At 37.8% G+C, this 53196-nt stretch carries 48 protein-coding genes and 2 pseudogenes; 24 read left to right on the top strand and 26 right to left on the bottom strand.

The window, feature by feature from the left end; translation table 11 throughout:
• The 12 genes and pseudogenes from QM911_RS05205 to QM911_RS05150 form a co-directional block, all read left to right on the top strand.
• A pseudogene (locus QM911_RS05205) lies at window positions 1–122 on the top strand (IS630 family transposase); the annotation flags it as partial.
• Between the two features lie 221 nt (window positions 123–343).
• On the top strand, window positions 344–997 hold the full coding sequence (locus QM911_RS05200; protein WP_414313328.1) for a uracil-DNA glycosylase: 654 nt from the start codon (window positions 344–346) through the stop codon (window positions 995–997).
• A 9-nt stretch (window positions 998–1006) separates the two neighbouring features.
• Window positions 1007–1471, top strand: a complete 465-nt coding sequence (locus QM911_RS05195) for an NUDIX hydrolase (RefSeq protein ID WP_001135775.1) — start codon at window positions 1007–1009, stop codon at window positions 1469–1471.
• Between the two features lie 12 nt (window positions 1472–1483).
• Window positions 1484–2755 carry a dihydroorotase gene (locus tag QM911_RS05190; RefSeq protein ID WP_414313327.1) on the top strand — a complete coding sequence of 424 codons (1272 nt, stop codon included), beginning with the start codon at window positions 1484–1486 and terminating at the stop codon, window positions 2753–2755.
• A gap of 10 nt (window positions 2756–2765) precedes the next feature.
• Complete coding sequence (locus tag QM911_RS05185; RefSeq protein ID WP_414313326.1) at window positions 2766–3026, top strand: hypothetical protein; 261 nt, start codon at window positions 2766–2768, stop codon at window positions 3024–3026.
• An 11-nt stretch (window positions 3027–3037) separates the two neighbouring features.
• A complete protein-coding gene (locus QM911_RS05180) occupies window positions 3038–4378 on the top strand; it encodes an MATE family efflux transporter (protein WP_414313325.1) in 1341 nt (446 codons plus the stop codon).
• A gap of 181 nt (window positions 4379–4559) precedes the next feature.
• Entirely contained in the window at window positions 4560–5528 is a 969-nt protein-coding gene (locus QM911_RS05175) for a thiamine pyrophosphate-dependent dehydrogenase E1 component subunit alpha (protein WP_036757432.1), read from the top strand.
• Between the two features lie 16 nt (window positions 5529–5544).
• The gene (locus QM911_RS05170; RefSeq protein ID WP_414313324.1) at window positions 5545–6537 is read left to right on the top strand and encodes an alpha-ketoacid dehydrogenase subunit beta; all 993 of its coding nucleotides are present in this window, start codon (window positions 5545–5547) and stop codon (window positions 6535–6537) included.
• A 329-nt stretch (window positions 6538–6866) separates the two neighbouring features.
• Window positions 6867–7910 (top strand): dihydrolipoamide acetyltransferase, encoded by a 1044-nt coding sequence (locus QM911_RS05165; RefSeq protein ID WP_414313323.1) that lies wholly within the window; start codon window positions 6867–6869, stop codon window positions 7908–7910.
• Window positions 7911–7947: 37 nt separating this feature from the next.
• Window positions 7948–9651, top strand: a complete 1704-nt coding sequence (lpdA, locus tag QM911_RS05160) for a dihydrolipoyl dehydrogenase (protein ID WP_414313322.1) — start codon at window positions 7948–7950, stop codon at window positions 9649–9651.
• 58 nt (window positions 9652–9709) lie between these two features.
• Complete coding sequence (locus QM911_RS05155; RefSeq protein ID WP_414313321.1) at window positions 9710–10699, top strand: lipoate--protein ligase; 990 nt, start codon at window positions 9710–9712, stop codon at window positions 10697–10699.
• 111 nt (window positions 10700–10810) lie between these two features.
• Window positions 10811–11452, top strand: coding sequence for a hypothetical protein (locus QM911_RS05150; RefSeq protein ID WP_414313320.1), 642 nt, complete (start codon window positions 10811–10813; stop codon window positions 11450–11452).
• 87 nt (window positions 11453–11539) lie between these two features.
• On the opposite strand, the gene xerS is transcribed toward QM911_RS05150, so the two are convergent.
• Complete coding sequence (xerS, locus tag QM911_RS05145) at window positions 11540–12610, bottom strand: tyrosine recombinase XerS (RefSeq protein ID WP_414313319.1); 1071 nt, start codon at window positions 12608–12610, stop codon at window positions 11540–11542.
• A gap of 207 nt (window positions 12611–12817) precedes the next feature.
• Between xerS and QM911_RS05140 the strand changes: the two are divergent.
• Window positions 12818–13057 (top strand): annotated as a pseudogene (locus QM911_RS05140) (transposase); the annotation flags it as partial.
• A gap of 88 nt (window positions 13058–13145) precedes the next feature.
• Here the strand turns inward: QM911_RS05140 and QM911_RS05135 are convergent.
• From QM911_RS05135 to QM911_RS05065, 15 genes are all read right to left on the bottom strand, one after another.
• Window positions 13146–13871, bottom strand: a complete 726-nt coding sequence (locus tag QM911_RS05135) for a nucleotidyltransferase domain-containing protein (protein ID WP_414313318.1) — start codon at window positions 13869–13871, stop codon at window positions 13146–13148.
• Between the two features lie 4 nt (window positions 13872–13875).
• Window positions 13876–15420, bottom strand: a complete 1545-nt coding sequence (gene dgt / locus QM911_RS05130; protein ID WP_414313317.1) for a dGTP triphosphohydrolase — start codon at window positions 15418–15420, stop codon at window positions 13876–13878.
• Window positions 15421–16077: 657 nt separating this feature from the next.
• Complete coding sequence (locus QM911_RS05125; protein WP_414313316.1) at window positions 16078–17628, bottom strand: chloride channel protein; 1551 nt, start codon at window positions 17626–17628, stop codon at window positions 16078–16080.
• Between the two features lie 11 nt (window positions 17629–17639).
• Window positions 17640–18422: a ribonuclease HII gene (locus QM911_RS05120; RefSeq protein ID WP_414313315.1), complete on the bottom strand. Its 783-nt coding sequence runs from the start codon at window positions 18420–18422 to the stop codon at window positions 17640–17642.
• Complete coding sequence (gene ylqF, locus QM911_RS05115; RefSeq protein ID WP_414313314.1) at window positions 18409–19260, bottom strand: ribosome biogenesis GTPase YlqF; 852 nt, start codon at window positions 19258–19260, stop codon at window positions 18409–18411. The genes QM911_RS05120 and ylqF overlap by 14 nt, the downstream gene beginning before the upstream one ends.
• 330 nt (window positions 19261–19590) lie before the next feature.
• Complete coding sequence (locus QM911_RS05110; protein ID WP_414313313.1) at window positions 19591–19770, bottom strand: hypothetical protein; 180 nt, start codon at window positions 19768–19770, stop codon at window positions 19591–19593.
• A gap of 66 nt (window positions 19771–19836) precedes the next feature.
• A complete protein-coding gene (locus tag QM911_RS05105) occupies window positions 19837–21672 on the bottom strand; it encodes a glucosaminidase domain-containing protein (protein WP_414313312.1) in 1836 nt (611 codons plus the stop codon).
• A 214-nt stretch (window positions 21673–21886) separates the two neighbouring features.
• Entirely contained in the window at window positions 21887–22333 is a 447-nt protein-coding gene (locus tag QM911_RS05100; RefSeq protein ID WP_414313311.1) for a hypothetical protein, read from the bottom strand.
• Window positions 22314–23225, bottom strand: coding sequence for a phosphodiester glycosidase family protein (locus QM911_RS05095; protein WP_373115159.1), 912 nt, complete (start codon window positions 23223–23225; stop codon window positions 22314–22316). Before QM911_RS05095 ends, QM911_RS05100 begins: the two co-directional genes overlap by 20 nt.
• Window positions 23222–24265, bottom strand: coding sequence for a glycosyltransferase (locus QM911_RS05090; protein WP_373115161.1), 1044 nt, complete (start codon window positions 24263–24265; stop codon window positions 23222–23224). The genes QM911_RS05095 and QM911_RS05090 overlap by 4 nt, the downstream gene beginning before the upstream one ends.
• 223 nt (window positions 24266–24488) lie before the next feature.
• A complete protein-coding gene (locus tag QM911_RS05085; protein ID WP_049509707.1) occupies window positions 24489–24986 on the bottom strand; it encodes a YkgJ family cysteine cluster protein in 498 nt (165 codons plus the stop codon).
• 127 nt (window positions 24987–25113) lie between these two features.
• Window positions 25114–26292, bottom strand: coding sequence for a hypothetical protein (locus tag QM911_RS05080; RefSeq protein WP_414313310.1), 1179 nt, complete (start codon window positions 26290–26292; stop codon window positions 25114–25116).
• A gap of 16 nt (window positions 26293–26308) precedes the next feature.
• Window positions 26309–29956, bottom strand: a complete 3648-nt coding sequence (gene addA, locus QM911_RS05075; protein WP_414313309.1) for a helicase-exonuclease AddAB subunit AddA — start codon at window positions 29954–29956, stop codon at window positions 26309–26311.
• Window positions 29953–33204 carry an ATP-dependent nuclease subunit B gene (rexB, locus tag QM911_RS05070; protein WP_414313330.1) on the bottom strand — a complete coding sequence of 1084 codons (3252 nt, stop codon included), beginning with the start codon at window positions 33202–33204 and terminating at the stop codon, window positions 29953–29955. The genes addA and rexB overlap by 4 nt, the downstream gene beginning before the upstream one ends.
• 137 nt (window positions 33205–33341) lie before the next feature.
• On the bottom strand, window positions 33342–34007 hold the full coding sequence (locus tag QM911_RS05065; protein WP_414313308.1) for a lysostaphin resistance A-like protein: 666 nt from the start codon (window positions 34005–34007) through the stop codon (window positions 33342–33344).
• Between the two features lie 189 nt (window positions 34008–34196).
• On the opposite strand from QM911_RS05065, the gene QM911_RS05060 reads away from it, so the two are divergent.
• From QM911_RS05060 to QM911_RS05050, 3 genes are all read left to right on the top strand, one after another.
• Window positions 34197–35006, top strand: coding sequence for a Cof-type HAD-IIB family hydrolase (locus QM911_RS05060; RefSeq protein ID WP_414261872.1), 810 nt, complete (start codon window positions 34197–34199; stop codon window positions 35004–35006).
• Between the two features lie 270 nt (window positions 35007–35276).
• The gene (locus tag QM911_RS05055; protein ID WP_414313307.1) at window positions 35277–36185 is read left to right on the top strand and encodes an ATP-binding cassette domain-containing protein; all 909 of its coding nucleotides are present in this window, start codon (window positions 35277–35279) and stop codon (window positions 36183–36185) included.
• 10 nt (window positions 36186–36195) lie between these two features.
• Complete coding sequence (locus tag QM911_RS05050) at window positions 36196–36948, top strand: ABC transporter permease (RefSeq protein ID WP_414313306.1); 753 nt, start codon at window positions 36196–36198, stop codon at window positions 36946–36948.
• A 39-nt stretch (window positions 36949–36987) separates the two neighbouring features.
• On the opposite strand, the gene QM911_RS05045 is transcribed toward QM911_RS05050, so the two are convergent.
• The 8 genes from QM911_RS05045 to glmU all read right to left on the bottom strand — a co-directional run bounded on the left by QM911_RS05045 (window position 36988) and on the right by glmU (window position 44489).
• Complete coding sequence (locus QM911_RS05045; RefSeq protein WP_414313305.1) at window positions 36988–37866, bottom strand: sensor histidine kinase; 879 nt, start codon at window positions 37864–37866, stop codon at window positions 36988–36990.
• Window positions 37863–38564 carry a response regulator transcription factor gene (locus QM911_RS05040; RefSeq protein ID WP_414313304.1) on the bottom strand — a complete coding sequence of 234 codons (702 nt, stop codon included), beginning with the start codon at window positions 38562–38564 and terminating at the stop codon, window positions 37863–37865. The genes QM911_RS05045 and QM911_RS05040 overlap by 4 nt, the downstream gene beginning before the upstream one ends.
• 105 nt (window positions 38565–38669) lie before the next feature.
• Window positions 38670–38930, bottom strand: coding sequence for a SemiSWEET family transporter (locus QM911_RS05035; RefSeq protein WP_006150712.1), 261 nt, complete (start codon window positions 38928–38930; stop codon window positions 38670–38672).
• A 167-nt stretch (window positions 38931–39097) separates the two neighbouring features.
• Window positions 39098–41386 carry a DNA helicase PcrA gene (gene pcrA, locus QM911_RS05030; RefSeq protein ID WP_414313303.1) on the bottom strand — a complete coding sequence of 763 codons (2289 nt, stop codon included), beginning with the start codon at window positions 41384–41386 and terminating at the stop codon, window positions 39098–39100.
• Window positions 41387–41526: 140 nt separating this feature from the next.
• The gene (locus QM911_RS05025; RefSeq protein ID WP_316108692.1) at window positions 41527–42222 is read right to left on the bottom strand and encodes a 5'-methylthioadenosine/adenosylhomocysteine nucleosidase; all 696 of its coding nucleotides are present in this window, start codon (window positions 42220–42222) and stop codon (window positions 41527–41529) included.
• Between the two features lie 10 nt (window positions 42223–42232).
• Complete coding sequence (gene macP, locus QM911_RS05020) at window positions 42233–42544, bottom strand: cell wall synthase accessory phosphoprotein MacP (RefSeq protein ID WP_000517859.1); 312 nt, start codon at window positions 42542–42544, stop codon at window positions 42233–42235.
• Complete coding sequence (locus QM911_RS05015; protein WP_414313302.1) at window positions 42537–43100, bottom strand: NUDIX hydrolase; 564 nt, start codon at window positions 43098–43100, stop codon at window positions 42537–42539. Before QM911_RS05015 ends, macP begins: the two co-directional genes overlap by 8 nt.
• A gap of 9 nt (window positions 43101–43109) precedes the next feature.
• Window positions 43110–44489 (bottom strand): bifunctional UDP-N-acetylglucosamine diphosphorylase/glucosamine-1-phosphate N-acetyltransferase GlmU, encoded by a 1380-nt coding sequence (gene glmU / locus QM911_RS05010; protein ID WP_414313301.1) that lies wholly within the window; start codon window positions 44487–44489, stop codon window positions 43110–43112.
• A 156-nt stretch (window positions 44490–44645) separates the two neighbouring features.
• Here glmU and QM911_RS05005 point away from each other — a divergent pair, with 156 nt between their 5' ends.
• The 5 genes from QM911_RS05005 to lysS all read left to right on the top strand — a co-directional run bounded on the left by QM911_RS05005 (window position 44646) and on the right by lysS (window position 49131).
• The gene (locus tag QM911_RS05005; RefSeq protein ID WP_414313300.1) at window positions 44646–45446 is read left to right on the top strand and encodes a glycoside hydrolase family 25 protein; all 801 of its coding nucleotides are present in this window, start codon (window positions 44646–44648) and stop codon (window positions 45444–45446) included.
• Between the two features lie 109 nt (window positions 45447–45555).
• On the top strand, window positions 45556–46398 hold the full coding sequence (locus tag QM911_RS05000; RefSeq protein WP_414313299.1) for a DUF368 domain-containing protein: 843 nt from the start codon (window positions 45556–45558) through the stop codon (window positions 46396–46398).
• Window positions 46398–46883, top strand: a complete 486-nt coding sequence (locus QM911_RS04995; protein ID WP_414313298.1) for an aminoacyl-tRNA deacylase — start codon at window positions 46398–46400, stop codon at window positions 46881–46883. The genes QM911_RS05000 and QM911_RS04995 overlap by 1 nt, the downstream gene beginning before the upstream one ends.
• Complete coding sequence (locus QM911_RS04990) at window positions 46880–47500, top strand: histidine phosphatase family protein (RefSeq protein WP_414313297.1); 621 nt, start codon at window positions 46880–46882, stop codon at window positions 47498–47500. Before QM911_RS04995 ends, QM911_RS04990 begins: the two co-directional genes overlap by 4 nt.
• 140 nt (window positions 47501–47640) lie before the next feature.
• Window positions 47641–49131 (top strand): lysine--tRNA ligase, encoded by a 1491-nt coding sequence (gene lysS, locus QM911_RS04985; RefSeq protein WP_316108683.1) that lies wholly within the window; start codon window positions 47641–47643, stop codon window positions 49129–49131.
• A gap of 89 nt (window positions 49132–49220) precedes the next feature.
• Here the strand turns inward: lysS and QM911_RS04980 are convergent, their stop codons facing one another.
• Window positions 49221–50891 (bottom strand): formate--tetrahydrofolate ligase, encoded by a 1671-nt coding sequence (locus QM911_RS04980; protein ID WP_316108682.1) that lies wholly within the window; start codon window positions 50889–50891, stop codon window positions 49221–49223.
• 232 nt (window positions 50892–51123) lie between these two features.
• Between QM911_RS04980 and coaB the strand changes: the two genes are divergently transcribed.
• Genes coaB through QM911_RS04965 form a run of 3 tightly spaced genes read left to right on the top strand, consistent with a single transcriptional unit; the run spans window position 51124 to window position 52926 of the window.
• The gene (gene coaB, locus QM911_RS04975) at window positions 51124–51813 is read left to right on the top strand and encodes a phosphopantothenate--cysteine ligase (protein WP_316108681.1); all 690 of its coding nucleotides are present in this window, start codon (window positions 51124–51126) and stop codon (window positions 51811–51813) included.
• 11 nt (window positions 51814–51824) lie between these two features.
• Window positions 51825–52376 carry a phosphopantothenoylcysteine decarboxylase gene (gene coaC / locus QM911_RS04970; RefSeq protein WP_316108680.1) on the top strand — a complete coding sequence of 184 codons (552 nt, stop codon included), beginning with the start codon at window positions 51825–51827 and terminating at the stop codon, window positions 52374–52376.
• Entirely contained in the window at window positions 52360–52926 is a 567-nt protein-coding gene (locus QM911_RS04965) for an ECF transporter S component (protein ID WP_414313296.1), read from the top strand. The genes coaC and QM911_RS04965 overlap by 17 nt, the downstream gene beginning before the upstream one ends.
• A 95-nt stretch (window positions 52927–53021) precedes the next feature.
• Here the strand turns inward: QM911_RS04965 and QM911_RS04960 are convergent.
• A partial coding sequence (locus QM911_RS04960; RefSeq protein WP_414313329.1) for a transposase occupies window positions 53022–53196 on the bottom strand: 175 nt, incomplete at its 5' end.

Here is a 53196-nt window from a genome sequence, read left to right as displayed (position 1 = left end):
ACTCACCTGAGTACAATCCTATTGAGAAAACATGGGCTCATATCAAAAAGCACCTCAAAAAGGTATTACCAAGTTGTAATACTTTTTTCGAGGCTCTTTTGTCTTATTCTTGTTTCAGTTGACTATAAATTGTATTTCAGGCTATCTAAAAAGTTCTGCAACTAAAAAATTTGAAAAATACAATGATAGTGTTTTTGAAATAATAGGCTATCTTTCAGATTGGGGGAGTTGCTGTAGTCTTGAATCTTTCTAAAACTTCTCAAATCTTAATAGATACTTTTAAAAGTGGTTTAGATAGCCACTTTTTGCTATAATAGAGGCAGTATAAACAAAGGAGAAAGCAATGGAACACTCATCCTGGCATGCTTTGATTAAAGAGCAATTACCTGAGGGTTATTTTGGGAAAATCAATCACTTTATGGAGCAAGTCTATGCTCAGGGAACTGTTTATCCGCCAAAGGAAAAGGTTTTTCAGGCTCTTTTGTCGACTCCTCTGGAAGAGGTTAAAGTGGTAATTCTAGGCCAAGATCCTTATCATGGACCTGGTCAAGCTCAGGGCTTGAGTTTTTCAGTTCCAGATTCTATTCCAGCACCTCCTTCTTTGCAAAATATTTTAAAAGAACTTGCGGATGATATTGGGGTAAAACAGTCTCATGACTTGACCTCTTGGGCGGAGCAGGGTGTTTTGCTTCTCAATGCTTGCTTGACTGTCCCTGCTGGGCAGGCTAATGGTCATGCTGGTCTGATTTGGGAGCCATTCACGGATGCAGTGATTAAGGTTGTCAATAATTTAGATAGACCTGTGGTTTTTGTACTCTGGGGTGCTTATGCACGTAAGAAGAAGTTCTTGGTTAAAAATCCTCAGCACTTGATTATCGAATCAGCCCACCCAAGTCCTCTTTCTGTTTACAGAGGATTTTGGGGCTCCAAGCCTTTTTCCAAGGCCGATGCATTCTTAAAAGAAACAGGACAAGAGCCAATCGATTGGCTTAGATAAGGAGAGAATATGCCTCAGTTAGCGACAATTTGCTACATTGATAATGGAAAAGAATTACTCATGCTTCATCGCAATAAAAAGCCTAATGATGTCCATGAAGGAAAATGGATCGGTGTAGGTGGAAAGTTAGAGCGTGGAGAAACTCCACAAGAATGTGCTGCTCGTGAGATTTTAGAAGAAACTGGTCTAAAAGCAAAACCAGTATTAAAAGGAGTTATCACCTTTCCAGAGTTTACACCGGACTTGGACTGGTACACCTACGTCTTTAAGGTAACAGAGTTTGAGGGTGAATTGATTGACTGTAACGAAGGGACCTTAGAATGGGTTCCTTACGATGAAGTTTTAAGCAAACCGACCTGGGAAGGTGACCATACCTTTGTCGAGTGGCTTCTAGAAGATAAGCCTTTCTTTTCAGCAAAGTTTGTTTATGATGGTGATAAGTTATTGGATACCCAAGTGGATTTCTACGAATAAAGGAGTATTGTTATGTTAGTAATCAAAAACGGCCGTGTGATGGATCCAAAGTCTGGTTTGGATCAAGTTTGTGATGTTTTGATTGATGATGGGAAAATTGTTAGAATCGCTCCTGAAATCCAGGTTGAAGGAGCTCAAGTGATCGATGCAACTGGTCTTGTAGTTGCACCTGGATTGGTGGATATCCATGTCCATTTCCGTGAACCTGGTCAGACTCATAAAGAAGACATTCATACAGGAGCACTAGCAGCAGCTGCAGGTGGTTTTACGACAGTCGTAATGATGGCTAATACCAATCCAACTATCTCAGATGTTGAGACTTTGCAAGAAGTTCTTCAATCTGCAGCCAAGGAAAAAATTAACGTTAAGTCTGTAGCAACGATTACCAAAAACTTTAATGGCCAAGATTTGACAGATTTTAAGGCGCTTTTAGAAGCTGGTGCTGTTGGTTTTTCTGATGACGGAATTCCTCTTGAAAGTAGTAAAGTTGTTAAGGAAGCCATGGAAAAGGCTAAAAAACTCGACACCTTTATCAGTTTGCACGAAGAAGATCCTGGTTTAAATGGTACACTTGGTTTTAACGAAAATATCGCTAAAGAGCATTTTCATATCTGCGGTGCAACAGGAGTTGCAGAATACGCTATGATTGCTCGTGATGCCATGATTGCCTATGCAACTAAGGCTCATGTTCATATTCAGCATTTGTCAAAAGAAGAAAGTGTAAAAGTTGTGGAGTTTGCTCAAAATATGGGAGCAAACGTAACTGCAGAAGTAGCACCCCAGCATTTTTCTAAGACTGAAGCTCTGCTTTTGACTAAAGGAAGTAACGCTAAGATGAATCCACCTCTTCGTTTGGAGTCTGATCGTCGCGCCGTCATTGAAGGTTTAAAATCTGGAGTCATTTCTGTCATTGCTACTGACCACGCGCCTCACCATGCTGACGAAAAAAATGTTGAGGATATTACCAAAGCGCCATCGGGAATGACAGGTTTGGAAACATCCTTGTCACTTGGTTTGACCTACTTGGTTGAAGCTGGCGAGTTGAGTTTAATGCAATTGCTAGAAAAAATGACCTACAATCCAGCAAAACTGTATAATTTTGAAGCAGGTTATCTAACTGAAAATGGTCCAGCTGATATTACAATTTTTGATGATAAAGCTGACCGAATCGTTGACACACATTTTGCTTCTAAAGCAGCTAATTCACCATTCATTGGTGAACAATTAAAAGGGCAGGTCAAATATACTATCTGTAAGGGACAAATCGTTTATCAAGCAGATTAGGAGCTTGAGGATGAATTATTTTCGTAAACTTAGAAATCGTAAACGAAATGCTTGCCATGGAGTATATTGTCCAGCCGCTAACCGTACTAAAATTCAGTATGAAACCAAGGAAAAAGCTGACCATGCTGTAGAGTATGATAATGGTGGCTTGGTTAGAAGCTATTATTGCGCCTCATGTAATTGTTGGCACACGACATCAAAAGCTAGTAATCCACCCTTGAGCTTGAGAAAATACGGCTTAAAGCTTTTTGGCTTGGATGAAAAGGAGTAGAAAGAGTAGGTATGCATACAACAGAAACAATTAAAGACAAAATCATCTTATTTTTAAAAATTTTCTTTCCTATTTTAATTTATCAATTCGCTAATTTTTCTGCATCTTTTGTCGATACCACGATGACAGGGCAATATAATACACTGGATCTAGCGGGTGTTTCCATTGCGACTAGTTTGTGGAATCCTTTCTTTACCTTCCTGACAGGGATTGTCTCAGCCTTGGTCCCTATTATTGGCCACCATTTGGGACAAGGAAAAAAGAAAGAAGTTTCTTCGGATTTTTATCAATTTCTTTATTTGGCTTTAGCCTTATCTATCGTACTTTTTGGCTTGGTTTTCTTTTTAGCACCAATTGTCTTACAATTCATGGGGCTGGAAGTGGCTGTATCCAGTGTTGCCATACGTTATCTGTGGCTCCTAGCCATTGGTATTATTCCTCTCTTACTCTTTAGCGTTATCCGTTCATTACTGGATGCGCTTGGGTTAACAAGGTTGTCCATGTATTTGATGCTTTTATTACTCCCTCTAAATAGTGGTTTTAACTATTTATTGATTTATGGTGCCTTTGGTTTTCCTGAGTTGGGAGGAGCTGGAGCGGGACTTGGGACCTCTATGGCTTATTGGGCCTTGTTGGGTATATCTATACTAGTCCTTCTTAAACAAGAAAAATTAAAAGAACTACATTTAGAAAACCGACTACCTTTAGACAGGAATAAAATAAAAGAAGCGATAAAACTGGGGTTACCTATTGGTGGAACTGTATTTGCAGAAGTTGCTATTTTTTCAGCAGTGGGATTGATTATGGCAAAGTTTTCATCCTTGATAATAGCAAGCCATCAATCTGCCATGAACTTTTCATCTCTCATGTACGCCTTTCCTATGAGCATTTCAACAGCGATGGCTATTGTTGTTTCTTATGAAGTTGGTGCTAAACGTCAAGAAGATGCTAAGAAATATATAAAAATCGGACGTCTATCTGCTATGGCATTTGCGATTTTAACACTTTCCTTTTTATATATTTTTAGAGAAAATGTTGCTAGTCTGTATGGCCATGATTCGGAGTTCATCCAATTAACTGCTAGTTTTATGACTTATAGCTTGTTTTTCCAATTAGCTGATACATTTGCAGCACCATTACAAGGTATATTACGTGGTTATAAAGACACAGTCATCCCTTTCTATCTGGGACTCTTGGGATACTGGGGAGTGGCTATACCTCTAGGGTTGTTCCTAGATTATTCAACAGATCTCGATGCCTATTCCTACTGGATAGGTCTAATCGTTAGTTTAGTAGTCAGCGGAATACTCTATCAATGGCGTTTACAAGTTATTATGAAAAGATTCAAATAATTTGTTGAAAATACCCTTGAAAACCAGATTGTGAAATAGTTGTTTTAGGTAAAGAAAAGTCTTGATTTCATTGGCTTTTCTTTTTTTATATTGTGAAAAATTATCAAGCATAATCTTTGACTCTAGTTAACCTATAAGTTAGAATAGAACTATAAGAAATTAAACTTAGAAAGGCAAGATTATGTCAACTTTAGATAAAAATCTTTTGCTTGAGATGTTCCGTAAGATGGAAGAGATTCGTCGTATGGACTTAAAAATTGCTCAATTAGTAAAAAAAGGAAAAGTGCCCGGTATGACGCACTTTTCTGTTGGTGAGGAAGCTGCTAACGTTGGGGCTATGTTAGCTCTAAACGAAGACGACCTCATAACATCGAACCACCGTGGTCACGGACAAGCCATTGCTAAAGGAATCGACCTTAATGGTATGATGGCTGAAATCCTTGGTAAGTATACTGGAACTTGTAAAGGTAAAGGTGGATCAATGCACATCGCCGACCTTGATGCTGGTAACCTTGGTGCCAACGGTATTGTAGGTGGTGGTATGGGGATTGCAGTAGGTGCTGCCCTTACTCAACAAATGAAAAACACTGGTAAAATCGTTGTCTGCTTCTTTGGTGACGGTGCAACAAACGAAGGTGTCTTCCACGAAGCGGTGAATATGGCGTCAATCTGGAATCTTCCAGTAATTTTCTACTGTATCAATAACGGTTATGGAATCTCTGCTGATATTAAGAAAATGACAAATGTCAAGCATATCCATGAGCGTAGTGCTGCTTACGGTATTCCTGGAATGTTTATCGAAGACGGTAACAATGTTATCGATGTCTACGAAGGATTTAAGAAAGCAGTTGACCATGTTCGTTCTGGTAAAGGTCCTGTCTTGATCGAAAGTGTAACCTACCGTTGGCTTGGTCACTCATCATCAGACCCTGGTAAATATCGTACACGTGAAGAAGTCGATGAGTGGAAAGAAAAAGATCCAATCGAAAACCTTCGCAAGTACCTTGTTGAGAATAAAATTGCTAGTGCAGAAGAACTTGAAGAAATTCAGGCTCAAGTTAAGGAAGCAGTGGAAGCATCTGTTAAGTTTGCAGAAGAAAGTCCATTCCCTCCACTAGAATCAGCTTTTGAAGATATTTACGCAGACTAAGGAGAAGTAGAGAAATATGGAAACAAAATTAATGTCTTTCCGCGATACCATTATCCTTGCAATGTCTGAGGAAATGCGTCGCGACGAAAATGTACTCTTGATGGGTGAAGATGTCGGTGTCTTTGGTGGAGACTTTGGTACATCTGTAGGTATGCTAGAAGAATTTGGACCAGAACGTGTTCGTGACTGTCCGATTTCCGAAGCAGCTATTTCTGGAGCAGCTGCTGGTGCTGCTATGACTGGACTTCGCCCAATCGTTGACATGACTTTCATGGACTTTTCTGTTATTGCCATGGATAATATCGTCAACCAAGCAGCTAAAACTCGTTACATGTTTGGTGGTAAAGGTCAAGTGCCTATTACAATCCGCTGTGCCGCTGGTAACGGAGTAGGTTCTGCAGCACAACACTCACAATCCTTGGAATCTTGGTTTACTCATATCCCAGGATTGAAGGTTGTAGCTCCAGGTACACCAGCTGATATGAAGGGACTTCTTAAGTCTTCTATCCGTGACAACAACCCTGTTATCATTCTTGAATACAAATCAGAATTTAACCAAAAAGGTGAAGTTCCTGTTGATCCAGACTATACTATCCCACTTGGTGTCGGAGAAATCAAACGTGAAGGAACTGATGTAACTGTAGTAACATACGGTAAAATGCTTCGTCGTGTCATGCAAGCAGCTGAAGAATTGGCTGAAGAAGGCATCTCAGTAGAAGTAGTAGACCCACGTACTTTGGTTCCACTTGATAAAGACCTCATCATTAACTCAGTTAAGAAGACTGGAAAAGTAGTTCTTGTCAACGATGCCCACAAGACAAGTGGTTTTATCGGTGAAATTTCAGCTATTATCTCAGAATCAGAAGCATTCGATTATTTAGATGCACCTATTCGCCGTTGTGCAGGTGAGGATGTACCAATGCCTTATGCACAAAATCTTGAAAATGCAATGATTCCAACAGTTGAAAGCATCAAAGATGCAATCCGTAAAACTTACAATAAAGAATAATACATAATATAAATTATGTAATAATTAATAAATCAGACGAAGAAACTTTGTATCTATTGATGCAAAGTTCTCTGCGTACTTGATATCTTAGATTAGAGCACGGGCTAAAAGCTTGGAAAAAAGATAAATCTCCTTGACTTCACCGAAGTCTGCGTTGATTTCCTATTTTTCGGTCGCTTTTAAACGCCCTTAGTATCATGTAATTGAATTCGGACGGAGGTCTGTGAAAAAAAGATAGATTTCCTTGTGTTCATCGAACACATCGTCAATCTCCTATTTTTTCATTGCCCTCTTCGTCCTTAATATCTTAGTATAGAATAGGAGAGGTCATGGCTGATGATAAGCTAAGAGCGACTCCTGCGGCTAGAAAATTAGCAGATGATTTAGGGATAAATCTCTACGACATTTCTGGCTCAGGCGCAAACGGTCGTGTCCACAAAGAAGACGTGGAAACATATAAAGACACTAACGTGGTTCGCATTTCACCACTCGCAAAACGAATTGCACTAGAGCATAATATTGCTTGGCAAGAAATTCAAGGAACAGGTCATCGTGGTAAAATCATGAAGAAGGATGTTTTAGCCTTTCTTCCTGAAAATATCGAAAACGATACGATTAAATCACCTGCTCAAATTGAGAAAGTGGAAGAAGTTCCAGATAACGTAACACCTTATGGTGAAATCGAACGTATTCCGATGACTCCTATGCGTAAGGTTATTGCACAACGTATGGTTGAATCATATTTAACTGCACCAACCTTTACGCTTAACTACGATGTAGATATGTCTGAAATGCTTGCCCTTCGTAAGAAAGTTCTTGATCCGATTATGGAAGCAACAGGTAAGAAAATCACTGTTACAGATTTGCTTTCACTTGCGGTTGTTAAGACACTGATGAAACATCCATATATCAACGCTTCATTGACAGAAGATGGTAAGACAATCATTACTCACAATTACGTCAACCTTGCGATGGCGGTTGGTATGGATAATGGTCTTATGACACCAGTTGTCTACAATGCTGAAAAGATGACCTTGTCTGAATTGGTTGTTGCATTTAAAGATGTCATCGGACGTACTTTGGATGGTAAACTAGCTCCTAGCGAATTGCAAAATTCAACCTTCACCATCAGTAACTTGGGAATGTTTGGTGTTCAATCATTTGGTCCTATCATCAACCAACCGAACTCAGCAATCCTCGGGGTTAGCTCAACAGTTGAAAAACCGGTTGTAGTAAATGGTGAAATCGTGATTCGTCCAATTATGAGTCTTGGATTGACAATTGACCACCGTGTCGTAGATGGTATGGCTGGTGCTAAGTTTATGAAAGACTTGAAAGCTTTGATTGAAAACCCAATCTCAATGTTGGTTTAAGTATTTATTTTAGAAATATAGATAAAGGAAGTAAGATATGGCCTTAGAAGTAATTATGCCAAAAGCCGGCGTGGATATGACAGAAGGACAAATCGTCCAATGGAATAAGAAAGTCGGAGAATTTGTAAAAGAAGGAGAAATCCTTTTGGAAATCATGACTGACAAAGTCAGCATGGAATTGGAAGCAGAAGAAGACGGATACTTAATCGCAATCCTTAAAGGTGATGGAGAAACTGTCCCTGTTACTGAAGTTATCGGTTATCTTGGTGAAGAAGGGGAAAATATTCCTACAGCTGGAGCAGCTGCACCAGAAGCTAGCCCAGCACCTGCAGCAAGCGCCTCAAACGATGATGGTAAGAGCGATGATGCTTACGACATCGTTGTTATCGGTGGTGGACCTGCTGGTTATGTATCTGCCATCAAAGCGGCTCAATTGGGTGGTAAGGTTGCTCTTGTTGAGAAATCTGAACTTGGTGGAACATGCTTGAACCGCGGATGTATCCCAACTAAGACTTACCTCCATAACGCTGAAATTATTGAAAATATTGGTCACGCTGCAAATCGTGGTATCGTGATTGAAAATCCTAACTTCACTGTTGATATGGAAAAACTATTAGAAACTAAATCTAAAGTTGTTAATACTCTTGTTGGTGGTGTTGCAGGATTACTTCGTAGCTATGGAGTTGATGTTCATAAAGGTATCGGTACTATTACTAAAGATAAGAATGTCTTGGTAAATGGTTCTGAATTGCTTGAAACTAAGAAGATCATCCTTGCTGGTGGTTCAAAAGTAAGCAAAATCAACGTTCCTGGTATGGAATCATCTCTTGTGATGACTAGTGATGATATCCTTGAAATGAACGAAGTACCAGAAAGCCTTGTGATCATCGGTGGTGGAGTTGTCGGTATCGAACTTGGACAAGCCTTCATGACCTTCGGTTCAAAAGTAACTGTAATCGAAATGATGGATCGTATCGTTCCAGCTATGGATGCTGAAGTATCTAAGAACCTTCGTTTAATCCTTGAACGTAAAGGTATGACAATCTTGACAGACACTAAACTTCAAGAAATCATTGAAGAAGATGGCAAACTTCGTATCAAGGTTGAAGGAAAAGATGATATCATTGCTAACAAAGCTCTTCTATCAATCGGACGTGTTCCAGACCTTGAAGGTATCGGTGAAGTCGAGTTTGAATTAGAACGTGGTCGTATCAAAGTTAACGAATACATGGAAACTTCTGTTCCAGGTATCTACGCACCAGGTGATATCAACGGTACTAAGATGTTGGCTCACGCTGCCTTCCGTATGGGTGAAGTTGCGGCTGAAAATGCGCTTAAAGGAAACCACGCTGTTGCCAAATTGAACTTGACTCCTGCAGCTATTTATACACTTCCTGAAGTAGCAGCTGTTGGTTTGACTGAAGAACAAGCTCGTGAAAAATACGATGTTCAAATTGGTAAATTTAACTTTGCTGCAAACGGACGTGCCATTGCATCAGACGCTGCTCAAGGATTTGTTAAAGTCATTGCAGACAAGAAATATGGTGAAATCCTTGGTGTTCATATCATTGGTCCTGCTGCTGCAGAGTTGATCAACGAAGCGTCAAGTATCATCGAAATGGAAATCACTGTTGAAGAAATGCTTAAGACAATCCACGGTCACCCAACATACTCTGAAGTTATGTACGAAGCATTTGCTGATGTTCTTGGAATGGCTATCCATTCACCTAAGAAAAAATAAAAATAGATAGACTAGACTGGAATTATTTTCCAGTCTCTATCGTATTAGAAGGTATCTTATGAAATATATTATCAATCATTCAAACGACACTGCCTTTAATATTGCTTTAGAGGAATATGCTTTTAAACACCTTTTGGACGAGGATCAAATTTTCCTGCTTTGGATTAACAAACCATCTATCATTGTAGGTCGTCACCAAAATACCATCGAAGAGATCAACCGTGATTACGTTCGTGAACACGAAATTGAAGTAGTACGTCGTATCAGTGGTGGTGGGGCTGTTTACCATGATTTGAACAACCTTAACTATACCATCATTTCAAAAGAAGATGAAAACAAGGCCTTTGACTTCAAGAGCTTCTCTACTCCGGTTATCAATACCTTGGCTGAACTTGGTGTTAAAGCTGAATTTACAGGCCGTAACGACTTAGAAATAGACGGTAAGAAATTCTGTGGGAATGCACAAGCCTATATCAATGGACGCATCATGCACCATGGTTGTCTTCTCTTTGACGTGGATTTGTCTGTCCTTGCTAATGCACTCAAAGTTTCTAAAGACAAGTTCGAATCAAAAGGGGTTAAATCAGTCCGTGCTCGAGTAACTAATATTATCGATGAATTGCCAGAAAAGATCACTGTTGAAGAGTTCCGTGACTTGCTTTTGGAATACATGAAAAAAGAATACCCTGAGATGACTGAGTATGTATTCTCAGATGAAGAATTGGCTGAAATCAATCGAATCAAAGAAACTAAGTTTGGAACTTGGGACTGGAACTATGGCAAATCACCTGAATACAATGTCCGTCGTGGAACTAAATTCCCAAGCGGTAAGGTTGAAATCTTTGCTAATGTTATTGAATCAAAAATTCAAGACATCAAGATTTACGGTGACTTTTTCGGTATCGAAGATGTTGCAGCAGTAGAAGACGTTCTTCGTGGTGTCAAATACGAACGTGAAGATGTCCTCAAAGCACTTCAAACCATTAACTTAGGCCGTTACTTCGCAGGAATTACTGCTGAAGAAATTGCTGAAGCAGTTGTTGAATAAAATCAAAAGAGATCCATGTAATATGGATTTCTTTTTTGTTTAAACTTGATATTAAAATTTGATGGGAGTATAATATAGTGGAAATTTAAAATAATTAGGAAAAAGTAAATAATGATAAAGATTCCAATTGAAAATCTCGGACTATTTGAACAGTTAGATCGTACTGTGGTAGCTTTTTTTAAAAACCAAGAATCTACAAATCCTTACGATTTGAATATTAGTATCACACAAGAACACTTCGATAAGAAAAGACAAGAGTTAGAGCCTTTAGGTTTTCAAGCTGTCCAAATCCCTCTGGGAATGGCCTTAGACAATGTTATTCAGCAAGCACATTTTAAAGCCCTAATTATTGGAGGTCTTGCTCCTGAGGAAATCATCGTAAGCAAAGAAGAATTACTGCCGATGAAAGACATTGTTGATAGTTTTTGCATTATGTACGCTGCAGCCAATAACCGTCTTGAAAATAGTAAAGCTTATGAGTTAATGAAAGATAAAACGGTCTACTTTATTGGAAAACTTCTTACTGACAATCCTGAAAAAGGTGATGAAATTGCTTATATGGGTATTGAACGTAAAGCAAGTGATGGTACGCCATATGAAGCTGTTAAATGTTTTTTAACGAAGGAAAGTGCTGAGAATTACAATAGTGAAAGCAGACCGATCAGTCCTGTGAATCTGGCTTATCTAAAGTCATTTTGGGGAAAGCCAGTCATAATTGAGCCACACAGAAATTATTGGATTGAATTTTTATAGAATAATAAAAGAGCGTAAGATTTCATATAAAAATCTACGCTCTTTTTCTAACATAAAAATAGTTTACATAATTTCCGTTATGTAATATCACAAACTATCCAGGGCATTTTTCTGTTCATCATTAACAATATGCGTATACAAGTCGGTAACTTGTGTGCTGGCATGTCCCAGCTGGTGACTGACCAGAACCTGTGATTTGGTTGCATCATATAGACGCGTTGCCAATGTATGGCGTAATTTATGGGGTGTCACGCGAACTTTGAAGTCTTCCGAATACTTAGCCACCATCTTTTCAACACTAGAAGCATCAATTCGGTTTGGAACACCTCGATACAAGGTCAGAAATAGGGCTGTATCAGTCTTTTCTGTCTTGTAACGTTTGTCTCGAATTTCAAGATATTGCTCCAGATAAGGCTTCGCAAAGGCAGCAACATTGACAGAGTCTCGTTTTCCACCTTTTCGAGTGACGTCAATCACCATCATCTTAAGATTGAGGTCACGAAGGTCTAGGTTAACGGCTTCAGAGAGACGGACACCAGAGGCGAGAAGGAGTGCTATAATGGCTAAATCTCGCTCTTTATTCTTATTAAAGGAAGATAGGGCACGATTTGAGAGAGTTTTTGGGTATTCCTCATCGATATAATTCAAAAACCCCTCTGTTTCATCTCCTAAAAAGAGCTTTTGCTTGATATTTTCGGCTCGAGCAGCCAAAGTTTCTTTCTTTTTCTTGGTAGCAACTTTCTTCATAACATTACGGTAGAAATATGGTTCGCCTTGCTCGTTTTCAACCTCCTCAGTCAAGTACTTATAAAGACTAGAAAGCGCTGATAAAGTACGGTTGATGGTTGTTTGGGAGACACCATTCTTTGTCGTATTAGCATTGAGCAAAGGACGCTCCCGTAAGTAAAGAATAAAAGATTCCATGTCTTTCTTGGTCATGTTCTCAAGAACATCCAAAGGAATATTTGCCATAGTATCAGCATCCGATATACCAGATTCCAAAACCCAGGTGAAAAATCGATCGTATTCCTTTAAATATTCGTACAAGGTCGTAAAACTGTAGGGAACAGCCAATTTTGATTGATAGTATTCCAGAACATACCAGGGCATGACTTGTTTAAGTTTATCAATACGTTCTAATAAGATCTCGCGTTTCATGTTTTTCTCCAAATCTTTCTATACTAGTAGTATAGCATAGCTAGATATATATTTCAAGAAAATTATAGTTTTTCGGAAAGATGTTATAGGGGACATATTGGAATGCAAGATTCAATCACAAATCTAATAAATAGAATCTCTTAGTTAATGATTGACAAAAATGATAACGCTTGAGTGTTAAGAAAAAACGCTTATTTCTGGATCTATCTAAAGCAGGTCCATTTTTTTCAGACTGTCTTTAAAACCTTCTTCAAGGATAAAGAAAAGATTGTCAACGCCCTTCAATTATCCTACTCCAATGCCCAATTAGAAGCAACGAATAATCTTATCTAACTTATCAAGCGTAATGCCTTTGGTTTTAGGAACTTTGACAACTTTAAGAAAAGAATTTTCATCGCTCTGAATATAAAAATGAAGAGGACATCAATTGTCCTCTCCAAATGTTAGTTTTTATTCAACCCACTACAGTTGACAATGAGCCTTTTTACTTAAGGCCCTTGATATACTTGACAAATGGTAGAAAAGAGCCAATAATTTAGAATTCAAATGAATCAACTATTTTTTTGAGTTCAGAAAGTGTAAAATATTCTTTTTTATATTTTTTAAGTTGCTTATCATATAGAATTTGTAAATTATTATTCTTCCTTAAATTTATATATTCTTGTTGGATTGATTTATCAAATTTAAACTCAGGGAGATAGTTTTCATATTTTTTTCTGTAAACTAAAAGTTTAGCAAGAATAAGTTCCTTATCTGGATTGACTTTAGATACGTGTTTTACATATGTATATTTTTGAGTTTTATCTATTTTAAAAACAGAAGAGATTTCTAGACTTCCTGTAGAATAATTAAAAGCTATTGAATCCATATTTGTGTAAACAGTATTTGTTAGTTCACGCCATTTAGGATTTCTAACAGGTTGTTGGTTATGTTTAAATGCCCAAGTATCTTTTAATTCCCAAATATCTACCTCTATTTTTTCAAAAAATATTTTATATCCGCCAAATGCATTAATACGAATATTTTTATTTGTTTCTTCTCTTATAATATCGTATAAACTTACTTTTTTGTCTTTTAAAATTACTACAATATCAATATCCCTAGATTGTTCTTTAACATGCAAATATTTATCTCTAATATATCCGCCAAAAATAATTACTTCACTCACTTTGTTCAATTTTTCAATAAAGTGCGCGATATTTAAGTTTTTTAAATCTTTTTTTATATTAATTTGAATATCTGAATTCAATTTATTTGTCATGATATTACATTCTACCATTCATAAGTTTTTTATGTAAAGATACAGCATAAGAATCTGTCATTCCCGAAATATAGTCAACAACGATTTGAATTTTTTCATAGTCTGTTAATTCTTTAATATGTAGACGCCAGTCTTTATCATTTAATAACTTAGGTAAACACTGAACATAGAGGAAATTATCCGAAATAAGTCTTACTAACTTCTCTTCTTTTTTAGTTTTAGTAGAATTTTTACATGAAATTTTTAATATAGCAGGGATAAATAAATCTAATAATTTAGTAATTACCGTATCGCCAACTAATTCTAATTCCAAAACTTCAGCTGATGAGAAAGCTTTTTTAAAAATTAAATCTTTTATATGCTTTAATATATTTTCCAGTGGTTCAATATTAAGGAGCGCTTCATTTTTGAAATTACCAGACATTATTTGGTCATAAACTTCATCAGTAAATCTATCAATTACAACATAAATCATTATTGATTGTAAAAATGATTTTAAATTTTGGGAACAAATTAAATCATAATCAGGAATATCTTTACTAAGCTTGTTGATTGTATTAGAAAAATTATCAAAACGTTCCTGATATTTAAATCTACCAATTTTATCAAAGTGTTTAGCTAACTCAGAAATTGAATTTTCTATAACACTTTTGAATTCTTTACTATAAATATCATTCCAAGTGATTAAACGTTTTTTTACACTATCTTCTAAATCAGCCATAATATATGCGATATCATCTGCTGCTTCTAAAATAAAAGTTGCTGGATGTCTGACTTCTTCTTTATTATTCATCATATTTTCAAGTATAAACTGATTAATTGTTTTCTCAGAATACATATATCCAAACTTTTCTTTCCCTATATTTTTATTTTCACCCTTGCACTTTACATTTGAAGAAGACCATGGATACTTCATAAGTGTTGCTAAAGTTGCTAAAGTTAAATTAGCTCCAAATTCATCATTCAAAAGCTGCAATCGTGATAAAATTCTAATACCTTGTGCATTACCATCAAAGTATTTAAAATCACATTTTTGCTCTTCTGTTATCATATTTTTTTCTGATTTTAAAGTACTATAGTTTAGTTTATTATTTTCTTTTGAATCTTCATTAAAAAAATTTGAGAACCAATTTTTGATAACATATTCGCCAAAATGACCAAAAGGAGGATTTCCTAAATCATGTAATAATCCTGAGACCTTCAATAGAGAAGGGAGACGCTTTAGTTGTTTTAAATCTTCAAATCCTTCTACATTTCTTGTATGTAAAATGTGAGCTATTTGCCACCCCATAGATTCACTTAGTGAAGATACTTCTAAAGAATGTGTTAACCTAGTTCTAATAAAATCATTTTGCTGTAGTGGAAAAACTTGAGTTTTATCTTGAAGTCGTCTAACCGACGAAGAATATATAATTCTAGCATAGTCTCTATCAAATTCATTCTGTATATCAACAATGTTTGAGGAAAATTTATTATTATGATGATTATTATTATAAAGATCACGAATTCTAACATCAAAAAAAAGTTGTTCCCAATTTAACTTGGTCATATTATCTCCTTTACAAATATAAAAAAATTAACTAAATATTTTAGTTGGAATTAAAAATAAACAATATTAAGTAAGTATTTAGTCATAAATTAATAAAATATGAAGACGTTATTTTATTGTATTTTTTTATCTAACTTTTAAATGCAGTACACAACAATTGACTCATTCTATTTAATATTTAAATGAAAGATTCTTTACAGTTTAAACGGTCAGTTTCATATGAAATGTACCAACTTATGAGATACTTTATTATACCATACTATATGTATAAAGAGTGTATGAAAAGTAATGAAAATTCTATCATAAAATTTACTATCAAATATCCCTGAAAATTAAAGGAATACAACTGCTTTAAGAAATACCCACATATGGTTTCCCAAAAAACTGTTCTTCTTTAAAAAATTGACACACAAATAGCTACTTAAAGTAATCGTTATAACGACTCCTAAAGAAGTCGCCTACATCGAAAATTGGATTGACAACTATCCTAAAAAGTGTTAGGACTACAAGTCACCTAGATAATTTCTTCTTTCTGGATAACTTGAACTTGAAATTTAGCTTAATTTTATCTTTTATGCTAATGATTTGCTAATTAACTATAAAATTTTTTTCCTTATTTTAAAATTCACGTAATAAAATTTATGTAAACAACCAATCCTACAACAATAAATCTTTCACTTTCCCAATCTCGCTTTTTGGAATCACGAGATGAATCATATCACCTAGATACATCCTTGTAGATCCATTAACTGTTTTACTTTTACCGTTATGTACCTGGGTTGTGATAAGTACGTTATGTGGTAAATTGAGTTCATGTACCTGCTTACCAGCTATTTTGTCTGAAACCGGGATTTCTATCAGTGTAACTTCTCCATCATCAGTTGCTGATTCAGGTAGCATTTTCTCCAACATGGCTTCATAGACAGGTGTCCCTTTGAGCAAATCCATGATGATGTAAGCTACTAGAGTCACCATTCCTAAAGGCATGAGATTTCGGATGTCACCAACCATTTCTGTCACAAGAATCATAGCTGTCAAAGGTGCTTTTGAGATAGCCCCAAAATAACCACTCATTCCAAGAATTACAAAAATAGGAAATTGCTGCTGGCTAACAAGGCCAAGATTGACACAAATAACACCTACTAGAGCACCAAGTAAAGAACCTAGTGCTAAAATAGGTAGGAAAATTCCACCTGGCAGTCCACTTCCGTAACTAATCATGCTCCAGATAAAGCGAATGATAAAGTAAAGTAAGAGAATTTGGAAGCTATAATCTTGTTCTGTTAAGGATAAGACAACCTGATTTCCTCCACCAAGTATCTGTGGCAGGAATATTCCCACAGGAATAATCAGGATAAAAGCAAAAATTGGATGATAAGTTTTATCAATATGAACCTTTTGGCCAATCCAATCATAAACTTTTCCGACATTCAAAACGGCTTTTTCATAAAGAAAACCTGAGAGCCCAAGAAAAATTCCCATCACCAGATAAATCCAATATTGACTAAGACTCATAAGAGGGATATCATCCGGCATATCCAAAACAGGTGTTAAGCCGAAGATGAGAAGAGAGACGAAGTTTGCTACCAGACTGGCTGCCAAGGTAGAAACCCAGAAAAATCTTGAAAAATGGTGATAGACTTCTTCTACTACAAATAATAACCCTGCAATCGGCGCATTAAAGGCAGCAGCAAGTCCAGCAGCAGCTCCACTCGCGATTAAAGAACGTTCTTCGACAGGGCTAGACTTGAGCCACTTAGCAATTCCTTTACCTCCAACAGCACCTAGTTGAATACTTGGACCTTCACGACCGAGCATGAGTCCACTAGCAATTGCTAAAATACCTAGAATATATTTCTTCCAAAGCACACTCCACCAGTTGAGTGTCATGAGACCTTTTAACTCTGCTTCGACTTGTGGAATACCAGAACCTTTGATATCTTTTTCTGAGCGTGTTAATTTAGCACTAAGCCAGCAAATAACAAGATAAAGTAGGGAAATAATCAAAAGATTTCGTATCAGGTTCTCTTGATCATGATAAAGCCCTTGAAGGATATGAAAGGCTTTTTCAATCAGAAATCGAAAAGAACCTACAATAAGTCCCACGACTAATCCAACAATGATACCTCGCCCTACTTGAGATAAAATTGTACTAGATGCAAAGGCAAATTCTTTCTTGGAACTAAGTGTTTCCGACTGTTCCTCCATAATTTTCTCCTTTAATTATCTTTTTCAGCTTCTGAAACGATCGTTTTAATCGGTTCAAAGCTTGTGCGATGAATGGGTGTAACACCGTGCTTTTCTATACCTTCTAAATGTTTAGCCGTTCCATAACCAGCATTTTGAGAAAAATCATAACCTGGAAACTCCTGATCATAGTTTGCCATGATCTTATCTCTGGTAACCTTAGCAATGATGGATGCAGCTGCAATGGATAGGGAATTCGCATCTCCTTTGATGATGGATGTCTGAGAAATCGGCAAATCCAACTTCATAGCATCAATCAAAAGATGTTCTGGTTGAGGGTCAAGCTGAGAAATAGCTTCTTTCATAGCTAGTTTAGTTGCTTCATAGATATTGACCTGATCAATGACTTGATTGTCCATAATTCCAATACCAATTGCTAGAGCATTGTCCTTAACGGCCTGAAAAATCTCCTCGTGTTTTTTCTTAGGAATCTTCTTACTGTCATTCAAGCCTTTAATCTTACAATTTTTGGGAAGAATGACTGCTGCAGCAACAACAGGACCAGCTAAAGGGCCACGTCCAACCTCATCTACACCTGCAATTAAGCTAATCTCTTGTGCATAAAGATCTTTTTCGTAAGCTAACATGCCTTCTAGGCGCAGATTTTCATCAATTTCAGCTTGAATGGCTTTCTTGCGCTTTTCAATTTCCTTTTGAACGCCTGAACGAGAATCTTTTTCAAATTCCTTAAACAAGGGACTTTCAAGTTCAGTTATCTTTGCTAATTCTTCTTTTATTTCTTTAATCGTTGCCATTGAGGTCTTCCAATGTATCTAATGTATAGTTACCTAGTTTTCCATCACGAACTTCTTTGACGAAGAGATTGTAAAAGCGATCATAATCATCACGGAAACCAAGGATACGAGTCATGTCCATGATAATTTCAGGAGCTTCATCGTCCAGATTCATTTGTTTAAAACGTTCTTGAAGCTTATCAGGATAATGTGTTTTAAAATAATTAAGACCGAAAATTGTCACTTCATCCATTGGAAGCAATTGATCCTTTATTGCTCCTGTAAGGGAAAGTTTAAGAGCAACAGTTTCATCTTCAAATTTTGGCCAGAGAATCCCTGGAGTGTCCAAAATTTCAAGGTCTTTATTCGTTTTGAGCCATTGTTGGCCTTTTGTCACACCTGGCTTGTTACCAACTACAGCAATTTTCTTACCAGCCAAACGGTTCATTAGCGTCGATTTACCAGCGTTTGGAATACCGATTATCATGGTACGTAAGGTTTCGATTTGAATCCCACGTTCCTTTTGACGAGCAATCTTATCTGCCATGAGTTTCTTAGCAGCATCCGTTACAACTTTTACTGTAATTTGTTCTTTAGAATTGATTGCCAGTGTTTGAATGCCTTGTGATTCAAAGTGTTGACGCCACTCTTTTGTTAATGCTGGGTCTGCTAGGTCTGCCTTGTTCAAAATCAATAGTCTTGGTTTATCTCCGATGATTTTCGTCAGCATCGGATTTTGACTAGACAAGGGCAAACGTGCATCTACTAAAACTGTCACAAAATCAACGAATTTTAAATTTTCCTGAACCTGACGACGCGCCTTAGACATGTGTCCAGGAAACCATTGAATAGTTGCCATGAGAGTACAATTCCTTTCTCTTATTAGATTTGTATCTATTTTTCCAGATTAAAAAATTAAATAGATATCCTTTTTCTAAAAATTAATCACTATCTTTTATTATAACATGATTTCTCGTATTTGACGCTCGATTCAATGCCGATTATAAAATGTTTTCTAAGTGAATCAGTCACAAATGAAATTCCTCATTGTCTAAAACGATTGAAAAATAATAGTGTTCACCATGATTTTTAACATAGTTGCTGATATACTTTTCTGTTTGGAAAATGGATTTCCTGCTATCAATAGTTGGATCTTGTTTTTCGTAATACCAATTATCATAAGTATGTGTCAATTGGCCATTATTGTAGCAAAAACATCTCCACCTAGTATAATTTGATTATTGGTTTTGAGATTATCAAGTAAGTCTGGGATTACTGAATAATCATAAGCGTATGCGTCAATCCCTAAGTCACGTTGATCGATTCCTCTTTTATTTGTATTCTCGAAACACTGTTTCATAAAGTTCATTTTTAAGTTTCTCTTGATAAGCAAAATCGATAACCACTATACAGTCGTTATCGATTTTAATGATTTTTAGTCTTTTTCACCAAGCTTGCTGTTAATTGACATCATAATGCTTGCAATTTTTTCTCCCCAGTATGGATCTGAAGCATAAAGGACATTCATACCTGATGATTTATTTCCTAGGTAAGTTCTGCCATTATCAATGTAATTTTCGCGAATCCACTTAGCCGCACCTAAGATACCCTTATCAACATCGTCAAAGCTTTTAGCTGAATCATATGGTGTTGTATCGTAAGCTGCGATACCAAAGAAGTTATTTTTATCCTTAGCAATTTGGCTACGTCCCCATGAACTTTCAAGGGCACTATGGGCGATTAGATAGAGAGCGTTGATCTGATAGCGTTCTTCAGCTTCTTTAAAGATTGCACCCTTACCTGCCAGACGACTTCCCTTGATATTCATAAGAGAATAGACTTTATCTAATTCTTCAGCTGTGTAATTGCTTGGTTTTCTTAAATCTCTAAATAAGAAAGGATTTTCAACTGTAAAGTCTTCAAAGTTCATACCATCAGCTGAATAGTATTTTTTTCCAATTGCCATTGATGAACTATGAGGTGCTACACGGATACTTGCGTATGGTGACAATTCGTGGTAGAGATAGTTACCATCAGTGGCATAGTGAGGAATAAAGTCACTATCAGAGCTGACCGCTACTAGATCACTCTTGTTCATGTATCCTGAAAGGCCTGAAATTTTGACTGGAAGTCGACCGTCTTTGGCTTCTGCACCATCAATCGCTACAATACTTCCTTGTGAAATATAGCTAAGTTTCTCACCAGAAGCGCTATATACATTTGCTGTAATTGGTTTTACTTTATAGTATGCTGCTGTATCAGAAATCCATTTTCCATTGCTTTGGAAAGTATAGTCTTTCCCGTTAATGGTAAAGTTACCAGTTACATAAGCTCCGTCTTCTTTTAGATAATACCAAGCATTGTAGTCCGTATCGAAAATCCATTCATTTTTAGCCATATAACCAAAAGGTTTGAGATAGTAAGAACCTACCCATTGATTTTCGGCATAGGTGCCGTCTGATTTGAGATAGAACCAGCTCTTGAATTTTTCATCGAAAATCCATTCACTTTTGGCCATGGCCCCACTATCTTTTAGATAGTATTTCTCTTTCCATTGGCTACTTAACATGTCACCATCTTTATGAAAAGAGTACCATGAACCATTGATTTTTTCCCATTTATCGCGGATAGCTTTTCCTGAATCAGTAGCATAATACCACTTCTCATCCATCTGCACCCAATCCTTTTCAGCCATAGCGCCACTAGTTTTGAGAAGGTAGTCATTATAAATGGTTTTACTTAGCATGGCACCAGATTCATCAAATCGATACCATAGGCCATCAATCTTTGCCCACTTGTCACGATTGATTTTTCCTTCTTGATTGCCGTAGTACCATTTATCACCAATTTTTACCCAGCTATTTTCAGCTAAGACACCACTTGCTTTGAACAGATAATCATCGTAAACAGCATTGCTGATCATGAGACCATTTTCATCGAATCGATACCAAACACCAGCTATTTTTTTCCAATTTGAAACTGGCTGATTATCCTCATAATAACGCCATTGGTTATTTTCTTTTTGCCAACCTTCTTTGTTAACTACCTCTACTACTGTTTCTTTTGAAGGTTGTTCTTTGGTTTCTGGAGTTTGAGAAGCTGCTTTTTCAGCTTCGCTTTGATTTTTCTTCTCATTGCTTACTGTATTGGTAGCAATCTTTTCTGATGATTGAACATTATTGGTAGCTTGAGAATCCTCGGCATAGACTGTCGTTTTTGCAAAACCTGCCATAGAGAGGGCAACTGTACTTGCCAGCAATATTTTTTTCATTCTTTTCTCCTTGCAAATACCTAAATAGGGGATTTGATGTTTCTATATATTGTGTAAAAAACAGTAATTATCCACTATATTATACAATATTCTGTTAAATATAAAAGTAGTATCTTTCAGAAGAAAAGAACTTGTAATATTTTTAAAATATTTTAGAAATAAAAGTCAATAAAAAGTAGTCGAACATCAGCTGAACGACTACTTTTTTATAAAATTATGCTTGACCATAGACTTCTTTGCGATTTGTTTTGGTTGTTTTAGTAGAATTCTTCCAAAGGTTTGGATTGATGAAAATAGTGACGATCGCTAGTATTGCAAAACCAATCCCAACATACCAGTAGGGTGTATCCAAGGTTGTAGAGCGTCCTGAAAGATTGACAATTCCTCGGAAAAGTGTACCCGCTGTAATAATTGCTACTGCCGAATTCCATAGATTTAGACTAATACGAGAGAAATGAGGGAGAACCTTGAGAAAGATTGCTAGTAGAATCCCCCCTACAAGAGGTGCTGCAAATAAATAGTGCATATAAACAGAAGTTTCTCCAAAACTAAAAGCTTCATAAATTCTAGAAAATGCAAAGAAGAAAATAGTGATTAGTGTGTAAGAAATGACTGTTTTCTTAAAACGTTTTTTGCCAAGATTAGTAACCGATGTAGACAATATCACTCACCGCCCTTTCTGAAATTTTGTTTCCACCAGTCGTTGGTTTATTGATAACCTGACCGTTGAAGTAAAGTGTAGATGATCCACCACCATCAAGATTGTAGGCAGTCTTTGCACCATAAGATTTCATGACCTCAGCTAGCTGATAAAGAGAGAGTCCTTCACTTTCTGATGTACGTCCGTCTGAAACAACAATAATATAGTGATTTTCATCGATAATACCAATCGCTGAACGAGGATTTGATGCCATGGCCTGTCCTACTTCTGTATTGGTATCAACTGCAATTTCACCATTTTCGACCAAGGCTGGTCCAAAAGCCAAGAGATTGACGACACCGTCATTTACTAGTTGCTCAGCTGAGATCTGATCTTCGTAAATAATCTTAAAAGAGCCGTCTTTATAAATAGCTAAGTCGCCGTTACTAGAATCTTCACGAACAGTATCACGATAGACAACGCCATTACGGATAACATAACCTGTAGAGTTAGCACCATAGTAGTCCCCGTTTACCGCTAAAATGGCATTGTTGTCAGCTGCGGTTACAGAGGTTTTTGCAGTTACGTTAGTTCCATAAGCATTTTGAGCAAAGGCAGTTTTCAGATAATCTGATGAGCTCAGAGTAATATCAGCAACGTAGACTTGTGTATTATTGACCGTCGTTTCAGACAAATTGACGGAAATATTGTCATCTTTATAACTAGAGTCAGTGACAGTAGCTGTCTTAGCAGCTTGACTTGCTGCTGCAGCATTGGAACTTGTGCTAGTTGTGGCAACTGTCGAGATAGTTTCAGCGAGGACAAAGGTCTTTAGCATTGAGTAACTAAAGGATCCTGTCAAGAGTAGGCCAAGAACTGAGGCGTAAGCATAGCGTTTCTTTAAAAATTTCATAATACAGTTGATGTCCTTTCCTTAAAGATGAATTTCTTCTGCACTGTCCAAGAGACAGCGAAGAGAAGGATGCCGACGATAACTTTGGCGATCAGAAGGTTGATACCAAAGACTGTAAAGAAGAGACGAATCAGTAGCGTGTCTAAGACAAAGAGTCCGACTGCTAGACCAAAGTATCCCATCCCTGTTTTTACAAGGCTATCATCATTTTTAAAGACTAGTTTTTTATTTGTAGAATAGTTGAAAATAGAGCTAGTCACACGAGCGACTCCGTTTGCTAGAAAGATACGTAAACTCGTCGGAACTGTCGGCAAAATCAAGATTGCTAGGGCGTAAACGACATAGTCTACAACAAAGCTACTGAGAGATGATAAGGCAAATTTAAAGATATTTTTATAAATCATGAGCCCGTCTTGGATTGGGCGGAAGTGTGAAGCCTCATTGTCATTAATATAGACAGTTTCAATAGGAACTTCTACGATCTCATATTCTTTCGTTGCTTCGAGCAACATATTCATTTCATATTCGTAACGCTGGCCTTCAATCTTAAGCATAAACGGTATCAAGTTTGTAGTAAAAGCACGAAGACCTGTCTGTGTATCTGTTACTCCTACTCCAGTTTGAAGTTTAAAGAGAGCTTTGGTTAAGCTGTTACCAAAACGGCTACGAAGGGGAACTTTTCCTGAAAAGGCACGTACACCCAAGATTAGCTTGTTTGGATTTTCGGAAGCTTTATTAGCCGTGCGGAAAATATCCCATACCTTGTGCTGTCCATCCGCATCTGCTGTGACAACCGTACCATAAATGTTTTGTTCTTGGATATAAGTAAAGGCTGTTTTTAGAGCCTGCCCTTTACCTTGGTTCACTTGGTGACGGATGACAGTTGCATATTGTTCTGCTTTGTCAAAGATTTTTTGGCACTCTGATGAACTGCCGTCGTCTATGACTAAGATATGAAAATCACTCTTTTCGTGAATTTTTTCGATGAGTTTGATAAGTTTATTATCTGGTTGATAAGCTGGAATGACTATGTAGTTCATATCGATACCTCTTTCTTTGATGATGGTATAACTATACAGAACATCGCTTAAAGATACCTTATATCAGTTTTCTTTAAGATTCGGTTTAAAAAAATTCAAGCTTAAAAAAAGACTTATCACTTAATAAGAAATATGGTTTGAATTTTCAGATAAAAATAAATATACAAAAAACCTCAAATAGTAACTGTATTTGAGGATGAATCTTATCACAAAACGAGAGTTCTTAATCTATCTTCTCTCTTAATCTTTCAACAAAGAGATAGGCTGCGGGGCAGGTTAGAGTATTTTTAATAGTAAGATTATTGATTTGGTAAATCTTCTTACGGTCAGTATGTGGAAATTCACGACAGGCTTTGGGACGGACATCGTAGATGGAACAAAGATTATCGCCTCCTAAAAATGGACAGGGCATAGATTTGAAGACCTTATCTCCATCTTCATCTACTTGCAAAAACTCAGCTTCAAAGGCTGGCAATTTCATTTTAAAGTATTTTGCGATACGTGTGATATCTGCTTCTTTGAAGTCTGGACCAAGACTCTTGCAACAGTTAGCGCAGGCTGTACAATCAATTTCAGTAAAAACTTCTTGATGGATTTCAAGGGCAATTTTATCCAAATTCTTAGGTGCTTTCTTTTTCAGATTTCCTAAAAACTTCCGATGCTCTTTTTGTTTTTGCAAGGCTAGTTGGTGATAATATTCGATATCGATTTCTTTTGACATAGTTTCTTTCTATTTTTTTAATGTTGATACAAATATTTTAAGTTTATACATAAAATAAATTATGTATAATACTCTTAAGACTAATTTTAACAATAATGAGTCTATCCATGCAGAACGAAAACTACTGCTATACTATCATTCTTTCTAAAAAAGGTTTGATGCAGTTGGTTAAAATGCCTTCTATCCAAGATTTTTGAGCAGACGATAGGTTTTCTGCATTTAAAGACTCCTTTAAAAAATCACGTACCTGGTCGGGTGCTATTTCAAACTCAAAAGCCTTCATTTTGTAGAAAAAATCAAATAGATTATTAGATAGATATTCTCTTGAAAATGGAATTTCTCCGGTTTTTCGATACATGATTAGAAGTCTAGAAAATCGAGCTTTTTCTTCGGGTATATCTTGAAAATAAGAGTTTAACAACCATACTTGCTTTTGTTTTCTTTCAAGAGGGTCTTGACTAGCAATGCGTTGATCCTTTTCAAGTTCTCTTTGATACTGTTTTGATTTTATAGAACGTTCTGTCCGATTTTTACCGAAGAGAATCTTTTCCCACTGGCGTTCTTCTAGAGTCAGTGTTTCGCTCAGTCCAAAGTAATCTTGATAGGCACGTTCAGCTGGTCCCATTGCTAGAACCAGGTTATCCGCATATTGTTTTGCAATCTTGTCTCGCTTCTTTCGTTCCTTTTCAGCTTTGATGCGAAGTTCTTGCTCATAGTCAATTTTTTCTTTTCCCAGTTTAACAAGATAGAGTTGATCGTCAGATTTTCCAAGTAGAAAGGGTTTGATAAATTTCTCAAGGACTTCTTCCATACGAGCTTTCTTCAAAGGCTCTGCCTTAGTCCAACTTCCACCTTGAAATACCTCCAAAAAGAGTTGATAATCCTTTTCTGGTGAGAATTGATTACCTCGATTTGACTTAAAAGCTCCCTTTTCCCATAGCCAGTTGATCAGTCGCTCATCAAAATCTGTTTTATTAACTCGAATGGCTTCTTTTTTCTGGGCCTTTCTGGTTAGATTTTCAAGCTTTCTGAGAAGTTTTTCCTCCTCTTCTAGCTGTTGATCTAGGCTAATTCTTTGGAAATGACGCACACAGTCACTCCCAATGGGAAAGAGACGTTTGCCAGTAACTCCGTTAAAAAGTTCATAAGCATACTTAATAGCATTACCGCAGACACAATTGCTTCGACCGATTCCATTAAAAATCAAGGAAACTTCACTCCATTCTTTGGTAGCTTGTTCCCAAGTATCGTCTTTAGATGCCTCTAAAACTGCATCATATAAGTTTTTTCTAACAGGAATGGACATGAGGTCTCCTTTCTTTTTAGAGTTTAACGACTTCTACTTGGTCTTTACCAAGTAGAATCAAATATTTCTCAACTGTTTCTATCTGATAAGAGCGAGATAGAGCCTCTGCATAGAGATCTAATTGTCCTCGATAGCGTTCAACAAGCTGACTAGCATGCTCATAACGGTCTGTCTTGTAGTCAAAGAGAGCAATCTTATCATTGTAGAGGAGATACCCATCTAAGATTCCACGGACAACAAAGTTTTCTTGACTTTTCTCGTCTCTTTTTAACATTGCGAAAGGTTGTTCTCGATAGAGTTTATCTTGATTTGCAAGAATCTCTTGACCTAGAACTGTATCAAAGAAGGACAAGATTTTTTCTAGATTAACTTTATCTTTAACAGCTGTACTAGCCTGAACTTGCTCCAAGGCTTCTGTCAGGTTTTCCAAAGTAGGTTTTTTATCGAGATTGATTCGTTGCATGAGTTCATGGGTAGCACTACCAATTTCAGCACCAGTAACTTTCTTAGTTTTAGAGAAATCAGGAAGGTTGAATTGAACAGTGCTTTCTTTTAGTTGACTTTGACCAGCCACTACTACGCCTTCCATATCCATGACGGGTTCATAGAATTTTTTAATCTGACTTGGCGTTTGAACACTTGGAAGATTAATTGCTGCTCGGTGGACTTGATTATAGACTTCCACTTCTTTCAGCATTTCTAAAGCTTCCTTAATGGTATCAGATTGACGGTTATCTGCTTGGGATTGGTCTTGGAGCTGGCTTTTATTTTCCAAGACTCCGATAGCTTCCTTGGTTAAGTCTTCTTTACCCTCAAAACGTACAGTGAAGTGCAAATCCTCTTTCGTAAATGCTTGGTAAATCGCCCAAATCCAGTCCTGGAAATTACTAGCATCTAGTCTAGTTTCTCGAGTCAAAAGACCTTTTCCATTTGTCGGATATTCTTTAGCTTCTAATTTTTCACGAGATCCTTTTCCGACTAGATAGATTTTTTTCTCAGCACGCGTCATGGCTACATAAAGCAAACGCATCAACTCAGAATAGCTTGCTAACTGAAGTTCTTCTTCGTTTTGCGTATAGGTCAAGCTAGGGATAGATAATTTAATCGTAGATGGAACGTATTCCTCTTTGGCATTTGTAGCTACTCTAGCAACATACTTGAGCCCAAGGCCATTTTTACGACTTAGGATAACTTCAGACATGGAATCTTGCTTATTAAATTGCTGATCAATATTAAGGATAAAGACATAAGGAAACTCAAGGCCCTTACTTTTATGAATACTCATAAGTTCTACAGCATCCTTAGGTGGTGCCACAGCGACATTGGCAAGATCATGCTGGGCTTCCAAGACTTGGTCAATCATTCGAATAAAACGGGATAATCCCTTGTAATTACTCTTTTCAAACTGATCTGCTCTTAGAGCAAGGGCGTAGAGATTTGCCTGTCTGGCCTGTCCATTTGGCAACGCACCGACATAGTCATAGTAAAAGCGGTCGCTATAGATTTTCCAAATGAGGTCATAAAGAGAATGTGTTTTGGAATACAAGCGCCAAGCCTGGATGGTTTCCATGAAAAAGTCTAACTTTTTGTGTAATTCAGTCTTAATTAAATCCTTATGAAGACTAGTTTTCGCTTGAGCGTTGACTAATTTCTCATAAAAGTTCTCTTGAGCTTTATCTTCAGATTTTTGGAGAGCGAGACGAGCCAATTCATCCTCATCAAAGCTAAACATCGGAGATTTCATTAGAGCAACCAAAGCAAAGTCTTGAAGAGGGTTGTGGATGACACGAAGAGTATCCAACATCACCTGGACTTCTAGGGATTGCAAATAGTTTGCTTGAGCACCGTCTGTCTTGACAGGAATACCATATTCAGACAAGGCGAGCAGAACTTGATCATTACGACTTCGACTAGCAGTTAAGAGAGCCATGTCCTTGAAAGGTACACCCTTATCATTATGAAGGTGAATTATCTCCTTAAGCACCATCCGCATTTCACCAGTCAGTTTGTTGGTTGCAAGTTCCTCCTCATCATCAGAATCGCTATCATCATCCTTATCGTACAAGAGAACTTCTGCCTTGTTTTCTGGATTTGATTGAATATCAGTATTCCCAAAAACAAGTTGATGCATACCGTCATAAGATATCTCTCCAACTTCCTCATCCATGAGGTGTTTAAAGACATCATTTGTAGCGTCAAGAACCTCTGAACTGCTCCGGAAGTTTTCCTTAAGCAGAATTAACTGACCTTCTTTGTCATCTTGAGCAAATCTATGAAATTTTTCGTTGAAAATTTGGGGATCTGCCTGTCTAAAACGATAAATAGACTGCTTAATGTCACCCACCATAAAACGATTATGACCGTTTGAGAGGAGTTCTAGCATTCTTTCCTGGATGTGATTGGTATCCTGATATTCATCGACCATGACTTCATGGAAGCGTTCCTGATACTCTTGTCTAACCTGAGGGAAGTTTTCCAGAATCTCAATGGTATAGTGGCTAATATCAGCAAATTCGAAGGCATTTTCTTCGCGTTTTCGTTGTCGATAGGCATAAACAAAATCTCTCATGAAGACTTGGAAAGTCTTTGCCAAGTCCCAGGACTCTTGATGATAATTTTCTTGGAATTTTAGTAAAGTGATTTGATCATTGAGTGCAATCAGCTTTTCAAATTTTGATTTTCTCTCTTGGTTGTATGCTTCTTTCAAGTCTTGCAGTTCGGCCTTGCGACTGGCATTTGTGAGAGCTTTACCATTCTTAGCTTTAGAAATATTTACAACTCGCTCTAAAACTTCTTGGTATTGTTCAAAAGTAGATTCATGAGTTAAAGAGCTGATTTCATCAAGTACTTGTTGAACAGACTCTAAATAAGCTGCTTTACCAAATTCCTTGGCATCATTATCCAAATGGTAACGGAAAAAGCTTTCTAAATCCCAGAGTTTCTCCTTTATATCGTCTACAATGTTTTCTTTAGCAACTGTAAAATCAGCCTTTTCAAAACCTTTTAGGAAAGATTCCTCTAGCCAAGCCTGAGGATTGCTAGTGGACTGCAAAAAGTCATAAATCATATAGACCTGTTTACGTAGTCCACGCGCATCTTTACTCCTACCAGCAAAGTTCTTGACCAATCGACTAAAATTATCTTTCTCCTTGTCTTGGTAATGACTTTCAAAAACTTGACGAAAGACCTCATTTTTTAAGAGAAGTTGCTCACTTTCATTCTGAAGAATACGAAAATTTGGAGAGAGGTCAAGGAGATAACCATGCTTGGTCAGGAATTTTTGCGTAAAAGAGTCCATAGTCCCAATCGCAGCATTGGGTAAATCAGCTAATTGTCTGCCGAGGTGTTTTTTTAGTTCAAGATCTTGCGTTTTTTGGATTTGTTGGCTGATTTTCTTTTCCAAGCGTTCTTTTAACTCGGTTGCTGCCTTGACTGTAAAGGTTGAGATAAAGAGTTGGCGAATCTCAACACCACGCGCTAGTTGGTCAAGGATTCGTTCAGCCATGACGAAAGTCTTCCCTGAACCAGCTGAAGCTGAGACCAGAATGTTTTTACCAGAACTGTAGATAGCTTGAATTTGTTCAGCTGTTTTCTTAGGTTTCTTGTTAGACTGAGCTTCTGCTACTTGCAAGGCTGTAATCTCTTCTTGAGATAAAAATTTCATCGCTCCAACTCCTCTCTGATTTTATTAAACCAAGCTTCCTTGGCATTGCTCTTGGCAACTTTCTCTAAAAATCTCGCCTGACCTAGATGGTAATTGGCTTCGAAACCTGTAATAGCTTGATATTGTTGAACATAGGGTGCAATGCTTCTACCGTTTTCTGTATAAGGGTTGATCGCAAATTCACCAGATAAAATCTTCTCTGCCGCTTTTTTGTAGAGAAGGGCATTATAATCCAATAACAACTGGAATTCCTCATCTGACAACTGATAAGTCTTATTTTTATTGTAAAACTCTCCAAGGTTTTTTATCTCTTTTTCAAGAAAGAGGCCTTGGTATTTCATAGTCTTATTCGTTTCTGCTACTGCTTTAGAAAGAGTTTTTGCAGTTTGCAATGACTGAATTGGTTCAGCCATTTCTAGGTACATAGCACCAAAGAAGTCTCTATTCCCTTCTTGCTTGAGGGCAGCTAGATAGGTTGGTAATTGCGAATTAAGACCGTTATAAAAGAGAGGAAACTTGAACTGAGTCAAAGAAGACTTATAATCTACAACACCGATAGCATCAGAAGTTTTCAAACGGTCAATTCGATCAACCTTACCACGAACATAGAGATTTCGACCATTATCTAGCTGAATAAAGGCTTGTTCCTTGCCACCAAAGACTGCCTCTTCCTGAATCGTTTCAACATCCGCATTATGTCGAAGAATATGTCCAGTTGCACGCGCAACATCCAAAAGAACTTCCTTGGTGAATTGAGCTTCTAAACTTTCTTGATAAATGGCTTGAAATTCTCGCTCTTGACTGGTTTCAGAGATTGCTTGTTCTAAACGATGATCAAAGGATTCATCACTCGGAAGTCTCAATACACGTTCAAAGATCCGATGCAAGAAATTGCCATGACTTCGAGCATCAGGTCGTAAACGCAATTCTTCTTGCAAGCCTAAGACATAACGAAGGTAATAACTGTATTCATTACGGTAAAACTCCGTTAGTCCAGAAGTAGATAGATAGAAATCTTGATCTTCAGGATACAAGGCTTTCAAAGTTTCAGAATCTAAAGCCTTGCTTTTCGGACTTGTTGGTAAGATGGGATTTTCCAAACCTTTGCCTTCCAACTTTTTACCCATCACACGAGCCAGAACTTTTACAAAAGTTAAGTCTTGGTCACTTGTCTCCCTCTCACCTTGCTGATGATAGGCAACCAGACTAGACAAAAGACTGTGATAAGAACCAATGTCATCTTTCGATAGATTTTTTCGATCAATTCTCTTTTCAACCTTGCTAAAACCAAAGTCCTGCAATTCTTTCAGATAAACTGACTCTTTACTCTCATTTTCATTGAGTAAACTTGGTGCTGATAAGACTAATTGCTTCTTAGCAGAGTTGACCAAAGAAAGCATGGTATAGCGGTTCTTCTTAAGGTTTTCTTGACTTGTAATCAGTAATTGAGAACTTTCTTGGGTTGCTTGGTTCAGTACTTCCCTTTCTTCATCGCTCAACAAACTGGTGTTTTGAGCAATTTTTGGCAAGTGTTCTTGAGTTAAGCCAAGTGCATAGATGTACTCAGATGTCAAGGGTGCAATCAAATCATAACTCTGCACCAGGACAGTATCTACCGTTGCTGGAATTGTACGGTAATTTGACAAGCTCATACCTGAATGAAGAAGTGCCAAGAAATCATCTAAAGTGACTTGGGAACCTTCAAACACGGTTGCAAATTGCTCCATTACGTGGCAAAATGCTTTCCAGACCTCCTCTTGTCTTTCTTGTTCTGCCACTTCCATTGTTGCAGATAAGGTTTGCAATTGCTTGGTCACAAAAGAATCCTTCAAAAAGTTCTTCCATTTTGCAAGGATATTTTCAGCTTTTTGCTTACGACTAGATAATAAAGTTTCTAGTGGATTTAGAACACGAACACGAAGCTTATTTAATTTTTCTAAATCAAATTTCCCATGATGATTTTTTGTGAATTCTTGTTTAAAACTAGAAAGACCATCAATACCTAGATAACGAAGATATTGTTCAAAGCTATCAATTTCCTCTTGATTAAGGTCAGTATACAAGCCAGTGCGTAAGAGATTAATCAAATCTTCTTGACGGAAATTGTATCGTTTCAAACGCCCGATGGATTCAACAAATTGAGTTAGAGGATGATGAGCCATAGACTCACTCTTGCCCAAATAAAAAGGAATCTGATATTGATTAAAAATTGTCTGCAAGGACAGTTTATAGGACTCTACGTCACCAAGTAGGATTCGAAAATTCTTATAGCTAAGTTTTGGCTCTTGGTGCAATTTCTGGCGAATACTACGAGCAACTAAATCCAGCTCTTCTTTTTGTGTCAGACAAGACCAGATTTGCAAGTCTTTTCTATCTTCGTCATTCACGTCTAAATTAATTTCGGAATAATCATAAGCACTTTCGAGTAATCTTGAGGCCTTGGCAAAGGCATCAAGTTTCTCATGGCCATGACAAGCATTTTCTGCCTTGGTTTGATATTTAAAGGCTAAATGATGCAAAAACTCAACACTAGCTTGATAGAGATTCCCTTCAGTAAATGGACTTGTATAAGCTTTTTTAGTCGCATAAGCCCCGATAACAATTTCAACACCCTTACGATAAAGTAGATCCACTAGGTGTTCTTCTTCTGCAGAAAATCGGGTAAAACCATCAATGACTAGGGCAATCTGACTAAAATCACTACTTACTTTATTTTCTTCGATAGCATTGATCAGATATGATAATTGACTCCCTTGCGAAACTTGACCTTGATTCAGATAAGCTGTTACCTTTTCAAAAATCAAGAGTAAATCAGAACGTTTATCAGCGTCAGATAGACTTTCTAAATCCAAAAAGCTCATCTTCGCGGTTGTCATTTCATGATAAATCTCAATCAGTTGTTGGATGAATTGCGGATCTTGCTTAATAGCCCCGTAAACACGCAAATCCTTAGCGTCTATCTCAGACAAACATTTATAGAAAACCATGCCCAGACCAATATCATCGAGACTTGACTTCGCGGGTATATCGTTTAAAACCAGATAACGAGCCATTTGAGCAAAGCGCGTGACTGTGATCGCAAAAGAAGCCTGCTGACTCAAGCACTCCAGCACGGCACGTTCCTTTTCAAAAGAAAGAGAGTTAGGAGCTATGTAAAAGACTCGTTTGCCTTGGGCAACCAGTCCTTGAGCCTCCTTGGTCAGGATTTCTGTCAAAGAAGTCCGAATGTCGGTATAAAGTAGTTTCATCTCTGCCTCATTTGATTTTTTCATTACCTTTCATTATACCATTTTTTGACTGCTAATCCTATAAATAGAGAGTTCTTAAACTACTGATAAAAAGTAAAATGCCAGAAATTTCCGGCATTGATCGATAAGCACTAACTTCATGAAAATACGAGAATCCATAATTCCCAAAATGCTGTAATGTTAATCATGATATGGAGCAAAATGGGATAAAAGAGAGAGTGAGTTTTTCGGTAGAGTAATGCTGAGATTGCTCCTCCGCTTGCATAGGTGAAAAAGGCGAGTGGTGTTAAACCTGAACTGACATGCACATAGCCAAAGATACAGGCTGATAGTAAAACATCTCCATACCAAGGTGAATCTTTCAAAAATGTATTCATCAGAACTCCTCGATATACCAATTCTTCTGTAATTGGTCCTAGCAGACAAACAATAAGTAAAAGATAAGGTAACTCTTGTCGCCCTGTCATCTCTGTCAATTCATTTAAAGCGATTTGATTGGACGTTGCTGGGGTTAAAAAGGACAATGCAATATCTAAAAGATAATTGACACCATAAGCAAGGAGCAAATAAACTGGATAACTCCATTTCCACTTCAACTCAAGAATTTTCCTACCTTCGAATACTAGTAAATAAAGAATAGCTATAAAAGTAACGATGAGCTCTAAAAAAGCAAGAATCAAGAAATACTCTCGACTAGCAACTACAAATCTAGCTGAAAAGTGATTAAAAATCCACCAAAACCATGTCTTCCTATAAATGATTACCAATAAGGCTAGTAAAATCTGTACTACTCTTTTTTTCATGACAAGTCCTCTGCTTTTTTATACTTTACTCTATAATGTTAAATGCTCGCAAATTTAGTATAGCATATCTTTTTAAAATATCCTTGTCAAATCATGAATTGTAATCGAAACGTCCTAAATTGACATAGTAATCTTTATTTCATCCAAAATATGCTATAATATAGACAAAATACGTGAAAAGGAAATACTATGATTAAATTACTTGCTCTTGATATGGATGGAACTCTACTCAACGAAGCCAAGGAAATCCCTCAGGCTCATATTGATGCCATTCATAAGGCTATCGAAAAAGGTGTCAAACTAGTTCTCTGTACTGGACGACCTCTCTTTGGGGTTCTTCCCTACTACAAGAAACTCGGTCTTGATTTGCAAAATGAATACGTTATTGTCAATAATGGTTGTTCTACCCACCAAACCAGTGACTGGAGCCTTGTTGACTGGCGGGAACTTAGCAAATCTGACATCGAATACCTGAATGACCTGGCTGAAAAGAGTGAGGTTCAGTTAACTCTCTTTGATGAGGAACACTACTTCGTTCTCGGAGGCAAACCAAATCCTATCGTTCAATATGATGCCACACTTGTTTTTGCCGATCTGACTGAAATCTCACTGGAAGAAGCTACTAGTGGTAAATATCGTATGTTCCAGGGAATGTTTTTAGGGACAAAAGAACAGACAGATGACTTTGAACAACGATTTGCTGATGAACTTTGTCAGAGATTTAGCGGTGTTCGTTCTCAACCTGTTATCTATGAAGCAATGCCACTTGGTACAACCAAGGCTTCTGCTCTTTCTCGTTTGGCTGAGATTTTGGATATCCAACCTTCTGAAATCATGGCTATGGGTGATGCCAATAACGACATTGAGATGTTGGAGTTTGCTGGGCTGGGGATCGCCATGGGAAATGCCAGCGACCACGTCAAATCTCTCGCTGATGCCATAACTGCTAGCAATGAAGAAGATGGTGTTGCACGCGCTATTGAGAAATATATTTTGTAGAAAATAAGCCCAGTCAACTAGCGTTTCTAGCCACTGGGCTTTTATTTTTTTTTTAAATTTAAAAACTTTAGAAACTCTTTAGAAATGCTTGACGATTCTTTGATATCTATGCTTTATACTAGAGTTATAAAAATAAAACATCTTATACTTTTCGAAAATCAAATTCAAACTACGTCAGCTTCACCTTGCCGTACTCAAGTACAGACTGCGGCTCGCTTCCTAGTTTGCTCTTTGATTTTCATTGAGTATTAAAGATTAAAGGAGAAAACTATGAAAACAGTCCTCGAAATCCATGGCTTGTCCAAACAATTTGGCAAACAACCCATTCTACAAGATCTCAATCTCTCAGTTAAAGAAGGAGATATCTATGGACTTATCGGAAAGAATGGGGCTGGTAAAACAACTTTGATTAAAATCATTACCCAATTATTATCTGCTGACCATGGAACTATTTCCCTCTTTTCTAGTCAAGGGTATAAGGAGTGTACGAAAGCCCTATCTCGAGTAGGTTCAGTCATTGAATCCCCAGTAGCTCACAATCATTTAACAGCCTATCAAAATCTAAGATACTATTGTACTATTCGACATATCCCAAATGCCGATCAAGTCATTCAGGAAACATTAAAGTATGTGGGGTTAACAGATACAGGTAGAAAAGTTTTTCGAGATTTCTCTCTTGGGATGAAACAACGCTTAGGCATTGCGATTGCCCTCCTATCAAAACCAGACTTCCTGATTTTAGATGAACCTATCAATGGACTTGATCCAATCGGTATTCAAGAGTTTCGTCAAATGATACAACGTCTGAATCAAGAACTAGGAATAACAATTCTCATCTCTAGTCATATCTTGTCAGAGCTCTATCTGGTTGCCAATCGCTTTGGAATTCTTGACCAAGGGAAAATCATTCGAGAAATCAGTAAGACCGAATTTGAGACATTGAATGAAGACTATATCGTTCTAAAAACAAGTGACAAAGAAAAAGCTAGTCAAATCTTAAAAGACAAAGTGCATCTTGAATTTAAAGTTGTTAATTCAGATAATGAGATTCATATTTTTAGTCATGAACAAGATATCAAACGAATTCTCAAAGAACTTACTCTAGCAGATATTGAGGTTGATGAGATTTACTATGCTCGTCAAAATCTTGAAGAATACTTCACACAATTAGTAAAATAGGAGGATAACCATGATACATACTATTCAAGCAGACTTTTACCGTCTTTTCCGTTCCAAAGGTTTTTGGATTACAGAGCTCGTTCTCTTTGTACTTATGTTACTGGGAGCTGTTTTTGGGGCTACTGGTCATCTGATGGCAATCCAGACAGAAGAACCAGATATTCCAACCCAAGGTTGGAATGGTGTACAAGCCCTGATCAACGCATCTAGTCAAGGTTCAAACCTCGTTTTTCTCTGCATCGTTCTAGCATGTCTCATTCTTGGTGTTGACCTTATCGGAAAACTCTATAAAAACAGTTTGACAGTGGGGGTTTCTCGTACAGAATTCTTCCTAGCCAAGTCAGTTGTATTAGCCAGTATCGCTCTAATGCAAATTCTTATTAGCCTAGTTATTGCTTTCGTACCAGCAACTATCCTAAACGGAGTAGGAACCATGCCAGAAGGATTTATTGGCAATCTCCTTCTAACGATTGGTCTTCAATTTCTCTGCCTTCTTGCTTGGCTTTCCATTATTTCTTTCATTCTCTATGTGACTCATTCCTATTTGGCTGTTTTCATTGGATATTTAATCAGTTCTATCTTGCTTTCAATGCCGATGCTTATCTTTCCAGATATCGAGATTTTACGCTATTTATCCTTAAATGTTGCCTATTCCATGACTGCCTATAGTCAGGCTGTTCTATACACCATTATCGTTACAGTAACTGTTATTCTATTCTTTACCGTTAGTGGACTTGCTATTTTCAAAAAGAAAAGCTTATAAAAATGACCTCCTCTTTTCAAAAAGAGGAGATTCCTTGTTTTAAAAGAGAATCTTAACTGTAAACCAAGCACCATCTGTACTTAGTTGTAGTTCTGCTCCAAGGAGATGAGATAGTTCTTCAGTAATATAAAGACCTAAACCAGAGGATTCCTCTGTATCTGAGAGATTTTCAGAGTAAAATCGTTGACTTAGATTTTCAATTTTGCGAATGGGTTGTTTGACCAGATTAGCAATTTCCAAACAAATGTGATTGTCCACTTCCTTCAAAGAAAATCTCGCTTCATACTTACCATGTTTTAAAACATTGCCAATGAGATTTTGCAACATACGGTCTAATAAATCCGAATCTGTCAGTAAATACAAACCAGGTTCTACTTGCAAATCAAGGTCAATCTTTGCCGTTTGAAAAGAATCATAATAGGTTAGCAATTTTTGCGTCATAAATGTAGAAACTTCTAACTCAGATAAGTCAGGTTTAACTGCTCCTTCCATTAACCGACGATAGTCCAAAAGAGCCTCTAGACGTTTTGAAACTTGATTGAGATGATGGGCAATTTTTTTCAAACTCTCAGACTCAGGATTTTCTGTTTTAAGCAATTGCTGAGTATAACCCGATGCAATCGTTAAAGGCGTCCGAATATCATGTGCAATATTGCTAATAGCCATGTCTAAAGTCTGCTTTTCACGTTTCATAATCAAGCGTGACTGCTCAACTTCTTGAAAGAGATGATTGATTTGCTGGTAAAGATGTAAAAAATCCTTGGAGAAAGTTGACACTCCGATTCTCTTCATACTTCCGGACAGAATCTTATCTTCAATCTGTTGGCTCAAGTTAACGAGTGCTAAATGATAGCGAATCAACCATATGGTCAATAGGATAATGACCAGCAGTAGCAAAGATAGTAAAATGTAGATCATTGCTCAACTCCTTTTAACCGAACACCAACTCCCCAGATAGTTTCAATATACTCTTGCTCTGGATCCAGTTGGCCTAATTTTTTACGGAGATTACTTAAATGAGTGTTGAGAGTATTGTCGCCTGGTATATAAGTATCCTCCCAGACCAATTCATAGAGTTCTTCTTTCGTGAAAATTTTCTTAGGATGTCCCAGTAAGGTTTGGAGTATCAAACATTCTTTCTTAGCTAGGCGAATAGTTTCCTGGCTATTTTTGATTTCAAAACTATCTGCATCAAATTGAATATTTTTTAACTCTTGAATCAACTTGTCAGGATTTTCGATTTCAGCTGCTTGCTTATCACTATTTTGACGTAATTGAACCGTAACCCTAGCAAAAACTTCCTCCAAATCAAAAGGCTTTACGATATAATCATTAGCACCATCTAAGAGATATTGACTGATGAGCTTTTTATCGCTTAGGGCAGTTAGCATAATGACAGGTACTGAACTAGCTTGTCTAATGGATTTTAAAACCTGATCACCATTTTTTCCCGGAAGCATAATATCTAGTAAGATTAGATCAATGCCACCTTGTTCAAATCGAATTATTCCTTCGGTACCAGAAAAAGCCTGAATCACCTCATGCTCCTCAGAAAGAAGAGTTTTCAAAATTTCTTGAATCTCACTATTATCTTCAACGATAAGTATTCTAGCCATAAACACCAACCTTTCTAATAGTATTATATCATGTTTTTTTAGGAATTTCGGATAAAGAAAAACTCTCCCTCATAACTAGATACGAAGAAGAGTTTACTTTATGTTTTAGAATAAAGCTGTCAATGCGGTAATAATCCCAAAAACAATACCTGGTGCATTGGCTGCTGCCAAAGGAATATCACGTTCTTTTTTAAAGAGACCGTAGTAAACCCAGAGACTGCAGTTAATTGCAGCTACTGCTGGTTGGATAAAGTTTCCTTTTTGACCCGCAAGGTTGTTCATAATTTGTGGAATATATGAGATATACATCATAACAGACATAAAGGTTGCAATCCAACCTAAAGTTTTCATTTGTTTTTCAGTCATTTTCTTCTCCTTTCAAAAACAGTTTCAATTATACACTATTTGTTTTAATCGTGTAAGCAAAAAACTTTTTTGTTAAGAAAATGTAAATTATCACAATCTTGTGATAAGAGGAACAGAAAAAATCCCCCCTTGTTATTGCAAGAGGGAATCTTATTCGTTTAGAAAACTTACTTCTTCTCAATCGGTGCTACACTGGCTAAAAGTTTTTTAAGGCCAACTTCTGGGAAATTGATTTTCAATTCCTGAGTAGATCCACTTCCTGAAACTTCTAGAACAGTTCCTTCGCCCCACTTCTTATGAAGGGCAATATCACCAATAGACCAGCTGGTTTCACTTGAAGTTGATTTTGATCCAGTAGCAAATTGTCCAAAAGGTAGTCCTTTTGATTCAATTGATCTTGGTGCTGCGTTGCGTTTGCGATCTTGTAGAGCTTGAGCTAGGCTCATGCCTTGACCAAAGGCGACACCACCACTGCTATAATATGCTTTGAAGCTACTATTAGCTGGACGCGCCAAACCTTGATAAGTTAGCAAATCTGAACTAATCTCATTGATAAAGCGTGTTGGGCGATTATAGTTCGTTCGACCAAACAGCAAGCGTGAGTTAGCATTAGTCAAATAGAGAATTTTCTCTGCGCGCGTGATACCGACATAGGCTAGACGGCGTTCTTCTTCCAATTCATCCATGTCTTCTGCTGCACGACTAAGTGGAAAGACATTTTCTTCCATCCCAATCAGGAATACAACTGGAAACTCCAGTCCCTTGGCAGCATGGAGCGTCATCAAGGTTACTTCTGATGTTTCCTGACTGCCAGAGTCTGTATCTGCAATCAAGGCCAAGTCATTGAGGAATCGACTGAGTTTATCCAGTCCAGTTTCTTCTTCTTGATTATCTGGATTATCATCGAAATTCTTGGTGACAGAAAGGAACTCCTCGATATTTTCAACCCGAGCCTTGCTTTCCAAAGTCGCTTGGGCATTGAGAATATCCACGTAGCCTGTCTTTTCCAAGACTGCTTCTACTAACTCAGTAATGCTTAATTGGTCCAGTTGCTCCCGCAAATCAAGAATCATATTGGCAAAATCCCAGATAGACTGGGCTGCCTTACCTTTAATTCCTGATAACATGATGTTAGCTGAAGCATCAAGCATCGACATATTTTGTAGGTTGGCAAAGTCACGGATTTTCTCTACTGTTCCTGGTCCAATGCCACGTTTTGGTTCATTGATAATCCGCTCAAAACTAATATTATCACTCAAATTGGCAATGAGATTCAGATAAGCGATAATATCACGGATTTCCTTACGGCTATAGAACTTAGTTCCACCGACCATAGTATAAGGAATATTAGACTTAAGCAAAGCTTCTTCAATAGTACGAGATTGGGCATTGGTACGGTAAAGAACTGCAAAGTCCTTGTGGAGGAAGTTTTGGCTTCGACCAAGTTCATCGATGGTTTTGGCTACAAAGACAGCCTCGTCTTGTTCATCATTAGCACGATAGTAGACAATCTGTTCCCCATCAGTATTTTGAGTCCAGAGATTCTTAGGACGACGATTTTTATTGTTTTTGATAACGTCATTAGCAGCTTGGAGGATGGTCTTGGTTGAGCGGTAATTTTCCTCCAACAAAACTACCTTGGCTTGAGGATAATCCTTCTCAAAGTCCAAGATATTCTGCATATCAGCACCACGCCAACCATAGATAGACTGGTCTGCATCCCCAACTACACAGATATTTTGAAAGCGTGAAGCCAGGAGTTTAACTAATTGATACTGGGCATGGTTGGTATCTTGATACTCATCAACGTGGATGTACTGGAACTTCTGCTGATAATAAGTCAAAACATCAGGATTTTGGTCAAAGAGACGCAAGGTCAACATGATTAAGTCATCAAAGTCCACCGACTCTGACTGGCGAAGTTCTTTCTGATAGGCCGTATAACACTTAGCTACAATTTGCGTGTACATATCTCCTGCCTGGGCAGCATAAGCCACATCGTCAATCAGATCATTCTTAGCATTGGAGATAGTTCCCAAAATGGTGCGTTCATTCCATTTTTTAGGATCCAAGTTTAACTGCTTGAGGATGCGTTTCATGAGAGTCCGCTGCTCACCTGGATCCACAATCGTGAAACTGCGATTGTAGCCAATGTGATCCGCATCGCGACGTAGGATACGCACGCACATAGAGTGGAAGGTCGCGATCAAACAATCCTGAGTAGCTGGATTGAGTCCATAAGCACGATCCTTCATTTCACGCGCAGCCTTATTGGTAAAGGTAATGGCCAAGATATTCCATGGGTTTACCATCTTTTCATCAATTAAGTAGGCAATACGGTGGGTTAAAACACGAGTCTTACCAGATCCAGCACCCGCCATGATCAGCAGCGGACCTTCAGTCGTTTGAACAGCCTCAGCTTGACGGTCATTCATTCCCTTTAATAATTCGTTCATTTTCTCTTCCTTATTCTTCAAGTCAATGTTTCTATTATATCAAAAAAGTTTGAAAATAACTTTTCTTAGGAGCCTTCTGATTACTTTAGGAGATTAGACAAGAAAAGAACACTGGATGAGTGTTCTTCGTAATTCTTCTATTAATCCTCTATAGACTCTAAAAGCGTCATTAGGGCTTGGGCAGAACGACGTCCTGCTTCTACGATAAATTCATCAAAGGAAACGGATGCTTCATGGTTGGCATTGTCACTCATGGCACGAACGACTAAGAAAGGAAGGTTCAAAGCATGAGCTGCTTGAGCAATAGCTGCCCCTTCCATCTCTACAGCAAGAACTTGAGGGAAATGCTCTTTTATCGCTTTGATTTTATCTTCTCCAGCAACAAAACTATCTCCTGTCGCAATCAAACCTAAATGCCAAGTTTGATCCAGTTTAGACAAACTCTCTTGAATCAAACTGATAAACTTTTTGTCTGATTCAAAATAGAGAGGCTGTTGAGCCATTTGACCGTAATCATAGCCAAAGGCAGTCACATCAACATCGTGGTAGGCAAGCTTGTCTGCAATCACTACATCCCCTACTGCGATTCCACTTGCCACTGCACCAGCAGAACCAGTATTAATCACTGCATCGACTTGAAAGTGATCCGCTAAGATAGCGACACTCATCGCAGACATGACTTTACCAATACCACTCTCTACAAGTACAAGCTCAACAGAACCAATCTTACCAGTATGATAGCTATGTCCCAGAACCTTTTCTTCACTGGCTTCGTCCAAGTGTTGAATCAAGTAAACTAGCTCTTCTGGCATAGCTGCAATAATTCCAATTTTCATGATAGACTCCTTAAATAAATCTCATTGCTAAAATTAACAAAATCAAGAGAAAAATAACTGCAAAAAGAATCTTGTTTAATTTAGAATTAAAGACATTTCTCTTAGTATTTTCAATCCGACGACTTTTGTGAATAGAAGGTTCAACTTCGATGGTCAGGGTATCCTGGCTAAAACCATGATCTTTGGTTCGCGAATAGCCAAAATTTTGAGAAGAAGTCGGTAAAATCTTTGTTTCCTCATCATCTAGCAAGGGAGGACCTGAGATGTCCTCTCCTCGATTGGCACGTTCGATCATTTCATCTGTTAATAAAGGTTTACCCATGGGTTCCTCCACTATTTCTTTGTAATTCCCAGTACTGAATAGCCATAATAGTCTTGGCATCACAAATATCACCTGACTGGATCAGTTCTTTAGCTTGGTCAAGACTGACCTCAAGTAACTCTAAAGTCTCATCTTCATCCTGAGGACGAGGATTTTCAACTTTTGTCAAATCAGTTGCCAAGTAAAGTTTTAAACGCTCGTTACAAAATCCAATCGCAGAGTAAAAATCATAGAGAAGGCTTAATTTACCAGTATAGGCTGCTTCTTCTTCTAATTCACGAAGGGCTGCAGCTTCTGGATCTGCATTCTCCCCAATTTCCAGTTTACCTGCAGGAATTTCATAAGAGACTTTTTCAATCGCCTTGCGATATTGTTTAACAAGGACAACCTTATTATCTGGAGTAACTGCAAGGACACAAACTGCTCCATTGTGGAAAATCAAATCACGTTGCGCAGTACCTTTTCCAGAAGGTAGTTCAACCTGATCTTGAACTAGCTGAAAAATAGGTCCTTTATAAATTTCTTTACGACTAAGCGTCTTTTCTTCAAATTCCATCGTTAGCTCCTATTTATTGTTAGGATGATGAGGAAGGCGAGTTGCATATTCGTCCTTATTGACTTGGCGACCTCGTCCAATAGCAATGGCATCAGCTGGGACATCCTTAGTAATGGTTGAACCTGCTCCAACAAGAGAATTATCTCCAAGTTCTACTGGAGCAATGATGGTTGAATTTGAACCAACGAAAACATTGTTACCAATGGTTGTTTTAAACTTGTGTTGACCATCGTAATTTACAGTAATCGTTCCAGCACCAAAGTTGACATCACTACCAACTTCACAGTTACCAATATAAGTCAAATGACCAGCTTTTGTATTTTCACCGATGCTTGAACCTTTGACTTCAACAAAGTTCCCGATATGTACATCTTTAGCAAGGCTTGATCCTGGACGAATATGGGCATATGGTCCAACTGTAACGCCATCTGCAACCGTGCTTTCTTCAATCATGGAGTTTGTAATCACTGCCCCTGAACCGATAGTGCTATCAAGAATATAAGTTCCATTGGTCAAAATAGTTCCTGCACCAATCTTACTAGAACCTTTGAGGGTTACATTTGCTTCAATTTGAACTTCTGGAGCAATTTCTACATCAATGTCAATGTAAGTAGCTTCAGGATTCACAAAACTAACTCCATTGACCATATGCGCTTGGTTAATACGGCGACGCATGATGCCTTCAGCTGTCGCAAGGGCAACACGGTCATTAACTCCGAGACTTTCATCAAAGTCTTTTAGAGTATAGGCACCAACTTTTTCCCCTGCTTCACGGAAAATGCCGATGACATCAGTAATGTAGTATTCACCTTGGGCATTGTTGGTGTTGATATTCTTAAGTGCCTCAAACAGACGAGCATTATCAAAAACATAAGTTCCTGTATTGATTTCCTTGATTTGTTTTTCAAAATCAGTCGCATCCTTCTGCTCCACGATACGAAGCACTTCAGCATTCTCGTTACGAACAATACGCCCATAACCAAATGGATCTTCAGCTTCTGCAGTTAGGATTGTAGCTACGTTCTTGTGATTAACGTGGAAATCAATCAAGTTCTTTAGACTTTCACCAGTAATGAGTGGTGTATCACCAGCAATAACCAATGTTTGTCCAGAAAGTCCTTCAAGAATTGGCTCAGCCATCATAACCGCATGACCAGTTCCTAATTGCTCAGACTGTCTTACAAAATCAGTTTGACCAGCTAAAACTTGCTCCACAAGTTCTGCCTTATGACCCACAACCGTTACTGTTTTTTCAGGATTGATGGCCCCTACACTACGAAAAACATGCTCAAGCATTGAAATTCCTGCAACCTTGTGCATGACTTTTGGTAGATCTGATTTCATACGAGTACCTTTACCCGCTGCTAAAATAACTGCATAATTTGCCATAATTTTCTCTTTTCTATAGAAATTCCTTTTAATTATATCATATTTTTGCTCTTTCAAACACAAAAGAAGTCAAGTGGGCTAAAACATCGCATTTCCTAGAGGATTTTGAGTATTTTTTTTTGATTTTTTTCACCATTTACGATACACTATAAAGGTATGAGAAAGAAAATAAATCCTGTTTTTATTTTTACTGTATTAGCGACTATCGTGGGTATTTTAATCATTAACAGACCCAAGTTTGAAGACCATCCAGTCAAAACAAAGCAAAATCCAGTTCAAGTAGAAACTCAAGCTTTACATAACATCAATAAGCCGATTATTGATGTGTCTGGCTGGCAAAGACCTTCAGAGATCAATTATGACACCTTAGCTCAAAATATTTCAGGTGTGATCGTTCGGGTTCATAGTGGAGCTCAAGTTTCTGTTGAAAATGATGCTTCTTTCAAAAATGGGGTCGACAAGGCTTATAAAGAGCATATCACTGAATTCCAAAAACGAAATATTCCTGTTGCTGTTTATGCCTATGTAGCTGGAAAAAATGTCGAAGAAATGGAAAAAGCTGCTGAAGCCTTCTATAACGCTGCTTCCCCTTACAACCCGAGCTACTATTGGTTGGATGTTGAAGAAAAGACCATGTCTGACATGAACCAGGGTGTTGAGGCCTTTCGTGCTAAATTAGCTTCATTGGGTGCAAAAAATATCGGTATCTATGTTGGTGTTTACTTTATGGAGGAACATAGTATCAGCGTTGATAATTACTCAGCTATCTGGATACCTTCCTATGGAACTAACTCAGGTTACTATGAAAGTGCTCCAAAAACAGATCTTAGCTATGACCTTCACCAATACACTTCACATGGAAATCTTGGCGGATTTGAACATCACCTCGATTTGAACCTTATTTCTTCATCAAAGAACAAGGAAGAAACCTTTAGAAAATTGTTTTTAAATCCTTAATCACTATCACAATAAGCAAGTCAGACATTGCTTTCTGCTTGCTTTTCTTTATTTTTCAGTATTAAATCACTGTTTTATCTTTATAGAATATGAATCTCGGAGGACCTCTATGTTATCATGGTTATCAAAAATTATTAAGGGAATTGTAATTGCCCTAGGTTTCATTCTACCAGGGATTTCTGGTGGCGTTCTTGCTGCTATCTTGGGAATTTATGAGAGAATGATTCGATTTCTTGCCCATCCTTTTAAGAATTTAAAAGAAGATGTGCTCTTTTTCCTTCCTGTCGGTATTGGGATGCTTCTAGGTATCGGACTTTTCTCCTATCCAATCGAGTATCTTTTAGAGAATTATCAAGTGTATGTATTGTGGAGTTTTGCTGGAGCTATCATTGGTACCATCCCAAGTCTTGTCAAAGAATCAACTCGTGACTCTGATAGAGATAAGGTTGACCACATATGGTTTTGGGCAACCTTCATCATCTCAGGTATCGCCCTCTACGCCTTGAATTTTGTAGTTGGTTCTCTATCTGCAAGCTTCCTTAACTTTACACTGGCTGGTTGTTTGTTGGCGCTTGGTATTTTGGTTCCAGGGCTTAGTCCTTCTAATCTTCTCTTGATTCTTGGCCTTTATGGCCCTATGTTAACAGGGTTCAAGACTTTTGATTTGTTTGGAACCTTCTTACCAATTGGGATCGGACTTCTTATCACTCTGATTATTTTCTCTAAATTCATGGACTATGCTCTTCGCCTTTATCACTCACGTGTGTATCATTTTATCATTGGGATCGTACTATCAAGTACACTCTTGATCCTTATTCCAAACGCTGGAAATTCTGAAAGTATTAGTTACAGTGGTTTGTCACTAGTTTCATATGTACTGATTGCTTTCTTCTTTGCCCTAGGGATTTGGTTGGGAATCTGGATGAGTCAATTGGAGGATAAGTATAAATAATGGCAAAAAAAGTAAAAGTCAAGAAAACCTTGGTCCAACAAATTTTAACCAAGGCAGGAATAAACCATACAGGCATTCAAATTAATGCCTTGGAAGGTGAGATGCCTCAAGGTTATGAAAAGAGTCAGATTTTCAAGACTCTAGCACTTCTGGGAGATAAGACTGGACCAATTATTGGAATCGTACCTATCACTGAACATCTTTCTGAAAAGAAACTGGCTAAGATTTCTGGTAATAAGAAAGTCAGCATGATTCCACAAAAAGACCTAGAAAAAACAACAGGCTATATCCACGGTGCCAATAATCCAGTTGGAATCCGTCAAAAACATAACTATCCTATCTTTATAGACCAAACTGCTCTTCAACTGAATGAAATGATTGTTTCCGCAGGGGAAGTTGGTCATAGTATCATTATCAATCCTCAAGATCTAGCATCCTTTGTTAACGCTGAATTTGCAGACATCTTGGAGGCAAGTAACACATGAAATTCTATTTTATTCGTCACGGTAAAACACTTTGGAATCTTGAAGGCCGTTTTCAAGGAGCAAGCGGGGACTCTCCACTCCTTGAGAAATCCATTGAGACCTTAAAACAATTGGGCCAGTATCTCCAGGAAATTCCATTTGATGTGATTTATTCTAGTGATCTTCCTCGTGCCGTAACTTCTGCTCAGATTATCCAAAGTCAACTGAAAGTTAGCTGTCCCTTACGAGAAACATCCCTTCTAAGAGAATGGCAACTTGGAAAACTTGAAGGAGCAAAATTTGCAACTTTAAAAGCAATCTATCCTGAGCAAATGAATGCTCTCCGTAGCAATCTAGCGAAATTTGATTCGACTATGTTTGGTGCTGAGTCTGTCTATCAAACAACTCAGCGTACCATTCAATTTATCAAATCATTAGAGTCCAAACCTTTTGAACATGTTATGATTGTTGGTCACGGGGCCAATCTCACATCCAGTATTCGAACTCTTTTAGGCTATGATACTCCACTACTTAGAAAAGATGGCGGTTTAGCAAATGCTAGTGTGACTATTGTCGAAACAGAAGACTTTAAAAACTTCAACCTTTTGGAATGGAACGACACTTCTTATCAAAATTAGAACTGAACTTAACAATCACTGTTAAGTTCTTTTTAGATTTTGTAGAATATCCGTGAATTTATTTGACTTTTATGATAAAATGGGAGTATCGCAAAAAAGACTCATCGTATCAAGAATTGAGTAAAAACTAGGAGGAAAAAATGTCAACAGAACATATGGAAGAACTAAATGACCAGCAGATCGTTCGCCGTGAAAAAATGGCTGCACTCCGCGAACAAGGAATCGATCCATTCGGTAAACGATTTGAACGCACTGCTAACTCACAAGAATTAAAAGATAAATATGCTGACCTTGATAAAGAACAATTACACGAATTAAACGAGACTGCTACTATCGCTGGACGTTTAGTAACAAAACGCGGTAAGGGTAAAGTTGGATTTGCCCACCTTCAAGACCGCGAAGGTCAAATTCAAATCTACGTTCGTAAAGACGCTGTTGGTGAAGAAAACTACGAAATCTTTAAAAAGGCTGACTTGGGAGACTTCCTTGGTGTCGAAGGGGAAGTGATGCGTACGGATATGGGAGAACTCTCTATCAAGGCGACTCACATTACACACTTGTCTAAGGCTCTTCGTCCACTTCCAGAGAAATTCCACGGTTTAACTGACGTTGAAACAATCTACCGTAAACGTTATCTTGACTTGATTTCTAACCGCGAAAGCTTCGAACGTTTTGTTACTCGTTCAAAAATCATTTCTGAAATCCGTCGTTACCTAGACCAAAAAGGATTCCTTGAAGTTGAAACACCAGTTCTTCACAACGAAGCTGGCGGTGCTGCTGCTCGCCCATTCATCACTCACCACAATGCTCAAAACATTGATATGGTGCTTCGTATCGCGACTGAGCTTCACTTGAAACGCCTTATCGTTGGTGGTATGGAGCGTGTTTATGAAATTGGTCGTATCTTCCGTAACGAGGGAATGGATGCTACACATAATCCTGAGTTCACTTCTATCGAAGTTTACCAAGCATACGCAGACTTCCAGGATATCATGGACTTGACTGAAGGCATTATCCAACATGTAGCTAAAGCTGTTAAAGGTGACGGTCCAGTTATCTATCAAGGAACTGAAATCAAGATCAACGAACCATTTAAACGTGTACACATGGTGGATGCAATCAAGGAAATTACAGGTGTTGATTTCTGGCAAGATATGACTTTCGAAGAAGCTAAAGCTATCGCAGCTGAAAAGAATGTTCCTGTTGAAAAACACTACACTGAAGTTGGTCACATCATCAATGCATTCTTTGAAGAATTTGTTGAAGAAACATTGATTCAACCAACATTTGTCTATGGTCACCCAGTGGCTGTATCACCACTTGCTAAGAAAAATCCTGAAGATGAGCGCTTTACAGATCGTTTCGAGCTCTTCATCATGACTAAAGAATACGGTAATGCCTTTACTGAGTTGAATGACCCAATCGACCAGCTTAGCCGTTTCGAAGCTCAAGCCAAAGCCAAAGAGCTTGGTGACGACGAAGCAACAGGCATTGATTACGACTACATCGAAGCACTTGAATACGGTATGCCACCAACAGGTGGTTTGGGAATCGGTATCGACCGTCTCTGCATGCTACTCACAGATACTACTACTATCCGTGACGTACTTCTTTTTCCAACTATGAAATAAAAACTCAAATCTCCTAGTTACATTCTAGGAGATTTTTAATAATAACAAAAAGACAAACTCAATATTGAGCTTGTCTTTAAATTTTCTTATTAGAATAATCCAAGAACTGTACCATCACTTTCAACATCCATGTTGAGAGCAGCTGGTCGTTTTGGAAGTCCAGGCATGGTCATAACGTCACCAGTAAGAGCAACGATGAAGCCTGCACCCAATTTTGGTACCAATTCACGAATAGTAATTTCAAAGTTTTCAGGGGCTCCAAGAGCATTTGGATTATCCGAGAAACTGTATTGAGTTTTAGCCATACAGATTGGCAATTTGTCCCAACCGTTTTGTACGATTTGTGCGATTTGAGTTTGAGCTTTCTTCTCGAAGTTTACTTTGCTTCCACGATAGATTTCAGTGACAATCTTTTCAATCTTCTCTTGTACTGAAAGGTCGTTGTCATACAAACGTTTATAGTTAGCTGGATTTTCGTCAATTGTCTTGACAAGAGTTTCAGCTAGAGCCACTCCACCTTCTGCTCCATCAGCCCATACGCTAGCTAACTCAACCGGAACATCGATTGAAGCACAAAGTTCTTTCAAAGCTGCTATTTCAGCTTCTGTATCAGATACGAACTCGTTAATAGCAACAACTGCTGGAATACCGAACTTACGGATATTCTCAACGTGGCGTTTCAAGTTTGCAAATCCTGCACGAACTGCTTCTACATTCTCTTCTGTCAAAGCATCCTTAGCAACCCCACCATTCATCTTAAGAGCACGAAGTGTTGCAACGATAACTACTGCATCTGGTGAAGTTGGCAAGTTTGGAGTTTTGATATCCAGGAATTTCTCAGCACCAAGGTCTGCACCAAAACCTGCTTCTGTCACTGTGTAATCTGCCAAGTGAAGGGCTGTAGTTGTAGCCAAGACAGAGTTACATCCGTGTGCGATATTGGCAAATGGGCCACCATGTACAAAGGCAGGTGTTCCATAGATGGTTTGAACCAAGTTCGGTTTGATAGCATCTTTCAAAATCAATGCCAAGGCACCTTCAACCTGTAGATCACCAACTGAAACAGGTGTACGATCATAACGGTAGCCGATAACGATATTGGCCAAACGACGTTTCAAATCTTCAATATCAGTTGCCAAGCAAAGAATAGCCATGATTTCTGATGCGACAGTGATATCAAATCCATCTTCGCGTGGAATACCATTAAGTGGACCACCAAGTCCAACTGTCACGTGACGAAGAGCACGATCATTCAAGTCCACTACGCGTTTCCAGAGAATACGACGTTGGTCGATTCCAAGCTCATTTCCTTGGTGCAAATGATTGTCAATCAAGGCAGAAAGAGCATTGTTTGCAGTTGTTATTGCATGCATATCTCCAGTAAAGTGAAGATTGATGTCTTCCATTGGTAAAACTTGGGCATAACCACCACCAGCTGCACCACCTTTAATCCCCATGACTGGTCCAAGAGAAGGTTCGCGGATAGCAATCATGGTTTTCTTACCAATCTTATTCAAAGCATCAGCAAGCCCAATGGTAATGGTTGACTTACCTTCACCAGCTGGTGTTGGGTTGATAGCAGTGACTAAGATCAACTTTCCAACTGGATTTGCTTCAACTTCACGAATCTTATCAAAGCTAAGTTTAGCCTTATACTTTCCATACAATTCCAAATCGTCTGCAGAAATCTCAAATTGGTCAACGACCTCAACAATTGGTTTTAGCTCGATACTCTGTGCAATTTCAATATCTGTTTTCATAATGAACTCCTCTACCTCAAATGTGTTAATTCATTATATCATAAAATAAGATTTTTAACAGTCATAAAGCTTAGTAACGTTCGTAAATATCACAACACTTCAGACTTTCTTGGCTTCTTTTTAAATTTTTATATGCCTTTATAGGTTTTAACTATAGTTGAAAGCTTGAATTTCACATAATATTTTATCGCTTTCATTTTACTTACTGTTCATTTTTTTGTATAATAGTTCTATGAAAATTTTAGTTACATCTGGTGGTACAAGCGAGGCAATAGATCGAGTTCGCTCCATTACCAATCACTCTACTGGTAGACTTGGTAAAGTAATAACTGAGACTTTACTAAAGGCTGGTCACCAAGTTTGTCTAATTACTACGCGACAAGCACTAAAACCAGAACTAGACCAGAATTTAACCATTATTGAAATCAACAACACTTCCGATTTACTCCAAGAGATGAAACGGATTGTCCCTGATTATCAAGTCTTGATCCATTCAATGGCTGTTTCTGACTACAGCCCAGTTTACATGACTGGTCTTGACCAAGTTCAAGCAAGTCAAGATTTAAATGAATTTTTACATAAGAAAAATATGGAAACAAAGATCTCCTCTAAGGATGAGGTACAAGTACTATTTCTTAAGAAAAATCCAAAGATCATCTCTCTTGTTAAAGAATGGAATCCAAGTATCCATCTCATTGGCTTTAAACTCCTTGTCGATGTTACTAAGGAGCATCTGATTCAAATCGCTAGAGAAAGTCTTGTAAAGAATCAAGCTGACTTGATTGTCGCTAATGACCTCACTCAGATTAATGCTGATCAACACCTGGCTTATCTAGTAGAGGAAAAAGATTATCAGATTGCTAGCCACAAACAAGAAATTGCTGACTTATTAGTGGAAAGAATTCAAGGATTTGATCATTAGAAAGGAAAGTTATGGCTCGTATTATACTCGCTGTGACAGGCTCTATCGCCTCTTACAAGGCTGCTGATTTGGTTAGTAACTTGAAGAAACAGGGGCATTCTGTTACTGTACTCATGACCCAGGCTGCGACTGCCTTTATCCAACCTTTAACCCTTCAAGTCTTATCTCAAAATACCGTACATCTCGATCTTATGCAGGAACCTTATCCCGACAAAGTCAATCATATCGAGCTAGGAAAAGAAACAGACTTATTTATCCTTGCCCCTGCAACCGCTAATACGATTGCGAAAGTCGCGCACGGTTTGGCTGATAATATGGTAACTGCTACTGCTCTTGCCCTACCCAACTACGTACCAAAACTAGTAGCACCTGCTATGAATACCAAAATGTATGACCATCCAGCAACTCAAACAAACCTAAAAACTTTAGAAACTTATGGTTATACAATTATTTCTCCTAAAGAATCCCTACTGGCCTGTGGAGACGTAGGACGGGGTGCTCTTGCTGATCTTGATACTATTTTACAACAGATAAAGGAAAAACTTCATGAACAAACGCTCTAATATTGCTCCTGTTGCTATCTTTTTTGCCAGTATGATTGTCATCCATCTGCTGACCTCAATCTTATTTAATGTATTACCATTCCCAATTAAACCTACTATTGTACATATTCCTGTTATTATTGGAAGTATCATTTACGGCCCACGGATTGGTGCAATCCTTGGATTTTTAATGGGTATGATTAGCTTAACAGTTAATACACTTACAATTCTACCAACCAGCTATCTTTTCTCTCCATTTGTACCAAACGGTAACATCTACTCCCTAGTTATTGCGATTGTACCACGCATCCTTATTGGTTTAACTCCATACTTTGTCTATAAACTCCTCAAAAACAAGGCGGGTCTCATCTTCGCGGGAGCACTGGGTTCACTTACCAACACTGTATTTGTACTAGGTGGAATCTTCTTCCTCTTTGGAAATGTTTTTGACGGAAATATCCAAAAACTATTAGCTACTGTTATCTCAACAAATTCTATTGCAGAACTCATAATCTCAGCAATACTGACCCTAGTTATTGTTCCGAGACTTGAAAAAATCAAAAAATCATAACCACCCGTCTAACGGATGATTTGCACCAGAGCTATAAGCCCAATTACCAGCCAGCGCCTAAAGACGCTGGCTTTCACGTTGTTCAAACCTCATTGCTATTGACTCGTCACTTGCCTCTTATAGTCATTTAGTTTTAAAAAAGCCTCTAAACATTCAAAGATATTTGGGACTTCCCTTAATAAATCTGTCACTTTCTTTTTCAAGACAGCCCAAGCTTGCTCAATGGGATTCAAATCTGGTGAATAAGGTGGTAGAGGTAAGAAAAAGTGT

This window comes from Streptococcus infantis (assembly GCF_047460825.1).
In the GTDB taxonomy this organism is placed as follows: domain Bacteria; phylum Bacillota; class Bacilli; order Lactobacillales; family Streptococcaceae; genus Streptococcus; species Streptococcus infantis_V.
This window is presented reverse-complemented; position numbering and strand designations above follow the sequence as displayed.

What these genes read in the sequence shown, in the direction of transcription:
- QM911_RS05200 (WP_414313328.1), top strand. Translation starts at nt 344, where the DNA reads ATGGAACACTCATCCTGGCATGCTTTGATTAAAGAGCAATTACCTGAG.
- QM911_RS05195 (WP_001135775.1), top strand. Translation starts at nt 1,007, where the DNA reads ATGCCTCAGTTAGCGACAATTTGCTACATTGATAATGGAAAAGAATTA.
- QM911_RS05190 (WP_414313327.1), top strand. Translation starts at nt 1,484, where the DNA reads ATGTTAGTAATCAAAAACGGCCGTGTGATGGATCCAAAGTCTGGTTTG.
- QM911_RS05185 (WP_414313326.1), top strand. Translation starts at nt 2,766, where the DNA reads ATGAATTATTTTCGTAAACTTAGAAATCGTAAACGAAATGCTTGCCAT.
- QM911_RS05180 (WP_414313325.1), top strand. Translation starts at nt 3,038, where the DNA reads ATGCATACAACAGAAACAATTAAAGACAAAATCATCTTATTTTTAAAA.
- QM911_RS05175 (WP_036757432.1), top strand. Translation starts at nt 4,560, where the DNA reads ATGTCAACTTTAGATAAAAATCTTTTGCTTGAGATGTTCCGTAAGATG.
- QM911_RS05170 (WP_414313324.1), top strand. Translation starts at nt 5,545, where the DNA reads ATGGAAACAAAATTAATGTCTTTCCGCGATACCATTATCCTTGCAATG.
- QM911_RS05165 (WP_414313323.1), top strand. Translation starts at nt 6,867, where the DNA reads ATGGCTGATGATAAGCTAAGAGCGACTCCTGCGGCTAGAAAATTAGCA.
- lpdA (WP_414313322.1), top strand. Translation starts at nt 7,948, where the DNA reads ATGGCCTTAGAAGTAATTATGCCAAAAGCCGGCGTGGATATGACAGAA.
- QM911_RS05155 (WP_414313321.1), top strand. Translation starts at nt 9,710, where the DNA reads ATGAAATATATTATCAATCATTCAAACGACACTGCCTTTAATATTGCT.
- QM911_RS05150 (WP_414313320.1), top strand. Translation starts at nt 10,811, where the DNA reads ATGATAAAGATTCCAATTGAAAATCTCGGACTATTTGAACAGTTAGAT.
- xerS (WP_414313319.1), bottom strand. Translation starts at nt 12,610, where the DNA reads ATGAAACGCGAGATCTTATTAGAACGTATTGATAAACTTAAACAAGTC.
- QM911_RS05135 (WP_414313318.1), bottom strand. Translation starts at nt 13,871, where the DNA reads ATGACAAATAAATTGAATTCAGATATTCAAATTAATATAAAAAAAGAT.
- dgt (WP_414313317.1), bottom strand. Translation starts at nt 15,420, where the DNA reads ATGACCAAGTTAAATTGGGAACAACTTTTTTTTGATGTTAGAATTCGT.
- QM911_RS05125 (WP_414313316.1), bottom strand. Translation starts at nt 17,628, where the DNA reads ATGGAGGAACAGTCGGAAACACTTAGTTCCAAGAAAGAATTTGCCTTT.
- QM911_RS05120 (WP_414313315.1), bottom strand. Translation starts at nt 18,422, where the DNA reads ATGGCAACGATTAAAGAAATAAAAGAAGAATTAGCAAAGATAACTGAA.
- ylqF (WP_414313314.1), bottom strand. Translation starts at nt 19,260, where the DNA reads ATGGCAACTATTCAATGGTTTCCTGGACACATGTCTAAGGCGCGTCGT.
- QM911_RS05110 (WP_414313313.1), bottom strand. Translation starts at nt 19,770, where the DNA reads ATGAACTTTATGAAACAGTGTTTCGAGAATACAAATAAAAGAGGAATC.
- QM911_RS05105 (WP_414313312.1), bottom strand. Translation starts at nt 21,672, where the DNA reads ATGAAAAAAATATTGCTGGCAAGTACAGTTGCCCTCTCTATGGCAGGT.
- QM911_RS05095 (WP_373115159.1), bottom strand. Translation starts at nt 23,225, where the DNA reads ATGAAATTTTTAAAGAAACGCTATGCTTACGCCTCAGTTCTTGGCCTA.
- QM911_RS05090 (WP_373115161.1), bottom strand. Translation starts at nt 24,265, where the DNA reads ATGAACTACATAGTCATTCCAGCTTATCAACCAGATAATAAACTTATC.
- QM911_RS05085 (WP_049509707.1), bottom strand. Translation starts at nt 24,986, where the DNA reads ATGTCAAAAGAAATCGATATCGAATATTATCACCAACTAGCCTTGCAA.
- QM911_RS05080 (WP_414313310.1), bottom strand. Translation starts at nt 26,292, where the DNA reads ATGTCCATTCCTGTTAGAAAAAACTTATATGATGCAGTTTTAGAGGCA.
- addA (WP_414313309.1), bottom strand. Translation starts at nt 29,956, where the DNA reads ATGAAATTTTTATCTCAAGAAGAGATTACAGCCTTGCAAGTAGCAGAA.
- rexB (WP_414313330.1), bottom strand. Translation starts at nt 33,204, where the DNA reads ATGAAACTACTTTATACCGACATTCGGACTTCTTTGACAGAAATCCTG.
- QM911_RS05065 (WP_414313308.1), bottom strand. Translation starts at nt 34,007, where the DNA reads ATGAAAAAAAGAGTAGTACAGATTTTACTAGCCTTATTGGTAATCATT.
- QM911_RS05060 (WP_414261872.1), top strand. Translation starts at nt 34,197, where the DNA reads ATGATTAAATTACTTGCTCTTGATATGGATGGAACTCTACTCAACGAA.
- QM911_RS05055 (WP_414313307.1), top strand. Translation starts at nt 35,277, where the DNA reads ATGAAAACAGTCCTCGAAATCCATGGCTTGTCCAAACAATTTGGCAAA.
- QM911_RS05050 (WP_414313306.1), top strand. Translation starts at nt 36,196, where the DNA reads ATGATACATACTATTCAAGCAGACTTTTACCGTCTTTTCCGTTCCAAA.
- QM911_RS05045 (WP_414313305.1), bottom strand. Translation starts at nt 37,866, where the DNA reads ATGATCTACATTTTACTATCTTTGCTACTGCTGGTCATTATCCTATTG.
- QM911_RS05040 (WP_414313304.1), bottom strand. Translation starts at nt 38,564, where the DNA reads ATGGCTAGAATACTTATCGTTGAAGATAATAGTGAGATTCAAGAAATT.
- QM911_RS05035 (WP_006150712.1), bottom strand. Translation starts at nt 38,930, where the DNA reads ATGACTGAAAAACAAATGAAAACTTTAGGTTGGATTGCAACCTTTATG.
- pcrA (WP_414313303.1), bottom strand. Translation starts at nt 41,386, where the DNA reads ATGAACGAATTATTAAAGGGAATGAATGACCGTCAAGCTGAGGCTGTT.
- QM911_RS05025 (WP_316108692.1), bottom strand. Translation starts at nt 42,222, where the DNA reads ATGAAAATTGGAATTATTGCAGCTATGCCAGAAGAGCTAGTTTACTTG.
- macP (WP_000517859.1), bottom strand. Translation starts at nt 42,544, where the DNA reads ATGGGTAAACCTTTATTAACAGATGAAATGATCGAACGTGCCAATCGA.
- QM911_RS05015 (WP_414313302.1), bottom strand. Translation starts at nt 43,100, where the DNA reads ATGGAATTTGAAGAAAAGACGCTTAGTCGTAAAGAAATTTATAAAGGA.
- glmU (WP_414313301.1), bottom strand. Translation starts at nt 44,489, where the DNA reads ATGGCAAATTATGCAGTTATTTTAGCAGCGGGTAAAGGTACTCGTATG.
- QM911_RS05005 (WP_414313300.1), top strand. Translation starts at nt 44,646, where the DNA reads ATGAGAAAGAAAATAAATCCTGTTTTTATTTTTACTGTATTAGCGACT.
- QM911_RS05000 (WP_414313299.1), top strand. Translation starts at nt 45,556, where the DNA reads ATGTTATCATGGTTATCAAAAATTATTAAGGGAATTGTAATTGCCCTA.
- QM911_RS04995 (WP_414313298.1), top strand. Translation starts at nt 46,398, where the DNA reads ATGGCAAAAAAAGTAAAAGTCAAGAAAACCTTGGTCCAACAAATTTTA.
- QM911_RS04990 (WP_414313297.1), top strand. Translation starts at nt 46,880, where the DNA reads ATGAAATTCTATTTTATTCGTCACGGTAAAACACTTTGGAATCTTGAA.
- lysS (WP_316108683.1), top strand. Translation starts at nt 47,641, where the DNA reads ATGTCAACAGAACATATGGAAGAACTAAATGACCAGCAGATCGTTCGC.
- QM911_RS04980 (WP_316108682.1), bottom strand. Translation starts at nt 50,891, where the DNA reads ATGAAAACAGATATTGAAATTGCACAGAGTATCGAGCTAAAACCAATT.
- coaB (WP_316108681.1), top strand. Translation starts at nt 51,124, where the DNA reads ATGAAAATTTTAGTTACATCTGGTGGTACAAGCGAGGCAATAGATCGA.
- coaC (WP_316108680.1), top strand. Translation starts at nt 51,825, where the DNA reads ATGGCTCGTATTATACTCGCTGTGACAGGCTCTATCGCCTCTTACAAG.
- QM911_RS04965 (WP_414313296.1), top strand. Translation starts at nt 52,360, where the DNA reads ATGAACAAACGCTCTAATATTGCTCCTGTTGCTATCTTTTTTGCCAGT.